General features: G+C 71.8%; 51 protein-coding genes and 1 tRNA gene (2 of these 52 only partly in view). 21 read left to right on the top strand and 31 right to left on the bottom strand.

Annotated elements, in window-relative coordinates:
- The 5 genes in view from AC3AGO_RS12835 to AC3AGO_RS12815 are tightly spaced (at most 14 nt apart) and all read right to left on the bottom strand, a layout consistent with a single transcriptional unit that may run on beyond the window.
- Positions 1 to 116, bottom strand: partial view of a DUF6624 domain-containing protein gene (locus AC3AGO_RS12835; RefSeq protein WP_487820308.1) — the 5' portion only. The gene continues 433 nt to the left of window position 1, outside the view; the window shows 116 of its 549 coding nt (coding positions 1-116); it begins with the start codon at positions 114 to 116; its stop codon lies beyond the left edge, outside the window.
- A gap of 5 nt (positions 117 to 121) precedes the next feature.
- Entirely contained in the window at positions 122 to 1,189 is a 1,068-nt protein-coding gene (locus AC3AGO_RS12830) for an NAD(P)H-dependent flavin oxidoreductase (RefSeq protein ID WP_487824635.1), read from the bottom strand.
- Positions 1,190 to 1,203: 14 nt separating this feature from the next.
- Positions 1,204 to 1,974, bottom strand: coding sequence for a CoA-transferase subunit beta (locus tag AC3AGO_RS12825; protein WP_487820307.1), 771 nt, complete (start codon positions 1,972 to 1,974; stop codon positions 1,204 to 1,206).
- A complete protein-coding gene (locus AC3AGO_RS12820; RefSeq protein ID WP_487820306.1) occupies positions 1,971 to 2,897 on the bottom strand; it encodes a CoA transferase subunit A in 927 nt (308 codons plus the stop codon). The genes AC3AGO_RS12825 and AC3AGO_RS12820 overlap by 4 nt, the downstream gene beginning before the upstream one ends.
- Positions 2,898 to 2,910: 13 nt before the next feature.
- Complete coding sequence (locus AC3AGO_RS12815; protein ID WP_487820305.1) at positions 2,911 to 3,678, bottom strand: enoyl-CoA hydratase family protein; 768 nt, start codon at positions 3,676 to 3,678, stop codon at positions 2,911 to 2,913.
- Positions 3,679 to 3,768: 90 nt separating this feature from the next.
- On the opposite strand from AC3AGO_RS12815, the gene AC3AGO_RS12810 reads away from it, so the two are divergent.
- Together AC3AGO_RS12810 and AC3AGO_RS12805 are read left to right on the top strand one after the other, a co-directional pair.
- On the top strand, positions 3,769 to 4,533 hold the full coding sequence (locus AC3AGO_RS12810; protein WP_487820304.1) for an SDR family oxidoreductase: 765 nt from the start codon (positions 3,769 to 3,771) through the stop codon (positions 4,531 to 4,533).
- A gap of 154 nt (positions 4,534 to 4,687) precedes the next feature.
- Positions 4,688 to 5,608 (top strand): SDR family oxidoreductase, encoded by a 921-nt coding sequence (locus AC3AGO_RS12805; protein WP_487820303.1) that lies wholly within the window; start codon positions 4,688 to 4,690, stop codon positions 5,606 to 5,608.
- A gap of 77 nt (positions 5,609 to 5,685) precedes the next feature.
- Here the strand turns inward: AC3AGO_RS12805 and AC3AGO_RS12800 are convergent, their stop codons facing one another.
- The 3 genes from AC3AGO_RS12800 to AC3AGO_RS12790 form a co-directional block, all read right to left on the bottom strand.
- On the bottom strand, positions 5,686 to 6,858 hold the full coding sequence (locus tag AC3AGO_RS12800; protein ID WP_487820302.1) for an acetyl-CoA C-acetyltransferase: 1,173 nt from the start codon (positions 6,856 to 6,858) through the stop codon (positions 5,686 to 5,688).
- A gap of 23 nt (positions 6,859 to 6,881) precedes the next feature.
- A complete protein-coding gene (locus AC3AGO_RS12795) occupies positions 6,882 to 7,496 on the bottom strand; it encodes a TetR/AcrR family transcriptional regulator (protein ID WP_487820301.1) in 615 nt (204 codons plus the stop codon).
- A gap of 66 nt (positions 7,497 to 7,562) precedes the next feature.
- Positions 7,563 to 8,360: an SDR family oxidoreductase gene (locus AC3AGO_RS12790; RefSeq protein WP_487820300.1), complete on the bottom strand. Its 798-nt coding sequence runs from the start codon at positions 8,358 to 8,360 to the stop codon at positions 7,563 to 7,565.
- A 144-nt stretch (positions 8,361 to 8,504) separates the two neighbouring features.
- On the opposite strand from AC3AGO_RS12790, the gene AC3AGO_RS12785 reads away from it, so the two are divergent.
- On the top strand, positions 8,505 to 9,773 hold the full coding sequence (locus AC3AGO_RS12785; RefSeq protein ID WP_487820299.1) for an acyl-CoA dehydrogenase family protein: 1,269 nt from the start codon (positions 8,505 to 8,507) through the stop codon (positions 9,771 to 9,773).
- Between the two features lie 5 nt (positions 9,774 to 9,778).
- On the top strand, positions 9,779 to 10,765 hold the full coding sequence (locus tag AC3AGO_RS12780) for an acyl-CoA dehydrogenase family protein (protein ID WP_487824634.1): 987 nt from the start codon (positions 9,779 to 9,781) through the stop codon (positions 10,763 to 10,765).
- A 22-nt stretch (positions 10,766 to 10,787) separates the two neighbouring features.
- Here AC3AGO_RS12780 and AC3AGO_RS12775 read toward each other — a convergent pair whose 3' ends face one another.
- The 8 genes from AC3AGO_RS12775 to AC3AGO_RS12740 form a co-directional block, all read right to left on the bottom strand.
- Positions 10,788 to 11,555, bottom strand: a complete 768-nt coding sequence (locus AC3AGO_RS12775) for an SDR family NAD(P)-dependent oxidoreductase (RefSeq protein WP_487820298.1) — start codon at positions 11,553 to 11,555, stop codon at positions 10,788 to 10,790.
- Positions 11,556 to 11,629: 74 nt separating this feature from the next.
- On the bottom strand, positions 11,630 to 12,703 hold the full coding sequence (locus tag AC3AGO_RS12770) for a PadR family transcriptional regulator (protein ID WP_487820297.1): 1,074 nt from the start codon (positions 12,701 to 12,703) through the stop codon (positions 11,630 to 11,632).
- Between the two features lies 1 nt (position 12,704).
- On the bottom strand, positions 12,705 to 13,583 hold the full coding sequence (locus AC3AGO_RS12765; RefSeq protein ID WP_487820296.1) for a DUF4097 family beta strand repeat-containing protein: 879 nt from the start codon (positions 13,581 to 13,583) through the stop codon (positions 12,705 to 12,707).
- Between the two features lie 135 nt (positions 13,584 to 13,718).
- Complete coding sequence (locus tag AC3AGO_RS12760) at positions 13,719 to 13,904, bottom strand: DUF6104 family protein (protein WP_487820295.1); 186 nt, start codon at positions 13,902 to 13,904, stop codon at positions 13,719 to 13,721.
- Between the two features lie 166 nt (positions 13,905 to 14,070).
- Complete coding sequence (locus AC3AGO_RS12755) at positions 14,071 to 17,955, bottom strand: multifunctional oxoglutarate decarboxylase/oxoglutarate dehydrogenase thiamine pyrophosphate-binding subunit/dihydrolipoyllysine-residue succinyltransferase subunit (protein WP_487820294.1); 3,885 nt, start codon at positions 17,953 to 17,955, stop codon at positions 14,071 to 14,073.
- A 247-nt stretch (positions 17,956 to 18,202) separates the two neighbouring features.
- Entirely contained in the window at positions 18,203 to 19,345 is a 1,143-nt protein-coding gene (locus tag AC3AGO_RS12750; protein WP_487820293.1) for a HAMP domain-containing sensor histidine kinase, read from the bottom strand.
- On the bottom strand, positions 19,332 to 20,117 hold the full coding sequence (locus AC3AGO_RS12745) for a response regulator transcription factor (RefSeq protein WP_487820292.1): 786 nt from the start codon (positions 20,115 to 20,117) through the stop codon (positions 19,332 to 19,334). Before AC3AGO_RS12745 ends, AC3AGO_RS12750 begins: the two co-directional genes overlap by 14 nt.
- Before the next feature lie 89 nt (positions 20,118 to 20,206).
- Positions 20,207 to 20,887: a spermidine synthase family protein gene (locus tag AC3AGO_RS12740; protein WP_487820291.1), complete on the bottom strand. Its 681-nt coding sequence runs from the start codon at positions 20,885 to 20,887 to the stop codon at positions 20,207 to 20,209.
- Between the two features lie 150 nt (positions 20,888 to 21,037).
- On the opposite strand from AC3AGO_RS12740, the gene lon reads away from it, so the two are divergent.
- Positions 21,038 to 23,443, top strand: a complete 2,406-nt coding sequence (gene lon / locus AC3AGO_RS12735; RefSeq protein ID WP_487820290.1) for an endopeptidase La — start codon at positions 21,038 to 21,040, stop codon at positions 23,441 to 23,443.
- Positions 23,444 to 23,653: 210 nt separating this feature from the next.
- Here lon and AC3AGO_RS12730 read toward each other — a convergent pair whose 3' ends face one another.
- Positions 23,654 to 24,517, bottom strand: a complete 864-nt coding sequence (locus tag AC3AGO_RS12730) for a lysozyme (protein ID WP_487820289.1) — start codon at positions 24,515 to 24,517, stop codon at positions 23,654 to 23,656.
- Positions 24,518 to 24,729: 212 nt separating this feature from the next.
- Between AC3AGO_RS12730 and AC3AGO_RS12725 the strand changes: the two genes are divergently transcribed.
- Entirely contained in the window at positions 24,730 to 25,203 is a 474-nt protein-coding gene (locus AC3AGO_RS12725; RefSeq protein WP_487820288.1) for a MarR family winged helix-turn-helix transcriptional regulator, read from the top strand.
- A 141-nt stretch (positions 25,204 to 25,344) separates the two neighbouring features.
- Here the strand turns inward: AC3AGO_RS12725 and AC3AGO_RS12720 are convergent, their stop codons facing one another.
- Entirely contained in the window at positions 25,345 to 26,181 is an 837-nt protein-coding gene (locus AC3AGO_RS12720; RefSeq protein ID WP_487820287.1) for a protein phosphatase 2C domain-containing protein, read from the bottom strand.
- Positions 26,182 to 26,670: 489 nt separating this feature from the next.
- Between AC3AGO_RS12720 and AC3AGO_RS12715 the strand changes: the two genes are divergently transcribed.
- The 5 genes from AC3AGO_RS12715 (at position 26,671) to AC3AGO_RS12695 (ending at position 32,208) form a co-directional block, all read left to right on the top strand.
- Complete coding sequence (locus tag AC3AGO_RS12715) at positions 26,671 to 29,361, top strand: sensor histidine kinase (protein ID WP_487820286.1); 2,691 nt, start codon at positions 26,671 to 26,673, stop codon at positions 29,359 to 29,361.
- A complete protein-coding gene (locus AC3AGO_RS12710; protein WP_487820285.1) occupies positions 29,358 to 29,858 on the top strand; it encodes a roadblock/LC7 domain-containing protein in 501 nt (166 codons plus the stop codon). Before AC3AGO_RS12715 ends, AC3AGO_RS12710 begins: the two co-directional genes overlap by 4 nt.
- Before the next feature lie 62 nt (positions 29,859 to 29,920).
- Positions 29,921 to 30,301 (top strand): DUF742 domain-containing protein, encoded by a 381-nt coding sequence (locus AC3AGO_RS12705; protein ID WP_487824633.1) that lies wholly within the window; start codon positions 29,921 to 29,923, stop codon positions 30,299 to 30,301.
- Positions 30,282 to 30,896: a GTP-binding protein gene (locus tag AC3AGO_RS12700; protein WP_487820284.1), complete on the top strand. Its 615-nt coding sequence runs from the start codon at positions 30,282 to 30,284 to the stop codon at positions 30,894 to 30,896. The genes AC3AGO_RS12705 and AC3AGO_RS12700 overlap by 20 nt, the downstream gene beginning before the upstream one ends.
- 58 nt (positions 30,897 to 30,954) lie before the next feature.
- Complete coding sequence (locus AC3AGO_RS12695) at positions 30,955 to 32,208, top strand: styrene monooxygenase/indole monooxygenase family protein (RefSeq protein WP_487820283.1); 1,254 nt, start codon at positions 30,955 to 30,957, stop codon at positions 32,206 to 32,208.
- A 58-nt stretch (positions 32,209 to 32,266) separates the two neighbouring features.
- Here the strand turns inward: AC3AGO_RS12695 and AC3AGO_RS12690 are convergent, their stop codons facing one another.
- The 6 genes from AC3AGO_RS12690 to AC3AGO_RS12665 form a co-directional block, all read right to left on the bottom strand.
- Positions 32,267 to 33,406 carry a C40 family peptidase gene (locus AC3AGO_RS12690; RefSeq protein ID WP_487820282.1) on the bottom strand — a complete coding sequence of 380 codons (1,140 nt, stop codon included), beginning with the start codon at positions 33,404 to 33,406 and terminating at the stop codon, positions 32,267 to 32,269.
- 171 nt (positions 33,407 to 33,577) lie between these two features.
- On the bottom strand, positions 33,578 to 34,468 hold the full coding sequence (locus AC3AGO_RS12685; RefSeq protein ID WP_487820281.1) for a protein kinase domain-containing protein: 891 nt from the start codon (positions 34,466 to 34,468) through the stop codon (positions 33,578 to 33,580).
- Between the two features lie 171 nt (positions 34,469 to 34,639).
- Positions 34,640 to 34,927, bottom strand: a complete 288-nt coding sequence (locus AC3AGO_RS12680; RefSeq protein ID WP_487820280.1) for a hypothetical protein — start codon at positions 34,925 to 34,927, stop codon at positions 34,640 to 34,642.
- Positions 34,928 to 34,942: 15 nt separating this feature from the next.
- Entirely contained in the window at positions 34,943 to 35,428 is a 486-nt protein-coding gene (soxR, locus tag AC3AGO_RS12675; RefSeq protein WP_487820279.1) for a redox-sensitive transcriptional activator SoxR, read from the bottom strand.
- A 69-nt stretch (positions 35,429 to 35,497) separates the two neighbouring features.
- Positions 35,498 to 36,250 (bottom strand): TetR/AcrR family transcriptional regulator, encoded by a 753-nt coding sequence (locus tag AC3AGO_RS12670; RefSeq protein WP_487820278.1) that lies wholly within the window; start codon positions 36,248 to 36,250, stop codon positions 35,498 to 35,500.
- A gap of 59 nt (positions 36,251 to 36,309) precedes the next feature.
- Entirely contained in the window at positions 36,310 to 37,257 is a 948-nt protein-coding gene (locus AC3AGO_RS12665) for an AurF N-oxygenase family protein (RefSeq protein ID WP_487820277.1), read from the bottom strand.
- Between the two features lie 168 nt (positions 37,258 to 37,425).
- Between AC3AGO_RS12665 and AC3AGO_RS12660 the strand changes: the two genes are divergently transcribed.
- A complete protein-coding gene (locus tag AC3AGO_RS12660) occupies positions 37,426 to 38,553 on the top strand; it encodes a ferritin-like domain-containing protein (RefSeq protein ID WP_487820276.1) in 1,128 nt (375 codons plus the stop codon).
- A gap of 110 nt (positions 38,554 to 38,663) precedes the next feature.
- Here AC3AGO_RS12660 and AC3AGO_RS12655 read toward each other — a convergent pair whose 3' ends face one another.
- The 4 genes from AC3AGO_RS12655 to AC3AGO_RS12640 all read right to left on the bottom strand — a co-directional run bounded on the left by AC3AGO_RS12655 (position 38,664) and on the right by AC3AGO_RS12640 (position 43,330).
- Positions 38,664 to 39,866: a Gfo/Idh/MocA family protein gene (locus tag AC3AGO_RS12655; protein ID WP_487820275.1), complete on the bottom strand. Its 1,203-nt coding sequence runs from the start codon at positions 39,864 to 39,866 to the stop codon at positions 38,664 to 38,666.
- Between the two features lie 112 nt (positions 39,867 to 39,978).
- Positions 39,979 to 41,346, bottom strand: a complete 1,368-nt coding sequence (locus AC3AGO_RS12650) for an ABC transporter substrate-binding protein (RefSeq protein WP_487820274.1) — start codon at positions 41,344 to 41,346, stop codon at positions 39,979 to 39,981.
- 17 nt (positions 41,347 to 41,363) lie between these two features.
- Positions 41,364 to 42,329, bottom strand: coding sequence for a carbohydrate ABC transporter permease (locus tag AC3AGO_RS12645; protein ID WP_487820273.1), 966 nt, complete (start codon positions 42,327 to 42,329; stop codon positions 41,364 to 41,366).
- 56 nt (positions 42,330 to 42,385) lie between these two features.
- Positions 42,386 to 43,330, bottom strand: coding sequence for a carbohydrate ABC transporter permease (locus AC3AGO_RS12640; protein WP_487820272.1), 945 nt, complete (start codon positions 43,328 to 43,330; stop codon positions 42,386 to 42,388).
- Between the two features lie 153 nt (positions 43,331 to 43,483).
- Here AC3AGO_RS12640 and AC3AGO_RS12635 point away from each other — a divergent pair, with 153 nt between their 5' ends.
- The gene (locus AC3AGO_RS12635) at positions 43,484 to 44,641 is read left to right on the top strand and encodes an ROK family transcriptional regulator (protein ID WP_487820271.1); all 1,158 of its coding nucleotides are present in this window, start codon (positions 43,484 to 43,486) and stop codon (positions 44,639 to 44,641) included.
- Between the two features lie 131 nt (positions 44,642 to 44,772).
- Here AC3AGO_RS12635 and AC3AGO_RS12630 read toward each other — a convergent pair whose 3' ends face one another.
- Together AC3AGO_RS12630 and AC3AGO_RS12625 are read right to left on the bottom strand one after the other, a co-directional pair.
- Complete coding sequence (locus AC3AGO_RS12630) at positions 44,773 to 45,768, bottom strand: alkaline phosphatase family protein (RefSeq protein ID WP_487820270.1); 996 nt, start codon at positions 45,766 to 45,768, stop codon at positions 44,773 to 44,775.
- A 30-nt stretch (positions 45,769 to 45,798) separates the two neighbouring features.
- Positions 45,799 to 48,288: an MFS transporter gene (locus AC3AGO_RS12625; RefSeq protein WP_487820269.1), complete on the bottom strand. Its 2,490-nt coding sequence runs from the start codon at positions 48,286 to 48,288 to the stop codon at positions 45,799 to 45,801.
- A 243-nt stretch (positions 48,289 to 48,531) separates the two neighbouring features.
- Between AC3AGO_RS12625 and AC3AGO_RS12620 the strand changes: the two genes are divergently transcribed.
- Positions 48,532 to 48,747 (top strand): EF-hand domain-containing protein, encoded by a 216-nt coding sequence (locus AC3AGO_RS12620; RefSeq protein ID WP_487820268.1) that lies wholly within the window; start codon positions 48,532 to 48,534, stop codon positions 48,745 to 48,747.
- A gap of 469 nt (positions 48,748 to 49,216) precedes the next feature.
- Here AC3AGO_RS12620 and AC3AGO_RS12615 read toward each other — a convergent pair.
- Positions 49,217 to 49,288: transfer RNA gene (locus AC3AGO_RS12615), tRNA-Arg, on the bottom strand.
- A gap of 180 nt (positions 49,289 to 49,468) precedes the next feature.
- Here AC3AGO_RS12615 and AC3AGO_RS12610 point away from each other — a divergent pair.
- From AC3AGO_RS12610 to rho, 7 genes are all read left to right on the top strand, one after another.
- Positions 49,469 to 49,921: a response regulator gene (locus AC3AGO_RS12610; protein ID WP_487820267.1), complete on the top strand. Its 453-nt coding sequence runs from the start codon at positions 49,469 to 49,471 to the stop codon at positions 49,919 to 49,921.
- Between the two features lie 136 nt (positions 49,922 to 50,057).
- Positions 50,058 to 50,894 carry a DALR anticodon-binding domain-containing protein gene (locus tag AC3AGO_RS12605; RefSeq protein WP_487820266.1) on the top strand — a complete coding sequence of 279 codons (837 nt, stop codon included), beginning with the start codon at positions 50,058 to 50,060 and terminating at the stop codon, positions 50,892 to 50,894.
- A gap of 23 nt (positions 50,895 to 50,917) precedes the next feature.
- Complete coding sequence (gene lysA, locus AC3AGO_RS12600) at positions 50,918 to 52,309, top strand: diaminopimelate decarboxylase (protein ID WP_487820265.1); 1,392 nt, start codon at positions 50,918 to 50,920, stop codon at positions 52,307 to 52,309.
- Between the two features lie 94 nt (positions 52,310 to 52,403).
- On the top strand, positions 52,404 to 53,699 hold the full coding sequence (locus tag AC3AGO_RS12595) for a homoserine dehydrogenase (RefSeq protein ID WP_487820264.1): 1,296 nt from the start codon (positions 52,404 to 52,406) through the stop codon (positions 53,697 to 53,699).
- Between the two features lie 45 nt (positions 53,700 to 53,744).
- A complete protein-coding gene (gene thrC / locus AC3AGO_RS12590) occupies positions 53,745 to 54,818 on the top strand; it encodes a threonine synthase (protein ID WP_487824632.1) in 1,074 nt (357 codons plus the stop codon).
- A 284-nt stretch (positions 54,819 to 55,102) separates the two neighbouring features.
- Positions 55,103 to 56,092 carry a homoserine kinase gene (gene thrB, locus AC3AGO_RS12585; protein WP_487820263.1) on the top strand — a complete coding sequence of 330 codons (990 nt, stop codon included), beginning with the start codon at positions 55,103 to 55,105 and terminating at the stop codon, positions 56,090 to 56,092.
- A 410-nt stretch (positions 56,093 to 56,502) separates the two neighbouring features.
- Positions 56,503 to 56,600: the 5' portion of a transcription termination factor Rho gene (gene rho / locus AC3AGO_RS12580; RefSeq protein ID WP_487820262.1), read on the top strand. The gene runs 2,011 nt beyond the window's last position; 98 of the gene's 2,109 nt are visible here — the first part of the coding sequence; its start codon is at positions 56,503 to 56,505; its stop codon lies beyond the right edge, outside the window.

The raw sequence follows: 56,600 nt of genomic DNA, 5'->3' as shown, positions 1-56,600 counted from the left end.
GCCAGGTGCGCCGCCGCCTGGTCCTCCTCCGCCATCCGGCACAGTTCCTCCGCGAGCTCGACATCCTCCAGTCCGCTGTCGTCCAGTTCGGTGTGGTCCGGTTCGATGGCGTCCATGTCCGTCACCGTAACGGCGCTCCGCGCACGCCCAGAACGTCGGCCGCCTCACGGACCGCCGTCTCCACGACCTCCGCACAACTCGGCAGGCCGGAGACCGTACCGCCGATCAGTCCGGCCACCTGTCCGGACGCCATCACGCCCGCGTCCGTGCGCCCCTCCACCATCGCGGCCCGCAGCAGCATGGGCGTGTTCGCCGCCAGCAGGGTCTGGCCGAGCGTGAGATGCCGGCCGTGCCGCAGCGCGCGGCCGTCGCGCAGCATCTGCCGCCACGACATCCCGGTCAGCCTGCGGAAGGCCGCCGCGTGCCGGACGGCGCGCAGCAGGGCCGCCGCCCGGCCCGCGGACTCCAGATCGTCCACCACGGCGCTGCGCAGCATGCGGTGCGGCAGGCCGTCCACTTTCGCGGTCACCGTGATGTCGGTGACGGCGGCGGCCAGATAGCGCTCCTTGACCGCGTCCGGTACCGGGGAGTCGCTGGTGAGCAGGAAGCGGGTGCCCATCGCCGCGCCCGCCGCGCCGTAGCAGAGCGCCGCGGCGAGGCCCCGGCCGTCGTAGAAGCCGCCCGCGCCGATGACGGGAATCCGTACGGCGTCGACGACTTGGGGCAGCAGTACGGTCGTCGCCACCTTGCCGGTGTGCCCGCCGCCCTCGCCGCCCTGCACCAGGACGGCGTCCGCGCCCCACTCCTCGACCTTGCGCGCGTGCCGTACGGCGCCGACCGACGGGATGACGACCACACCGGCGTCCTTGAGGCGCGCGATGAGCCCGGGGGAGGGCGCGAGGGCGAACGAGGCGACCCGTACGCCCTCGTCGATCAGCAGCCGGACACGGTCCTCCGCGTCGCCCGCGTCGGCCCGCAGATTGACGCCGAACGGCGCACCGTCCGTACGGGCGCGCACCTCCCGTACGGCGTCGCGCAGTTCGGGCAGCGTCATGGTGGCCGAGGCGAGGATGCCGAGGGCTCCCGCGTTCGCCGTGGCCGACACCAGGCGCGGGCCCGCCACCCAGCCCATGCCGGTCTGCACGAGGGGGTGCCGCACCCCCGTCAGCTCGGTGAGCGGGGTGGGCAGCAGGGGTGCGGCTGTCACGACCGGACCTCCCGCGCGCGGGTGCCCGCCGGGTCCAGCTCCTCGCGGATCAGCCGCAGTTCGGCCGCCGTCGGGGTACGGGTCTCCGGCACGCCGTCCCCGCTGTCCGTGCCGCCCGGGCCGTCCAAGGGGAAGCCGGTCGCCTCCCGCACCTCGTCGGCGGACACACCGGGGTGCACGCTGACCAGACGCAGCCGGCCGTCCGGTGTGCCGAAGTCCAGTACGGCGAGATCGGTGACCACGCGCCGCAGTGCGTGGAAGCGGGTCGCCGAGGGGCCGGCCTGTGCCGCCCTGTCGTTGCCGACGCCGCTCACCACGTCGGCCTTCTCCACGAAGACGCGCGGCGAGTGCCGCGGAACCCAGTACGACACGGGGTTGTTGAGGGTGTTGCTGGGCGCCCCGCGGGAGCCGAGCAACTGGCGGGCGGGCCGCTCCCAGTCGCCGATGCAGGAGATGTTCTGGTTGCCGTACCGGTCGAGCTGGCTCGCGCCCATCATCACGTGCCGCCTGCCGTTGGCGGTGAGGGCGAGGTGCTTCCCGTACGGCAGCCAGCCCTCCGTCCTGCCGTGCTCGTCGACGAGCAGCGCCTCACCGTCCGTCAGCAGCAGGTCCGGCGCGAACGTACGGCGTGCCAGCAGCGCCCCGACACGCGGGATCGCGCCCATCGGCGCGGCCAGGATCTCCCCGTCGCCGCGCCAGGCCTCGGCGCAGGCGACGACGCAGTGTTCGGCGCGGGTGGCGCCCCCGGCGGTTCCGGACTCCGTCATGACGTGCCCTCCTCGCTCAGATAGCGCGCCGCGAAGTCCCGCCAGGCGTCCGGGTCCTTGGCGGCCCGTACGTACTCCTCCTGCAGCGCCTCGTCCCGCCCGTAGTCGGGGGCGCAGCTGGTGAAGTGCGCGCCGCGCGGCGCGTGCACCACGCCGGCGACGTGCTGTCGCTGGATCAGCAGGGACTGCGGCGGGCCCTCGAAGCCGTCCACGAGCTCCTCGCAGGAGAGGTACGCGGCGTCCGCCGCCTGCGCGTACAGGTCGTCGAAGTACGGGTCGGGGCCGAGGTACTGGCCGTTGCCGCGCCGGTCCGCGCGGTTGACGTGCAGCAGTGCGGCGTCGAGCCGCAGCGGGGGCGCGGCGAGGAGCTCCTCGCCGTCCTCGTACGGCGAAGTGACCGTCCGCAGGCGGGGGTTGTTCCGCATCAGGTCGTCGCCCAGGCCTGCCCGTACGGGCAGGAAGGGCAGCCGGTGCGCGGCAGCCGTCAGCCCCGACTGGAACATCGCCTCGTCCCACTCCTCGAAGTCGAGGGTGCCCGCCTCGCGCGCGGACCGGAAGTGCGGTTCGAGCGCGATGGAGTCGAGCGTGACGAACGGGGCGACCAGCTTGCGGATCCGTCCTGCGGCGGCGAGCAGTCCGACGTCCGGGCCGCCGCAGCTGACGACGGTCAGATCCGTGACGGACGTGTCCCGGATCAACGCCCGTACGAGCGCCATCGGTTTGCGGCGCGAGCCCCAGCCGCCGATGCCGACGGTCATGCCGGATGCGAGCCGGGCGGCGGCCTGACCGGCCGTCAGGGTCTTGTCGGCGGGTGGACTTCCGTGCGGGGGCTGCCGGTTGTCAGAGTTCTGCCGGTCGTCTGGAGGCTGCCGGTCGTCAGGGTTCTGCCGGTCGGGCGGGTTCTGCCGGTCGGTCGGTGTCATGAGGCCTCCTGCGTCATGGCTGCTTCCGGTCACCGGAGACGAAGGCGTCGCGGTGCCGGTCGCCGAGGCCCGCGAGGGAGGCCTCGTAGGTGAATCCCTGCTCGTAGCGGTAGCTGCGGCGTACGTCGACGGGGTCGATGCCGTTCAGCGCCTCCTTGGCGAGGCGCAGCAGCCCGCCGTCCTTGGCGGCGATCTCCCGGCCCAGCTCCAGTGCCGTCTCCAGGAGCCGCGACGCGTCCGGTGCGAGCGCCCAGACCGCGCCGTACCGCTCCAGCTGCCGCGCGGTCACCGTGCGGCCCGTGTAGGACAGGGCGCGCAGCAGCGGGGGCGGCACGAGGCGGGCGAGGTGGGTGGCGGCGCCGAGCGCGCCGCGGTCGAGTTCGGGCAGGCCGAACGTGGCGTCCTCGGTGGCGACCACGGCGTCCGCGTTGCCGGCGAGGCCGATGCCGCCGCCGAGACAGTGCCCGTGCACGGCGGCGATGACCGGCACTTCGCACTCGTACACGGCGGCGAACGCCTCGAAGCAGCCGCGGTTGGCGCCGAGCAGTCCGGAGTGGCCCTCGGCGGCCTGGATCTCCTTGATGTCGACGCCCGCGTTGAAGCCCCGGCCTGCCGCGTTGAGCACGACCGCGCGGACGTCCGGATCGCGGCCTGCCGCGCGCAGCGCGTCGGCGAGGGCGTACCAGCCCCGCACAGGAAGGGCGTTGACGGGTGGGAAGTCGACGGTGACGACGGCGACGCCGTCGGCCCCTTCGACCGGGTGCGCGGTGGAGACAGACATGGCTGGATCCCGTACCTTTCCACCTAACGTTTGTTTGGTGGACGATAGCAGCGGCCAACCGCTCACGGAACAGGGAGAGTTGATGCCCTCATGACTGTCGCGGTCGTCACCGGCGGAACGCGCGGAGTGGGCGCGGGGATCGCCCGGGCCTTCCTGCGGACCGGCGCCGCCGTCGTGGTCTGCGCCCGCCGGGAACCGGAGGAACCGGTCGCCGCCGACGGGCGGACCGCCCGGTTCCTGCCCCTCGACGTACGGGACCCGGACGCGGCGGAGGACCTGTGCGCGCGGGTCGCCCGCGAGCACGGCAGCCTCGACGTACTGGTCAACAACGCGGGCGGCGCGCCCTTCCGGCCCGCCGCCGAGGGGGAGGCGAGACGGCACGCGCGGGTCGTCGAACTGAACCTGCTCGCCCCGCTGTTCCTCTCCCGCGCCGCGCACGCCGTCATGCGGGAACAGCCCGGTGGGGGCTCCATCGTGATGATCGGGAGCGTCAGCGGCACCCGCCCGTCACCGGGCACGGCGGCGTACGGCGCCGCCAAGGCGGGCCTGGAAAGCCTCGCCGGTTCGCTCGCCGTGGAGTGGGCGGACGACGGGGTGCGGGTCAACACCGTGGTGCTCGGCATGGTGCGTACGGAGCAGTCGCATCTGCACTACGGCGACGCGGACGGTGTCGCCGCGGTTGGCCGTACGGTGCCGCTCGGCCGGCTCGCCGAGCCCGAAGAGGCGGGCGAGGCCTGCGTGTTCCTCGCCTCGCCGGACCGGGCCGGCTACATCACGGGCGCGTCGCTCGCCGTGCACGGGGGCGGGGAGCGCCCCGCGTTCCTGGCGGCGGCGCGCACGGGCGGGCCCGGCTGAGCGCGGGCGCGCGCTCCCGTACCCCGCGCGCTCCCGCACATCGACCGCTCCCGTACTCCGACCGCTCCTGTAAGGACCGCGCACCTTCTGAACGCCCCGTACAGCCGCACAGACCCGCACAGATGCACAGACCCGTACAGCCGAGGAGGCACTCATGCCGGAAACGCCCCTTGCGAAGGGCCGCGTCGTCATCGTCACCGGAGCCGGCCGCGGCCTCGGCCGCGCGCACGCGCTGGCGTTCGCCCGCTCGGGCGCGCGCGTCGTCGTCAACGACCTGGGCGTCGCGCTCAACGGGTCGGCGGGGGAGGGACGTTCACCCGCCGAGCAGGTCGCGGAGGAGATCCGCGGCAGGGGCGGCGAGGCCGTAGCCTCCACCGACGACGTCGCCTCGGCCGCCGGTGCGGAGAACCTCGTCCGTACGGCCCTCGACCGGTTCGGCGCCCTGGACACCCTCGTCAACAACGCGGGCTTCCTGCGCGACCGGATGCTGGTCAATCTGGACGAGGACGACTGGGACGCCGTCATCCGGGTGCACATGAAAGGGCACTTCCTGCCGATGCGGCACGCGGCCGCGCACTGGCGCGCGGAGGCGAAGGCGGGCCGCGTACCGGAGGCCCGGGTCGTCAACACCAGTTCGGGCGCCGGGCTGCTGGGCAGCGTCGGCCAGGGCAACTACACGGCGGCGAAGGCCGGGATCGCCGCGCTCACGCTCGTCGCCTCCGCGGAGTTCGCCCGCTACGGCGTCCAGGTCAACGCGATCGCCCCGGCCGCCCGTACGCGCATGACCGAGGACACCTTCGCCGAGGACATGGCGGCACCTGAAGCGGGTTTCGACGCGATGGCCCCGGAGAACGTGTCGCCCCTCGTCGTCTACCTCGGCTCTCCCGCCTCCCACGGGGTGACGGGCCGCGTCTTCGAGACGGAGGCGGGCCGGGTCACGCTGATGGACGGCTGGCGCCGCGCGGCCCACGCCGACAAGGGCGCGTCACGCTGGACCCCCGCGGAACTCGACACGGCCGTACGCGACTTGCTCGCCGAGGCCCCCGACCCGGAGCCGGTGTACGGGGCGCGGTGACGGTCTGCGGGGCGCGGTGACGGCGTGAGGGGCGCTGCGACGGGTCCCGGTGACAGCCACCGGGACCCGCCCCTCGTTCAGAGCCGCTCGACGATGGTGACGTTCGCCTGGCCGCCGCCCTCGCACATGGTCTGGAGGCCGAACCGGCCGCCCGTACGCTCCAGTTCGTGCACAAGGGTCGTCATCAGACGGGTGCCCGTCGCGCCCAGCGGGTGCCCCAGGGCGATCGCGCCGCCGTTGACGTTGACCTTGTCCGGGTCACAGCCGGTCTCGCGCAGCCAGGCGAGGACGACGGGCGCGAACGCCTCGTTGATCTCGACGAGGTCGATGTCGTCGAGAGTCATCCCGGTCTTCTTCAGGGCGTGTTCGGTGGCCGGGACGGTCGCGGACAGCATCCGGATCGGGTCCTCCCCGCGGACGGAGAGGTGGTGCACGCGGGCGCGCGGCGTGAGGCCGTGCGCGCGGACCGCCGCGCCGGAGGCGAGCAGCATCGCCGAGGCCGCGTCGGAGATCTGCGAGGACACCGCGGCGGTCAGCCGGCCGCCCGGCACGAGCGGTTCGAGGGCCGCCATCTTCCCGGCGCTGGTGCCGCGCCGCGGCCCCTCGTCGGCGGCCAGCTCCCCGTACGGCGCGGTCTCCCGTGCGAACCGGCCCTCGTCGGCGGCCAGCAGCGCCCGCTGGTGCGAGCGCAGCGCCCACTGCTCCATCTCCTCGCGGCCGATGTCCCACTGCCGCGCGATGAGTTCGGCCCCGTGGAACTGGTCGACCGGCGCGTCCCCGTAGCGCGCCCGCCAGCCCGCCGACCCGGCGAACGGTCCGTCGGTGAGGCCCAGTGGCGCCGCGGCGTCGACGGTGGCGTACGCGATGGGCACCTGCGACATGTTCTGCACGCCGCCCGCGACGACCAGGTCGGCGGTGCCCGACAGCACGGCCTGCGCGGCGAAGTGCACGGCCTGCTGGGAAGAGCCGCACTGCCGGTCGACAGTCACGCCGGGCACGGACTCCGGAAGTCCCGCCGCCAGCCAGCACGTCCGGGCGATGTCGCCGGCCTGCGGGCCGACCGCGTCCAGACAGCCGAAGACGACGTCCTCCACCGCCTCCGGGTCCACACCGGACCGTCCGACGAGTGCCGTGAGGATGTGCGCGCCCAGGTCGGCGGGGTGCACGGCGGACAGTGCCCCGCCGCGCTTGCCGACCGGTGTGCGGACCGCCTCGACGATGTAGGCCTCGTTGCGCGTGCCGGCCGCCATGACCGCTCCCTCCGGTGGGTCCTCTAGGGGGCGGTGCTCCGGGCCGCCGGTCCGGCGATCCCGTCGAGCACCATCGAGCTGTACTGCTGCGCTATCTCGTCCGCGGTCTTCCGCCCGCCCGGCCGGTACCAGACGGCGGCGACCCACACGGTGTCCCGTACGAACCGGTACGCCACGGGTACGTCGAGCTCCGCGCGGAAGCTGCCGTCCGCCACACCGCGCTCCAGCGTGCCGGTCCACAGCTGCTCGAACCGCCGCTGGGACTCGGTGAGATAGCCGAACCGGGGCAGCGCGGAAAGGTGCCGCGCCTCCTTCTGGTACAGGGCGACGGCCGGACGGTGCCGGTCCATCCGGGAGAACGACACGGCGACCAGGCCCTCGAAGGTGGCGCGGGGCGATAGGCCGGCCGCCTCGACGCCCTCGTAGCCGTCCCACAGGTCGTCCAGGAACGAGCGCAGGACCTCGTCCGCCATCGATTCCTTGGAGTCGAAGTGGTAGTACAGGCTCCCCGCGAGCATCCCGGCACGGTCCGCGATGGTGCGTACGGTGGTCGCGCTGTAGCCCTGGTCGGCGAATATCTCGGCTGCCGTGGCGAGCAGTTCTGCACGGCGGCCGGGGGGAGTCTTCTTGGCTGGCATGGCCCCATTGTCCGCCGCGGTGTCCGTCCCGCTGTCCGCCGCCCCGCGCGCAGCCGCCACGGTCCGTCACGCCCGCCGGCTGCTGACCGGCACTGTCTCGCCGGTCATGTACGAGGAGTAGTCACCGGCGAGGAACACGATGACGTTCGCGATCTCCCACGGCTCCGCGTACCGCCCGAACGCCTCGCCGGCGGTGAGCTCTTCGAGCAGTTCGGGCGTGGTGACCTTGACCAGGTTCGGGTGCATGGCGAGGCTGGGCGAGACCGCGTTGACCCGCACCCCGAAGTCCGCGGCCTCCACGGCCGCGCAGCGGGTCAGCGCCATCACGCCGGCCTTCGCCGCGGCGTAGTGCGCCTGCCCGCGCTGGGCCCGCCAGCCCACGACGGAGGCGTTGTTGACGATGACACCGCGCGCGGGGCCGGACTGTTCGCGCATCACCCGCATCCCCGCGCGCGTGCACCGGAACGTGCCGTTGAGCGTCACGTCCAGGACCCGGCCCCACTGTTCGTCGGTCATCTCCGTGACCTCCGAAGTGCCGCCCAGGCCCGCGTTGTTGACGAGAACGTCCAGCCGCCCGTACCGCTCCGCGCACAGCGCGAGCAGCGCCTGTACGTCGTCCTCGCGGGTCACGTCGCAGCACAGTGCGGCCACCCGGTCCGCGCCGAACTCCGCGGCGAGGGCCTCCCGCGTCTCGCCGAGCCGCCGCTCGTGCGTGTCGCCGATGACGCAGCCCGCCGCGCCCTCCTCCAGGATCCGGCGGGCCGTGGCGCCGCCGATGCCGCTGCCCGCCGCCGCGGTGACGACGGCGGTGCGCCCTGCGAGCAGGTCGTGCGGCGGTACGTAGCCGGGGGCGGGGAAGACCACGGTCGGCTCCTCTCGACGCCTGTGTCTCGACGAGCGTGTCTCGACGGGGAGTTGACCGTCACAGTAATCTACCAAACACTTGTTAGGGAACAGGTCGTGCGCAGACTCGTGCCCCACCCCGGGCGCGGAAGGCGGTGCCGCAGCATGGAGTTGACCTTCAGCGAGACCGAGCGGGAGTTCCGCGCGGAGGCCCGCGCGTGGCTCGCCGGACACGTCCCCCGTACGCCGCTGCCCTCGCTGGAGACCGCCGAGGGCTTCGCGGCGCACCGTGAGTGGGAGCGCGAACTGCACGCCGGCGGCTGGTCCGTGGTCACGTGGCCGCGCGAGTACGGGGGCCGGGGCGCGACGCTCACCGAGTGGCTGCTCTTCGAGGAGGAGTACTACGCGGCGGGCGCGCCGGGACGGGTCGGCCAGAACGGCATCAGCCTGCTCGCCCCCACCCTCTTCGCCCACGGCACACCGGAACAGCTCGCCCGCGTCCTGCCGCCCATGGCGCGCGGCGACGTGGTGTGGGCACAGGCGTGGTCCGAACCGGAGGCCGGGTCCGACCTGGCCGCGCTCCGCTCCACGGCCGAACGGACCACCGGCGGCTGGCTGTTGAGGGGGCAGAAGACCTGGTCCTCGCGGGCCGCCTTCGCCGACCGGGCCTTCGGACTGTTCCGCAGCGATCCGGAGGCCGAACGGCACCGCGGGCTGACCTACTTCATGTTCGCGCTGGACGCGCCGGGCGTCACCGTGCGGCCCATCGGCAGGCTGGACGGCAAACCGGCCTTCGCCGAGCTCTTCCTGGACGGGGTGTTCGTCCCGGACGAGGACGTGATCGGCGAACCCGGCGGCGGCTGGCGCGCCGCCATGTCGACGGCCGGCAACGAGCGCGGTCTGACGCTGCGTTCACCGGGCCGCTTCATGGCGGCCGCCGACCGGCTGCGCGGCCTGTACGCGCGGGACGGCGGCGGCGACACTGCGCTGGGGGAGCGCGTCGCCGACGCGTGGATCCGGGCCCGTGCGTACCAGCTGGCGGGATATGCGACGGTGTCGGATCCGGAACCGGCGGACGCCTCCCGAGCGTCGATGAACAAAATCTTCTGGTCGGAGCTCGACATCGATCTGCACGAGACCGCACTCGACCTGCTCGGACCACAGGCCGAACTGACCGACGCACAGTCCGACTTGTGCCGAGCACAGTCCGACGTGGACGACGCACAGTCCGACGCGGGCGACGAACAGTCCGACATGACCGACGCACAGTCCGACCTGACCGAACGGGAGAACGGCGAGGGCGGGCCGGACGTGCGGGACGGCTGGCTGGAAGGCTGGATCTTCGCGCTCGCCGGCCCGGTCTACGCCGGCACGAACGAGATCCAGCGCGACATCATCGCCGAGCGTCTGCTCGGACTGCCGAAGGGGCGGTGACGACCATGCACTTCCACCCCGACGAGGACCACGTCGCGTACGTGGACACCGTCCGGCGGCTGCTCGCCGACGCCGCGCCCCTCAAAGCGGCCCGCGCCTGGGCGGCCGGCGAACACGGCCCCGGGCGCGAACTGTGGCGCGCGCTGGCCGGTACGGGGCTCGTCGCCCTCGCCGTCCCCGAGGACCAGGAGGGCGGGCTCGGCTTCCGTACCCCCGAACTGGCCTCCGCCTACGTGGAACTGGGCCGGGCCGGAGCCCCCGGCCCCGTCGCCGAGACGGCCGCCGTGGCCGCCGGTCTCGGCGCGGCCGGTGCGCGGGGCCCCTGGCTCACGCCGGCGCTCGCGGGCGACGCCATGCTGACGGTCACCGACCCGGCGGGCGACGGGCACGCGCTCGACGCGCACTGCACGGACGCCGCCTTCTTCCTCTCCGGGGACGTCCTCCAGCTCGCCGTCCCCGAGGGCGAACCCCGGCCCTCCCTGGACCCGGTGCGCCATCTGGTGCGCTGCGCCCCGATCGAACCGGTGCCCGCCGACACCGGCCGGCTGTACGCGCTGGCGGTGCTGCTCACCGCGGCGCAGGCCCTCGGCGCGGGCCGCGCCCTGCTGGAGGGCAGCACCGAACACGCCGCGCAGCGCACCCAGTTCGGCCGGCCCATCGGCTCCTTCCAGGCGGTGAAGCACCAGCTGGCCACGGTCGCCGTCGCCCTGGAGTTCGCCGAGCCGCTGCTGTACGGGGCGGCCGCCGGCCTCGCCGCTGACGAGCCGGGCGGCGGCGCCGCGGCCCGGGACCTGCCCGCCGCGAAGGCCGCCTGCTGCGACGCCGCGTACCTGGCGGCGCGTACGGCCCTCCAGGTGCACGGCGCGCTCGGCTACACGGACGAGTACGACCTGACCCTGCATCTGCGCAAGGCACGCGCCCTGCGCAGCGCCTGGGGCTCGCCCGCCGCGTGCCGCGCCGCCGTACTGGCCGCGGGGGAGGAGTCCGTCTGACAGCCGCCCCGCGGCCCGGAGTTCAGCGGGCCGTGAGGCCGCCGTCCACCGCGAACTCGGCGCCCGTGACGTACGCGGAGGCGTCCGAGGCGAGGAACAGGACGAGCCCCGCGACATCGTGCGGCGTACCGATGCGGCGCAGCGGAATGTGCGGATAGTCCCGCTCCCGTACGTCGGCGCCGCCGCCCGTCACGCTCTCGATGATGGGCGTGTCGATCATGCCGGGGTGCACGGAGTTGATCCGGATCCCCTCGGCCGCCACATCCAGCGCGGCCGAGCGGGTCAGCCCGCGCAGCCCGAACTTCGTGGCGCCGTACGCACTGTGCTCCGGGATGCCCTTCAGGCCCGCCGCCGACGAGATGTTGACGACGGACCCGCCGCCGGCCTCCCGCATCGCGGGCAGCACCGCCTTGATGCCCAGGAACGGGCCGACCAGATTGACGTCGAGCAGCTGCCGGAACCCCTCCTCCGACTGCTCCTCCACGGGCGCGGTCCGCCACACCCCGGCGTTGTTGACGAGCACGTCCAGCCGCCCGTGCCGGTGCACGGCCGCGTCCACCACGCGGGTCCAGTCCCGCGCGGAGGACACGTCGTGCCGTACGAACACGGCCGCGCCGTCGCCGAATTCGCCGCGCAGCTCCTCGGTGAGCGACTCGCCGGCCGCCTCCGCCACATCGGTGAGCACCACCCGGGCGCCCGCCTCCGCCAGCACCCGCGCGTGCTCGGCGCCCTGCCCGCGCGCGGCACCGGTGACGACGGCCACCCGGCCGCTGAGATCGAAGTCAGTCATGGCCCGTCTTTACGCCCGGCGGGCGGGGAAAGGAAGCCTTACGCCCGGCGGGCGAGGAAAGGAAGCACCACGCCTCAGCTGTCGCTGTCGCCGCCCCGGTCCGGACGGTGGAACAGCGCCCCGATGTGCGCGGAGGCGGCGGACAGATGGCGGCGGGCCTCACGGAGCTGCGCGCCGGTCACGCCGTGGTCGCGGGCGGCGTCCCGCACCTCGTCGCGGAACCGGTCGAGCAGCCGCTCCAGTTCGCGGGCCGGATCACCGACCGTCTCCTCGTCCGCGGCGTCCTCCCGGAGGTCCTCAGCGCCGGTGCCGCTCCCGGCCTCCCCCGAACCGGTCTTCCCGGACCCGGCCTCCCCGGCCCCACTCTCTCCGGCCCCGCTCTCTCCAGACCCGGCCGCCGGGTCGGCGCCGAAGTACGGCGGCCACGCCGCGGTGTGCCCGGTGATACGGCCCAGATTGCCCATCTCGCGGGCGAGTTCGGACATGCCCTCGCGGACCGCGCCCGGCCAGTCGCCGCTCTTCGCCCGCGCCTGCACCTGGTCCTGCACCTGGCGCGCGATCCGGCGCACCTCCTCGGCAGCCTCCGCGCGCGCCTCGGCCTCCTTCGCCTGGCGCTGCGCCTGCTTCGTCTCCTGCCGGGCGCGGCGGGCCTGTTCCTTCCACTCCTCCTTGGCGCGCCGCATCTCCTCCTTGGCCTGCTGCCACGCCTCCTTGTCGCCCCAGCCGCCCGGGCCCTGCCACCCTCCGGCGGCCCGCTCCGTACGGGTGCGTTCGGCCTGCTCCCGCATCTCGCGCCGCAGATCCTGCGCCGAACCGCTGACGTCCTCGCGGATGTTGGCGGCGAGCGCGGCGAGCGACTCGCGGATCTCGACCTCCAGCTCGGCCAGTTCGCCCTGCCGCTCGGCGAGTTCGGCCCGGCCGGCCTCGGTGATCGAGTAGGTCTTGCGGCCGCCCTCGGTGGTGTGGCTGACCAGGCCCTCCGCCTCCAGCTTGGCGAGCCGCGGATAGACCGTGCCGGCGGACGGCGCGTACAGGCCCTGGAAGCGCTCCTCCAGCAGCCGGATCACCTCGTACCCGTGCCGGGGCGCCTCGTCCAGCAGCTTGAGCAGATAGAGGCGGAGACGGCCGTGGGCGAAGACGGGGGGCATGTCACACGTCCTTGCTGAAGGAGGGGGCTTCGGGGGCGGGGGCCGGACCGTCCGGATCCGCCGGGCGGCGGAGCAGCGCGACGGACCCCGAGACGGTCGTGGCCTTGATCTTCCCCCGGCCCGTGCGCAGCGTGCCGGTCAGGTGTGTCCCGCCCCAGTGCGCCGAGGGCCGCAGCTCGTCGAAGGCACTGGAGAAGGCGCCCCTGGCGGTGTTCACCTCGACCTCGGCGTCCACCGGCTCGGGCAGCCGCAGCGCTACCTCGCCCGACACGGTCGTGAGGTGGACGTCCGTGGGCGGAGCCGCGCCGTCGCCGGGCGCGAGGTCGACGATCATCGAGCCGCTCACGGAGTCGGCGCGCACCCCGTCACCGCCGCCGTCCATCACGGTGAGGTCGCCGGAGACGGAGTTGAACCGGAGCCCGCCGGTGAGACCTTGCGTCTCGACGTCCCCCGACACGGTGTCCGCGCGCACGGGTCCCGTCAGGCCCACGAGCGTCGCGCCCCCCGACACCCCGCGCACCTCCGTGCGCCCCGTGATCCCCGAGACGACCGCGCTCGCGCCGACCACACCGACGGAGAGCCGCGACCCGGCCGGCACCGACACGGATACCACGACCCCGCGGTGCCAGCCCTTGCGGTCAAGCCACTTGAGGAAGCCCTTCCAGGGCAGGTCCTCGTACACCACGGAGAGCACCGAACCTTCCCGCTTCACCTGCAGCGGCGGCCCGTTCACCTCCGTGATCTCGACCCGGGAGCCGGGGCCCTCGGTGCCGACGACGTTCACTGTGCCGTTGACGACGCGCACCTGAAGCTCGTCGACGGCCTCCTCGAAGTCGAGGACCTGTGGTGCGGAGATCTGCCATGAGCTGTCGGCGGGCACGTCGGCCTCCCCCTGGGCGGGAACGCGACGACATATCGCGTCTGTCCTCAGACACGATATGTCGCGTACCCGGGCGGAGCAAGGCCCCGGCACGGACGGGTACGCGGCCCGGAACGCCCGCTCCGGAAGCCCCTGTTACTCGTCCTCGTCGTCCTCGTCGTCGAGCCGCGCCAGCCAGGTCGCGAGCCGCTCGACGGGCACCTCGAAGTCCGGATTCAGATCGACGAAGGCCCGCAGCTGCTCGGCCAGCCACCCGAGGCTGACCTCCTCCTCGCCGCGCCGCTTGTCCAGCTCCTCGATACCGCGGTCGGTGAAGTACACGTCGATGCTCCTGTTGTCCCCTGCGGAATGTTCCGTCCCAGGGTATGCGGGCAGTACGGGCCGCTGCCGCACACCGCCGCCGGACCCCGCCGGACGCGGGTCCGGGCACGCCAAAGGGCCCGCCCCGCAAGCGTGTTGCGGAACGGGCCCTCGTGGGTCGTGACGATCAGCAGTCGAAGACCTCGGCCATGATCTGGGCCTGTTCCTCGGCGTGCACCTTGCCCGAACCGACCGCCGGGGACGACGAGTGCGAGCGGGACACGCGCCGCAGACGCTCGGCGGGCGGCAGGTCGGCGCCGACCGAGAGGTCCAGGTGGTCGATCAGGTTGAGGGCGATGAAGGGCCACGCGCCCTGGTTCGCCGGCTCCTCCTGCGCCCAGATGAACTTCTCGGCGTTCGCGAACCGGCCGATCTCCGCCTGGAGTTCCTTGCCGGGCAGCGGGTACAGCCGCTCCAGCCGGATGATCGCGGTGTCCGTGAGACCGCGCTTCTGCCGCTCGGCGTCCAGGTCGTAGTAGACCTTGCCGGAGCAGAAGACGACCTTGCGGACGTTGGCCGGGTCGACGGATCCACTGTCCACGAGCGTGTCACCGATGACCGGACGGAAGCCGCCCGAGGTGAACTCGTCCGTCTTCGACGCCGCGGCCTTGAGCCGGAGCATCGACTTCGGGGTGAAGACGACCAGCGGCTTGTGGTGCGGGTTGTGCACCTGCCAGCGCAGCAGGTGGAAGTAGTTCGACGGCAGCGACGGCATGGCGACCGTCATGCTGTTCTGCGCGCACAGCTGGAGGAACCGCTCGATGCGGGCCGAGGAGTGGTCCGGGCCCTGGCCCTCGTAGCCGTGCGGCAGCAGCAGGGTGACGCCGGACGTCTGGTTCCACTTCTGCTCGGCCGACGAGATGAACTCGTCGATGACCGTCTGCGCGCCGTTCATGAAGTCGCCGAACTGCGCCTCCCACATGACCAGCGCCTCGGGACGGGCCAGCGAGTAGCCGTACTCGAAGCCCATCGCCGCGTACTCGCTGAGCAGCGAGTCGTAGACGTTGAACCGCGCCTGGTCCTCGGAGAGGTAGAGCAGCGGGGTGAAGTCGTTGCCGGTCTTCTGGTCCAGCAGCACCGAGTGCCGCTGGCCGAAGGTGCCGCGCCGCGAGTCCTGGCCGGCGAGGCGGACCGGGGTGCCCTCCATCAGCAGCGAGCCGATGGCGAGGGTCTCGCCCATCGCCCAGTCGATGGTGCCGTCCTCGACCATCTGCGCACGGCGCTGCAGTTGGGGCTGCAGACGCGGGTGCACCGTGATGTGGTCGGGGATGTTCACCTGCGACTCGGCGATCCGCTTCACGACCTCCTGGCCCACGCCGGTCTCGACGTGCACCGGGAACTCGGCCCTGGGCTCCGGCACTTCGGTCGGCGCGGGGGCCGTGGTGGCGTCCCGCACCTCCGTGAAGACCTTCTCCAGCTGGCCCTGGAAGTCCTGCAGCGCCTGCTCGGCCTCCTCCAGCGTGATGTCGCCCCGGCCGATCAGCGACTCGGTGTAGAGCTTGCGCACCGAACGCTTCTTGTCGATCAGGTTGTACATCAGCGGCTGCGTGAACGACGGGTTGTCGCCCTCGTTGTGGCCGCGGCGGCGGTAGCAGATCATGTCGATGACGACGTCCTTGTTGAACGCCTGCCGGTACTCGAAGGCGAGCCGCGCGACGCGCACGACGGCCTCCGGGTCGTCACCGTTCACATGGAAGATCGGCGCCTCGATCATCCGCGCCACGTCGGTGGAGTACAGCGACGAGCGCGCCGACTCCGGCGCCGCCGTGTAACCGACCTGGTTGTTGATGATGATGTGCACCGTGCCGCCGGTGCGGTAGCCGCGCAGCTGCGACATGTTGAGCGTCTCGGCGACCACACCCTGGCCGGCGAACGCCGCGTCACCGTGCAGCTGGATCGGCAGGACGGTGAAGTCCGTACCGCCCTTGCCGATGATGTCCTGCTTGGCGCGGGAGACACCCTCGACGACCGGGTCGACGGCCTCCAGGTGCGAGGGGTTGGCGGTCAGCGAGACGTTGATCTGCTCGCCGTCCAGACCGGTGAACGTGCCCTCGGCGCCCAGGTGGTACTTCACGTCGCCGGAGCCGTGCATCGACTTCGGGTCGAGGTTGCCCTCGAACTCCCGGAAGATCTGCGCGTACGACTTGCCGACGATGTTCGCGAGGACGTTCAGCCGGCCGCGGTGGGCCATGCCGATGACGCACTCGTCGAGCCGCGACTCCGCCGCCGCGTCCAGCACCGCGTCCAGCAGCGGGATGACGGACTCGCCGCCCTCCAGCGAAAAGCGCTTCTGGCCGACGTACTTGGTCTGCAGGAAGGTCTCGAAGGCCTCCGCCGAGTTCAGCCGGCGCAGGATGCGCAGCTGCTCCTCACGCTCCGGCGAGGCGGCGCTGCGCTCCACCCGGTCCTGGAGCCACTTGCGCTCCTTCGGGTCCTGGATGTGCATGTACTCGATGCCGGTGGTGCGGCAGTACGAGTCGCGCAGCACGCCGAGGATGTCGCGCAGCTTCATCATCGACTTGCCGGCGAAGCCGCCGACCGCGAACTCCCGCTCCAGGTCCCACAGGGTGAGGCCGTGCTCGGTGATGTCCAGGTCGGGGTGCTTGCGCTGCTTGTACTCCAGCGGGTCGGTGTCGGCCATGACGTGGCCGCGCACCCGGTAGGAGTGGATCAGCTCGAAGACCCGGGCGGCCTTGGTGACGTCGTCGTCGTGCGACGTGTCGATGTCCTGCATCCAGCGCACCGGCTCGTACGGGATGCGCAGCGCCTTGAAGATCTCGTCGTAGAAATCGTTCTGGCCCAGCAGGAAGTTGGCGACCTGGCGCAGGAACTCGCCGGAGGCGGCGCCCTGGATGACCCGGTGGTCGTACGTGCTGGTGAGGGTCATCACCTTGGAGATGCCCAGGCGGTTCAGGGTGTCCTGCGAGGTGCCCTGGAACTCCGCCGGGTACTCCATCGCGCCGACGCCCATGATCGTGCTCTGGCCCGGCATCAGACGCGGGACGGAGTGCACGGTGCCGATGCCGCCGGGGTTGGTCAGCGAGCAGGTGACGCCGGAGAAGTCGTCCATCGTCAGCTTGTTCTCGCGGGCCCGGCGGACGATGTCCTCGTAGGCCTGCCAGAACTCGAAGAAGGTGAGGGTCTCAGCCTTCTTGATCGCCGCGACCACGAGCTGCCGGTCGCCGTTCGGCTTCACCAGGTCGATGGCGAGGCCGAGGTTGACGTGCTCGGGCTTGACGAGGGTGGGCTTGCCGTCCTTCTCCATGTACGCGTGGTTCATGGAGGGCATCGCCTTCATCGCCTGCACCATGGCGTAGCCGATGAGGTGGGTGAAGGAGACCTTCCCGCCCCGGGCGCGCTTCAGGTGGTTGTTGATGACGATGCGGTTGTCGAACAGCAGCTTCACCGGGACGGCGCGCACGGACGTGGCCGTGGGCAGGTCGCGGGAGGCGTTCATGTTCTTGGCGACGGCGCCGGCGGGGCCGCGCAGCGGCACGTACTCCGGGCCTGCCGGCTTCTCGGACTCCTCGTCCTTCGCCTGCGGGGCGGCCTTCGCCTCGGCCTTCGCGGGCGCGGCGGCGGCGGGCTTCGCCTGGGCCGGAGCGCTGCTCGCGGGCCGGGCCTCGGCGGCGGGCGCCTCGGCCGGCGCCTTCGGCGCGGACGCGGCGGGCTTCGCCGGAGCCGGCGCGCCCTCGGCGGCCGGGGCCTTCGCGGCGCCGGAACCGGCGGGCGGGGCGGCCGCGGTGGACGGGGCCTGCGCCTCAGCGCCGGCCGCCCCCGCGGTGGCCGAGCCGTCCGCGGCGGACGTCCCTGGTGATGCCTGGGTACTCCCTGGCTTGTAGTCGGCGAAGAAGTCCCACCAGGCTCGGTCTACCGAGTTCGGGTCCTGGAGGTACTGCTGGTAGATCTCATCAACAAGCCACTCGTTGGGACCGAACACAGACGCAGGGTCCTTGCCCTGCCCGTCCTGATCGGTCGAGACGCTCGAGCTGTTGGGGGACTGTGACGACACGGCGGCAACCGCCCTCTTCCGCTTCCTTAGGTGGTGGACAGCGGGAATAAAGGCTACGCCTCTCTCGGCGTTTGGTGCAGTCCGCATGGGCCTTCGTCGCGCACGTCACATCAGAAAGGCAGTTTCGGCGCAGGATTTGGCGGGAAACACACAACGTTTTGCAGCGATCGGGAACCGCATACCCGACTCTGCGCGTCCTATGCCCCCGCACGTCGCTGATCTGCGGCGACTCTCGCCACCCCGCGCGTCAACTTCGCGATTCACGCAAACCCGGAAGTGTGACCCTGATCCGGCACCCACGGGGAGATTCAGCCACCCGGATCGAGCCGCCGTGCAGATCGACCGCCCAGCGCGCGATCGCCAGACCCAGCCCCGTACCGCCGTCGCCGGTGCCCTGCCCGCCGGCCCGCTGCGCCCCGGTGCCCATGCCCGCGTTCTTCGTACGGTTGAACCGCTCGAAGACGGTGGCCCGTTCGGCCTCGGGTATCCCCGCGCCCTCGTCCAGGACCTCGACCTCCAGGCTCTCCTCGCCGCCGCCGCGCCGGGCGCGCACTGTCACGCGCCCGTGCGCCGGACTGTGCTTGACCGCGTTGTCGATGAGGTTGGCCACGACCTGGTGCAGGCGTTCCGCGTCGGCGTGCGCGGTCAGTTCGGGCGGCGACACGTCCAGATGCAGATGGACGTCGGTGCGTGCGTGCCCGGACCCCTTGCTCATGTTGGCCTCCTTGAGCACGCCCGCGAGGTACGGCCACACCTCGAACCGGCGTGCGTGCAGCGGCACCACACCGTTGTCGAGACGGGAGAGGTCGAGGAGGTGGTCGACGAGCCGGCCCAGCCGTTCGGTCTGCGCGAGCGCCGTCCGCATCGTCTCCGGGTCCGCTTCCGAGACCCCGTCGACCACGTTCTCCAGTACGGCGCGGAGCGCGGCGATCGGGGTGCGCAGCTCGTGCGAGACGTTCGCGACCAGCTCCTTGCGGTGCTGGTCGACGGACTCCAGATCGGCGGCCATCTTGTTGAACGTCTCGGCCAGCTCGCCGAATTCGTCCCGCCGCACCTGCTCCACGCGGCGCGAGTAGTCGCCGTCGGCCATCGCCCGTGCCGCGTCCGTCATCTCGTCCAGCGGCGCGGTCAGCGACTGCGCCACGAACTGGGTGATCAGCAGCGAGGCGATGATCGAGAAGATGGTGATCACGCGCAGTTCGGTCGCCGAGTGCACCGCGAACAGCGCGAGCAGCGTGGTGATCACGACGGACGCGATCACCAGCGCTCCCAGCGCCGCCTTCACGGAACGGTACGGATCCAGCGGCCGCAGGGCCTCCCACAGCCGGGCCCGGGCGCGGCTCTCCCACAGCCGCGTCCAGGCCCGGCTGACCGGCTCAGGAACTCTCACCGGCCGGCGCCGCGGGGGCGGGAGTCTCGAGGGCGTACCCGACGCCGTGCACCGTACGGATGCGGTCGGCGCCGATCTTCCGGCGGAGGGCCTTGATGTGGCTGTCGACGGTCCGCGTACCGGAGGCGTCGGCCCAGTCCCACACCTCGGCGAGCAGCTGCTCGCGCGAGAGCACCGCACGGGGCGAGTGCGCGAGGCAGACCAGCAGGTCGAACTCGGTGGGGGTCAGATGGACGTCCTCGCCGGTGACCCGCACCCGGCGCTGCGCGTGGTCGATCTCCAGCTCGCCGAGCCGGAGGATGCCGCTGCGCGGCGTGTGCGCCGCGAGCGTCGCCCGCTCGACGCGGCGCAGCAGCACGTGCACCCGCGCCGCCACCTCGCGCATCGAGAACGGCTTGGTCATGTAGTCGTCCGCGCCGACCCCGAGGCCGACGAGCATGTCGGTCTCGTCGTCCCGCGCGGTCAGCATCAGGACGGGTACGGGGCGCTGCGCCTGCACCCGCCGGCACACCTCCAGCCCGTCGAAGCCCGGCAGCATCACGTCGAGGACGATGAGGTCCGGCTGCCACGCCTCGGCGGTGTCCACGGCGGCGGGGCCGTCGCCGGCCGTCTGCACCTGGAATCCCTCGGCGCGCAGTCGCATCGCTATGGCGTCGACGATGGTCGGGTCGTCCTCGACGACGAGGATGCGGCGTTGTGCGCCAGGAGTCGTCGCGGCGGCAGCGCTGTTGGCGTGTGTGCCTTGTGTCGGTGTTGTGGTGTTCTGGTCCATTCGGCCCCGCCCCTGCGTTCGCCCCGCGGTTCGTGTGACTGGTTCGTGTGCGTGCTGGCAGCAGCGTAAGGGCCGTGTGTGGGCTGCGGCTATGCCGGTTTGGTTGCGAAGTGAACCACGTCGGGGACGCCTCGGACGACGGGGATCTCTTCGGTGCGGACCCTGCTGAATCCGGCATTCCACAATGTTTCCTCGAATGTCGAGGAGGGCTGCGCGGACCAGACGGCCAGCACCCCGCCCGGCGTCAGCCGCTCGCGGCAGGCGGCGAGTCCGGCGGGGGAGTAGAGGGTGCCGTTCTCGTCGCCGACTGTCCAGTCCGGACCGTTGTCGATGTCCAGGCAGATCGCGTCGAAGGGGACGCCGGATTCCTTCACGAGTGCGACGAGGTCGGTGTGCAGCACCTCCGTACGCGGGTCGCGCAGCGCGTCGGCCGTCACGGTGGACAGCGGGCCGCCGTCCCGGTGCCAGTCGATGACCGCGTCCTCCCGCTCGACGACCGCGATGCGTCCCCAGCGCGGCTCCGCCGCCGCCTCCGCCAGCGAGAAGCCCACGCCCAGGCCGCCGATGAGCAGCGCCGGCGATTCCCGCGGGCCGAGCTCGCGCAGCGCGGCCCGGACCAGGAGGCGTTCGGAGCGGCCGTCGGAGGTGTCCATGAGAAAGCAGCCGTTGGCGATGATCTGCAGACGTTCGCCGTGCCGCCGCAGCGCGACCTCTCCGTACGGTCCTTCGCGGCGGTCCAGCGTGACGGGTTCGGTGGACGGGTCAGGCATGCGCACATCCTGGCGTTCCAGGGGAGGCCGGTGCCAGCCGATTGCGGGCGCCTGATCGCCCACAGCGAACGCGTGCTCTCCGCAGGAACATCCGGACCCCTCGCATGCATTGAGTGGGCATAGCTCAACTTGCCTGCCGAGGGAGAGATCATGGCTTCGACGTCCACAACGCTCACCCTGCCCGTGCTGCCGCTCGGTGACGAGATCGTGCTGCCGGGGATGGTGGTGCCGCTGGATCTGTCCGACAACGAGGTGCGTGCGGCCGTGGAGGCCGCGCAAGCCGCCGTACAGAAGGGGGACAAGCCGCAGGTGCTGCTTGTTCCTCGGGTGGACGGGAATTACGCGGGCATCGGCGTGCTCGGCCGGGTGGAGCAGGTCGGCAGGCTCGCCGACGGCGACCCCGGCGCGCTGATCCGCGGTCTGCGCCGCATCCGCATCGGCGCCGGTACGACAGGACCGGGTGCCGCCCTGTGGGTGGAGGGCACCGAGGCCGAGGAGGCGGGACCCGATCCCGTACCCGGCCAGGTGGCCGAACAGATGAAGGAGTACAAGGCCCTCGCGACCGACTGGCTGCGCAAGCGCGGCGCCTGGCAGGTCGTGGACCGTGTGCAGCAGCTCGACGACGTCGGGCAGCTCGCGGACAACGCCGGATACTCGCCGTTCCTGTCCACCGAGCAGAAGGTCACGCTGCTGGAGACCACCGACCCGGTCGAGCGGCTGCGCTTCGCCACCGAGTCGCTGCGCGAGCACCTCGCCGAGCAGGACGTGGCCGAGTCCATCGCGAAGGACGTCCAGGAGGGCGTCGACAAGCAGCAGCGCGAGTTCCTGCTGCGGCGCCAGCTCGACGCCGTGCGCAAGGAACTGTCCGAGCTGAACGGCGACCCCGAGGACGAGAACGAGGACTACCGCGCCCGCGTCGAGGCCGCCGACCTGCCCGCCGACGTGAAGAAGGCGGCGCTCAAGGAGGTCGACAAGCTGGAGCGGTCCAGCGACCAGTCCCCCGAGGGCAGCTGGATCCGCACCTGGCTGGACACCGTCCTGGAGCTGCCCTGGAACGAGCGGACCGAGGACGCGTACGACATCGCCGGCGCCCAGCGGGTGCTGGACGAGGACCACGCGGGGCTGACCGACGTGAAGGAGCGCATCACCGAGTACCTCGCGGTGCGCAAGCGCCGTGACGAGCGCGGCCTGGGCGTCGTCGGCGGCCGTCGCGGCGGCGCCGTGCTGGCCCTGGTCGGCCCGCCCGGCGTCGGCAAGACCTCGCTCGGCGAGTCCGTCGCGCGGTCCATGGGACGGAAGTTCGTACGGGTCGCGCTCGGCGGTGTACGGGACGAGGCCGAGATCCGCGGCCACCGGCGTACGTACGTGGGCGCGCTGCCCGGACGCATCGTGCGGGCCATCAAGGAAGCGGGCTCGATGAACCCGGTGGTGCTGCTGGACGAGGTCGACAAGGTCGGCTCCGACTTCCGCGGCGACCCGGCGGCCGCGCTGCTGGAGGTCCTCGACCCGGCGCAGAACCACACCTTCCGCGACCACTACCTGGAGGTCGAACTCGACCTCTCCGACGTGGTGTTCCTGGCCACCGCCAACGTGCTGGAGGCCATCCCGGAGGCGCTGCTCGACCGGATGGAGGTCGTACAGCTCGACGGCTACACCGAGGACGACAAGGTCACCATCGCCCGGGACCACCTGCTGCCGCGGCAGCTGGAGCGGGCCGGTCTGAACGGCGACGAGGTCGGCATCGACGACGGGGCGCTGCGCAGGCTCGCGGGCGAGTACACCCGGGAGGCGGGCGTACGGAACCTGGAGCGGGCCGTGTCGCGGGTGCTGCGCAAGGTCGCGGCGAAGAACGAACTGGGCGAACTCACCCTGCCGTTCACCGTCGGCGCGGACGGGCTGCGCGAGCTGATCGGGCGGCCGCACCACACGCCCGAGTCCGCACAGGACCCGTCCGAGCGGCGCACCGCCGTGCCGGGCGTGGCCACCGGGCTCGCCGTGACCGGCGCGGGCGGCGACGTCCTCTTCGTCGAGGCCTCCCTGGCCGACCCGGAGACGGGTGCCTCCGGCCTCACCCTGACCGGACAGCTGGGCGACGTGATGAAGGAGTCGGCGCACATCGCCCTCTCGTACCTGCGCTCGCGCGGGGCCGAGGCGGAGCTGCCCGTCGGCGACCTGAAGGAGCGCGGCATCCACCTGCACGTGCCGGCGGGCGCCGTGCCCAAGGACGGGCCGAGCGCGGGCGTCACCATGACGACGGCGCTGGCGTCCCTGCTGAGCGGCCGTCAGGTGCGGCCCGACGTGGCGATGACCGGTGAGGTGTCGCTGACCGGGCGGGTGCTGCCGATCGGCGGGGTGAAGCAGAAGCTGCTCGCCGCACACCGCGCGGGCATCACCACCGTGGTGATCCCGAAGCGCAACGAGCCGGATCTGGACGACGTGCCGCAGGAGGTGCTCGACGGTCTCGACGTGCACCCCGTCGCGGACGTCCGCCAGGTGCTCGACCTGGCGCTGACCCCGGGGCGTTCGGCGGACCGTGAGGTCGCCGTGGCGGCCTGACGCGGCCTGGCCGGCCCGGCTGGGTGACGGTGTGCCGGCGTGAGACTCCGGCCGCGCGGTGACGGGTGCGGCCGGACAGCGGACGGGCGGTCCCTTCGGGGGCCGCCCGTCTCGTGTGCCGCCGTGTGCCCCGCGGCTTTGTGGGGCGGGTGCGGTTCCGCCGGGGTTCGCGCAGTTCCCCGCGCCCCTTGTCCGCGCCCCTGGTCGGGGTCAGCCGTTGGCCATCGCCTGGAGGCGGTCGTACGCGCCGTTGAAGACGTTGTGGTCACCGACGATCGGCCCCGACGAGGTGTACTGCCAGAACGTGTGGAAGCCCCAGCCGGCCGGGAGCGTGCCGGGGGAGGAGGCGTAGCGGGCGATCCACAGCGGATTGGCGCCGAAGCCCGCGTTGTTGCCGGTGCACTGCGTCCACCAGTTGGTGGTCGTGTAGATGACGGCGTCCCGTCCCGTGCGCGCCTTGTACGTGTTCACGAAGTCGCGGATCCAACTGACCATCGCGCTCTGGGACTTGCCGTAGCAGGTCGCGCCGTACGGGTTGTACTCGATGTCGAGCACGCCCGGCAGCGTCTTGCCGTCCCGGCTCCAGCCACCGCCGTTGTCGACGAAGAAGTTGGCCTGTGCCGCTCCGCTGGAGTTGCCCGGCAGGGCGAAGTGGTACGCGCCGCGGATCATCCCGGCGCTGTAGGAGCCGTTGTACTGCTGGCCGAAGTACGGGTTCTTGTAGCTCGTCCCTTCGGTGGCTTTCGCGTACGCCCACTTGACGCCGCTGTTCCACAGGGACGCCCAGTTGACGTTCCCCTGGTGGCTGCTCACGTCCACGCCCTCGACGGTCGCCGCGAGCGAGGGCGGCGGGGTGCCGTCCGTCGGGTCGCCCTCGTGCTGCTGCACGCCGGCGCCCATCCAGGCCTGGCCCGGACGGATCTTCCCGCCGCCGGGGACATCGCCCGTCGCGGCCGACGACGTGCCCGGCAGGGCGAGGGTGAGTGCGAGCGGCAGGGCGAGTGCCGCGAGCAGGAGCCGCGCGGTGCGTCTGGCGCGTCTGCCGCCGGTGGTACGTGATCCGTTGCTGGACATCGCTGCCTCCGAGTACCTCTGTGGGATGGAGAGGGGGCGGTGGAACGGATGCGCTGTGCCGTGCGGGGAGTGCCCGGGTGCGGGCACCGCAGCGGAAACGTACGCGCGTAGATGGGGAGGCGGAAGAGGGGCTGCGTGCCGCCGGTGGTCCAGTCCTGCGAAATACTGGGGAGGGCTGCGACGATCGTGGCCGACCGGCGGAAACTTTCTTCATGGGAATCGGTGTGGACGACGGCAACCCGGATGACAACAGCCCCGAGTACCTCGACTTGGAGCGCGAACTGGCGGTCTTCCTGCGCCGTGCCCGCGCGAGCTCGGGCGAGCTGGCCCGGGAGGTGCACCCGGACCTGGAGCCCGCCGCGTACGGCCTGCTGGTGCGGCTGGAGGACGCGGGCCCGCAGCGGGCCACCGATCTGGCCGGCTACTTCGGCGTCGGCAAGGCCACCATCAGCCGTCAGCTGCGCGCCCTCGAAAGCCTCGGCCTGATCACCCGCACCCCCGATCCGGCGGACGGCAGGGCCTCCGTGCTGACGCTGACCGACGAGGGCAGGGAACGGTTCACACGGGTACGGGACGCGCGCCGCGCCGAGTACCGGCGCAAGCTCTCCGCGTGGGACCCCGTCGAGATCGGCGAACTGGCCAGACTGCTGCACCGGTTCAACTCGCTGGGCGACGCGGAGGCCTGACCGCAGGGGCGCGGGGGACGGCGCGAATTCAGGGGCGCGGGGAACGGCGCGAGATAAGGGGCGCGGGGAACTGCGCAAACCCCAGCGGAACCGCACCCGCCCCACAAAGCCGCGGGGCACACGAGACGGCGCCCCGGAACCTCAGAGCCCGACGAACAGCGCCGAAGCGTCATCGTGCCGCTTCCCCCGCGGAGCGCCCTCGCGCTCCGCGGCCCGCACCCGCGAGACGAGCGCGTCCGGCCCCTCCTTGCGGACGAGCCCGAACAGGTCCGCCCAGTCGCCGAGCCGGAACACCTCCGTCCAGCGCGTCGCGCCGTCGGTGAGGGCGAGCAGTGCCCGCACCTCCGTACGCGGCGTCGAGCCCGTCACCGCGCGGGCCGCCACCTCCGGGTCGGCGGCGGCGGTGAAGAAGCCGGAGCCGTCGGGCGCGTTCCGCAGGCCCTCCACCATCCGTACGTACGCGGCCGCGGCCTCCTCGCGCTCCGGCGAGCCGTGCGGCAGTCCGCGCACCCGCTGCCGCTGCTCCCGTACGCCGGGCGGCAGTTCGCCGAGCCGGGAGTCGAGCACCGGGGTGACGGCGCCGTCGTGCCCCTCCAGGAGCAGCGCCGAGTCGGACAGCACGAGGTGCTCCACCCGCTCCTCGTCCCAGCGTGCGGCGACCACCGTGGCCTGCGGGGTGCGCGGGTGAGAAAGGTCACAGGTTGAGCTGTGGGCCGTCGCGGTACGCGCGATGGCCGCCGAGAGGCACTCCGCCAGGGTCATATCCCGGAGCGATCCGGACAGTTCGAGCATCGCGCCACCGAGCCGGGCCGTCAGCCAGGGGACACCGTGCGTACAGCCGTCGTCGCCCTCCGGTGGCGTCACCCCGTCGAGCACGACCAGCGCGCCGCCCCATCCGGATGCCGGGACGGCGACCGAGGCGAAGTCCTCATTGGGCCGCAGGCGGTTTCCGGGCTCACTGGCCATCTCGATGCGCATGGTTCCAGTCTGCTGGACCGGGGCCCTGAGTGATCGTCCGTACAGTCCGCGGGTCCCGCCGCGGGGCCGCGGCGTCCGCGAGGAGTGCGCGGACTGCCGGAGTTGGGCCGGAATGATCTACTCCGCGAAGCTGCGGGCGGGCATCTTGCCAGGCACCTGTGAGGTTTTCCAACCGTCGTCCGCACCGGGCCCGTTGGCGCCGGAGCAGTGGAGTTGTTCGCCAACTCCTGAGTGATGTTCACTCCTTCGGGTGGCGGGGGCAGGGGTTACGCTCCCGCCTCACAACGCCGCTGCAAGGGTCGGACGGCGAACAAGGGCGGGACCGCGGCAATTTCCCGGGGGACAGCCCCCCCGACCCCGGCTGGAAGTACAGGGCGGCCCGGATTCCCCGGGGCGTGCGGGACGAGATTGCGAGTGCGGGTGCGGAAGACTCGAATTCGGCAGCCTGACGGCGCGAGGACGGACGGACCTCCGAGGCCCCGGGCGCGGGTGCGGAACCGGCTGCTCGCCTCCGTCGCGCTCTGTGCCGTCGCGGTGCTGGCGGCGGGTACGCCGGCGGTGCTCGACGGGTCGCACGACGTCACCGAGTCGCAGGGCCTCGTCGACCAGGCCGAGCTCAACAAGCGCGCCATCGCCCTCTCGCACGTGCTCTCCGACGAGCGCGACGGCATGGTCGAGTACGTCGCCTCCTCCCGCGCAGGGCAGCGCTCCGCGCGCCCCGGGGAGGTCCCGTCCAGCGCGGGCGGCGCGTCCCAACGGGCCCGCGTGGACCGGCAGATCAAGGAGGTCACCGCCTCCGCCTACACGCCCGCGGAGCTGAAGGAACGGCTCGCCGCCGTGCCCGCGCTCCGCAAGGACGCCACCACCGGGCAGCCCGGACCGGCCGCCGCGCTCAAGACGTACAAGAGCTACAGCGAGGCCCTCGACGCGCTCCACACGCTCTCCGCGGGGCTGGTGCGCGACCTGCCCGCACGGGCGCAGAGCCCCACCGCCGACTCCCTCCCGGACCTCGCCCGCGCTGTCGGACAGGCCTCCGGCGTACGGGGTCTGCTGCGCGGTGCCCTGGCCGGCAGCGGCACGCAGCCGGAGCTGACCGCGGAGGCGCAGCGCGCCCGCGTCCGCGAACAGGCCGCGCTGGCCGACTTCGAGCAGACCGCCGGCAGCGGTGCCCGCGACGCGTACGACGCGACCGTCACCGGTACGGACGTCACGCTCGCCGACCGGTACGCGCAGAAGCTCACCGACCGTCCGTACCTCACCCCGGCCGACCGGCTCATGAGCCGCGAGCGGATGGACACCGCGCTGTCCGCGCGCGTGGACAGCATGCGCAGCGTGCAGGCGTCGTTCGCCGCGCAGGAGTCCGAGCGGCTGGAGAAGCTGCGCGACGACGACGTCACCGCGCTGGAGCTGCGGATCACCCTGGCCGGCGTGTGCCTGCTCGTCGCCGTCGGGATCGGCGTGCAGACGGCCCGTTCGATGACCCGCCCGCTGTCCGTGCTGCGGCGCGGCTCGCAGCGGCTCGCCGCCGATCCGGCCGGCGAGGAACAGGTCGTCTTCACCGGCAAGAACGACGAGTTCGCCGAGGTCGTCCGCGCGCTCAACACCCTGCGGGAGATCGCGGCCGCGCTGCAGGAGCGGGCCACCGAGGCCGAGGCCGACAACACCTTCCTGGTCGACGGCAAGGACCGGATCACCAGCGAGCTGGACCGGCTGCGCCGCGACCACCACACGCTGCGCGACGAGTACGAGGCGATGGCCGCCGCGCTGGACGAGGCCCGTACCGAGGCGCAGGAGGCGCGGAACGCCCGGGACGCCGCGGAGGCCGCGGCCCGGGAGGCCGGGGACTCCGCAGCGGACACGGCGGACGGCTCCGCCGTGGAGACACCGGACGGCGGGGCGCCGGAGCGCGAGGGCGCGCCGGCCTCGGCCGCCACCTTCGTCAATCTCGGGCTGCGCACCCTCGGCCTCGTCGAGCGGCAACTCGCCGTCATCGAGGGCCTGGAGGAGAAGGAGTCCGACCCGGACCAGCTCGGCACGCTCTTCAAGCTCGACCATCTCGCCACCCGGATGCGCCGGCACAGCGAGAACCTGCTGCTGCTCGCCGGCGCCGAGCACACCACGCAGCACGGCGCCCCGGTGCCGCTGCTGGACGTACTGCGCGCGGCGATCAGTGAGATAGAGCGCTACGAGCGGGTCGAACTGGGCTCCCTGCCGCCGCACACGCAGCTGACGGCGCACGCCGCCGACGACATCAGCCACCTCGTCGCCGAACTGCTCGACAACGCCGCCGCGTTCTCGCCGCCCGACGCCGGGGTCCGGCTGTCCGCCTGGCTGATGGAGAGCGGCGACGTGATGCTCTCGGTGCACGACGAGGGCATCGGCGTGACCGACGAGATGCTCGCGGCGCTCAACGCCCGGCTGGGCGAGCCGCGTTCGCCGCGCGGCTCCGGGAGCGGGCCGGGGTCCGCGGCGGAGACCCTCGGCATGGGCCTCTACGTGGTGGCCCGCCTCGCCTGCCGGCACGAGCTGCGCGTCCAGCTGCACAAGCACAAGCAGGGCGGCGTGACGGCCGTCGTCACCGTCCCGAAGAGCCTGGTGCACGACCGTCCCGCGGTGAGCGCCACGCCGCCCGGGGGCGGCGGCACCGGTCTGCCGGGCTCGGTCGCCGAGGCCAACTCCAACGACCTGCCCGTCCGCAGGCCGCGGCGGCACGCGGCGGAGCGCATCCCGGCGCCCCGTCCCGCACCGGAGCCCGAGGACACGGCACCGGACACCGAGGACACGGCACTTGACCCCGAGGACACGGCACCGGAGCCCGACCGCGCTCCGGAGCCGGACGCCGGCGCGTCCCGCGAGCACGAGCACACGCGGGACGAGGCGCCGTCCGCACCGCGGGAGTCCGCGCCGCGGGAGTCCGCTCCCGCGACGCCGGCGCCGCGGGTCACCGACAAGGGCCTGCCGAAGCGCACGCCCAGGAACGTCACCTCCGAGCAGGGCCGGCCACGGGCCCGTACGGGAGGTGCGAACGCCGACGAACTGCGGCGCAGGCTGGGCGGTTTCCAGCAGGGTGCCCAGCACGGACGGCGTGACGCGGAGGCCGAGGCCGCCGCTGAGGAACATGAGAACGGCCAAGCGGGGGCGCAGATTGACGGTGGTACCGCCGAGGAGGCACGCAAGTGAATGCGCCCACCACGCGCACAACCGGCAGTACGGAGGCCCGTAACCTCCGCTGGCTGCTGGACAATCTGGTCGACGAGGTGCCGGGCATCCGCTCCGTCGCCGTCGTGTCGTCCGACGGACTGCTGCTGCTGTCCTCCGATCCGGAGGTGACCGCCGCGGCGGAACGGGGCGGCGAGGACGGCGAGGAGGCGCGTACCGGCCCGCGGGGATCGAGCGCGGACCTCGCGACCATCGTGTCCGGCGTCGGCTCGCTGACGCTGGGCGCGGCCAAGCTGATGGACGGCGGCGACCTCCGGCAGACCATGATCTCCATGGAGGAGGGCACGCTCTTCGTGATGTCGGTCAGCGACGGATCCCTGCTCGGCGTGCACGCCACGGCCGAGTGCGACATGAGCGTCATCGCCTATCACATGGCGCTGTTCGTCGGCCGCGCCGGACATGTCCTCACCCCTGAACTCCGCACCGAGCTGCGCAAGTCGATGGAGCTGGACCAGTGACCCCTGCCGCCCCCGCCTCCCCGGACAAACCCTCTGCCCCGGACAAACCCGGGCCGCTGCCGATGCGCCTCTCGGAACGCGGCAAGTCCCGCCGGGTGCGCCCGTACGCGCTGACCGGCGGCCGGACCCGCTTCGGGCACGTGCTGCTCGTCGAGACCTTCGTGGCGGCGATCGAGGCGCCGGAGGAGCGCCCCGAACTGACCTCCGGCGGGCTGACCGACCGGGTGATGCCCGAGATGCAGGCCATCGTCGAACTCTGCCGCAGGATGCGCACCGTGGCCGAGATCGCGGCGCTGCTGAGGATGCCGCTGGGCGTGGTGCGGGTGCTGCTCAGCGACCTCGCCGATCAAGGACGAGTCCGTGTTCACGGCACCGGTCACGGGTCCGACCGGCCCGACCGTGCGCTGCTGGAAAGGGTGCTGGGTGGCCTCCGTAAGCTCTGAGAACGACGGTGCGGCCGAGGCGCCCCGCTGGCAGGAAGACCTGGAGAAGGCCCCGATCTCCACGAAGATCGTGGTGGCGGGCGGCTTCGGTGTCGGCAAGACGACGTTCGTCGGCGCGGTCTCGGAGATCGAGCCGCTGACGACCGAGGCGCTGATGACGCAGGCGAGCGAGGACACGGACGACCTCGCCGCCACTCCGGAGAAGACCACGACCACCGTGGCGATGGACTTCGGCCGGATCACGCTCGAAGAGGACCTGGTGCTCTACCTGTTCGGCACTCCCGGACAGCAGCGCTTCTGGTTCATGTGGGACGACTTGATACGCGGCGCCATCGGTGCCGTCGTGATGGCGGACACCCGGCGGCTGGAGGACTGTTTCCCCGCGCTGGACTATTTCGAGAGCTGTGGTCTGCCGTACGTTGTCGCCGTCAACCACTTCGAGGGCACCACCGTCTACGCCGCCGAGGACGTGCGGGAGGCGCTGTCGGTGCCGGACGAGATACCGGTCGTGGTGATGGACGCGCGGGAGCGGAACACCGTCGCCGAGTCGCTGCTCGCGCTGGTCGGCCACGCGCTCGAGACCGCACCCGCCTGATCCCCAGCACAGCGCAGTACACAGACGTACGACGCAGTACACAGAAGAGAGACCCGTCATGCGCCACATACTCATCGTCGGAGCCGGTCAGGCCGGGCTGCAGCTCGCGCTGGGCCTCCAGTCGAACGGCTACGAGGTCACGGTGATGTCCAACCGCACGGCGGACGAGATCCGCAGCGGGCGGGTCATGTCCACCCAGTGCATGTTCCACCAGGCGCTGCAGCACGAGCGCGACATCGAGGCCAACTTCTGGGAGAGCCAGGCCCCGAAGATCGAGGGACTGGGCGTCTCCGTCGCCGACCCGGAGTCCCTCCAGGGCGACGGCGAGACCCAGCGCGCCATCAACTGGCTGGGCAGGCTGGACGGTTACGCGCAGTCCGTCGACCAGCGGGTGAAGATGGCCGGCTGGATGGACACCTTCGTCCAGCGCGGCGGCAAGCTCGTCATCCACGGCGCGGCCGTCTCCGACCTGGACTTCTTCGCCCGCAAGTACGACCTGGTGCTGGTCGCCGCGGGCAAGGGCGAGCTGGTCTCCATGTTCGAGCGGGACGCGAGCCGTTCGCCGTACGACGCGCCGCAGCGCGCGCTGTCCGTGGCCTACGTGCACGGCATGGACCCGCGCCCCGAGCACGCGGACACCGAGGCCGTCCGCTGCAACCTGGTGCCGGGCGTCGGCGAGCTCTTCGTGATGCCGACCCTGACCACCACGGGCCGCGCCGACATCCTGTTCTGGGAGGGCATCCCGGGCGGGCCGCTGGACGCCTTCCAGGGCATCAAGGACCCGGGCGAGCACCTCGCCAAGACCCTTGAGCTGATGGAGCGGTTCACGCCGTGGGAGTACGCGCGGTGCACCAGCGTCGAGCTGACCGACGCCGGCGGCACCCTCGCGGGCCGCTACGCGCCGACCGTGCGCAAGCCCGTCGGGACGCTGCCCAGCGGCGGCAACGTACTGGGCGTCGCCGACGTCGTCGTCGCCAATGACCCCATCACGGGCCAGGGTTCGAACTCCGCGTCCAAGTGCGCGGCGACGTACCTCGCCGCGATCCTGGAGCGCGGTGACGAGCCGTTCGACGCGGAGTGGATGCGGGACACCTTCGAGCGCTACTGGGCCACCGCCCAGCACGTCACGAAGTGGACCAACGCCATGCTGGCCCCGCCGCCCGAGCACGTGCTGAACCTGATCGGCGCGGCCGGCGGCATCCAGCCCATCGCCGACAGGTTCGCCAACGGCTTCAACGACCCCTCGGACTTCGAGGACTGGTTCTTCGACCCGGAGAAGGCCGCCGCCTATCTGGAGCGCGTCGCGGGCTGACCCCGGCGCCGGGCCGGACCGCGAACGGGCCGGCCCGGCAACCCGGGCCGGCTTCGCGTCAGCCGGAGTTGTTGCCGGTGTCGGCGCCCGTGGAGGCGCCGGCCGGCAGCTTCGGCGGCTTGTAGTCCTTCACCGGCTGCGCGCCCGGGTCGGGCCGGACCGCGCCGAGGATCGGGTTCGCGGCGATGGGGGAGACCTTCACCTTCGCGCCGGGCCGCGGCGCCTGGACCACCAGCCCGTTGCCCGCGTAGATCGCCACATGCGTCGCGCCCGGGAAGTAGATCACCAGGTCGCCGGGGCGCAGCGAGCTCAGCGGCACCCGGTCCAGCTGCTTCCACTGCTCCTGGCTGGTCCGGGGGATCGCCGAGCCGGACCGGTCCGAGCCGTCCGCGCGCAGCCACGCCTGCGAAGTCAGCCCCGAGCAGTCGAAGGTGTCGGGCCCCGTGGCACCCCACACGTACGGCTTGCCGATCTGGTCGATGGCGTACCGCAGCGCACGGTCGCCGCCCTCGGACGGCGGGCGCGCGCTGCCCAGCACGCCGGACCGCATCAGTTTCTGCTGTGCGGCGGCCATCTGACGGGCCTCCAGCTCCCGCAGCTGCGACAGCTCGTCGTCGGTCAGCGAGGACAGCATCGACTCGACATCCTTGAGCCGCGTCTTCACGTCGTCCCGCTGCGCCTTCTGCTTCCCGGCCAGCTTCTTCTGCTTCGCGAACGCCTTCTTCGCCTTCGCGGCCAGCTCGGCGTGCTCCCGCTCGCCGCTGGTGAGCTTGCGTACCGTCACCGCCTGCTTCCCGGCGGCACGTTTCAGCATCCGCCCTTCCTCCATGGCGCGCTGCGGGTCGCGGGTGAGGAGCAGCTGGACGGAGGAGGGGATGCCGGTGGTGCCGCCCCGGTACTGCTGCCGGGCCAGCTCGCCCGCGTCGTGCCGGCCGGCCTTCAGTGCGGAACGGGCGTCCCGCAGCTGCGCGTTGGTCTTCTTCACCGTGGCGCGCTGCGCCTTCAGCTTCTCCGCCGTCCCGTTGTACGCCTCGGAGGCGGCCTCGGTCTGCCGGTAGAGCGTCTGCAGGTCCTTCAGTATCGCGGCGACCGGTTTCCCGCCGGGTTCCGCCGGGGCGGCCGTCGCGGGCTGGACGGTGAGCACGCCCACCGTCGCCGCGGCCACTGTCGCCGTGCACACGGACCGAACAACTGACACCGGGTCACCTCTCCTGCTGACAGGGGCCATGGGGCCCGGGGAAAGCCCCCGGGAATGCGCAGAGAATGCGATCGTGACATGACCGTACGGACCGGCGACTCCCTCACTGGGCGGATCTGCGCAGCACTGTCACCCGATAGGTGCCTGGTCCTCATTCCCGTAAGGGGCCGTTCACCGCCCGAAGAGCCGGCGGCCCGCCAGGCCGCGTGCCGTCTCCGCCGCGTCACCGATCTCGCGCACGAACGGCTCGGGCAGCCACTCCACGGCGTCCCGTTCGCCGGTGTCCTCCAGATCCAGGGCGCGCGCCAGCGGCCCCGGCATCGGCCTGTTCTCCGGCACCTTGTGCAGGCAGGCCAGCAGCGCGGGGCACAACCCCTCGGGTACGCCGGTCAGATCGGGCCCGTCCCGCGCCGTGGGCACCACGCTGCCGGGGAACGGATGGTGCGCGGCAGAGGCGACGACCAGGGTCGCGCCGAGTTCGAACACGTCGTCGGCCGGATTGGCGGCCTCGTCGCCCGCGTGCCCCAGATCCGTACGGCCGAGGCCGAGCCCGCAGTCGATCACGCGGGGCGCTCCGGTGGTGAGCATGACATTGCCGGGCCGCAGATCACGGTGCGCGATGCGGGCGCCGTGCAGGGCGCCCAGCGCGCGGGACAGCGCGCCGCCGAGGGCGCGTACGGACGGCTCCGGAAGCGGCCCGCAGCGCCCGACGACCTCGGCCAGCGACATGCCGGGCACGAACTCGGAGGCCACCCAGGGGCGTTCGCTGTCGAGTTCGCAGCCGAGCGCGGCGGCGACGTACGGACTGTGCACCGTCGTCGCGGCGCCCTGCAGTTCGTGCCGCAGCCGGGCGCGCACCTGGCGGTCGCGGAGCAGTTCCGGGCGCATCGCGCGGACGGCCGCGAGCTGCTTGCGCGCACCCCGTCCGGGCGCGCCGCGGCCCAGATACACGGTGCCCATGGAGCCGACGCCGAGTACCCCCAGCAGCCGGTACGGTCCGAGCTGCTTGGGGTCGGCGCTGCCGAGGCGTCCCGCGCGGCCCGTCGCTTCCCCATTGCTCACGCGGGGCAGCCTAGGGGCTCCGGGGGGTGACATGACCAGGGGGGACGTAAGAACTGCAGAAGTTCTTCGCAAAGTCGCGACTGTCAAAGCGGTCGGAAATGATCGTCCGAGGCATCAGTCCGCGCATGTCCGACTGGCCCGCCGGGGCGGGGTGTTCAGGGGAGTTGACCGCTATGTGCGCGGCCCCCGAGTACGCCACGGCAGCCGGTGCCGGAGCCGGTCCCGCAGCCGGCCGCGCGGAGCGCCCTCGGGGTCGTACACGTAGCGCCAGCCGCGCGGCAGACCGAACCGTCCGGAGGCCACCGGCTCCAGCCGGTAGACGTGGACGGTCCGGCCCTCGCCGGGGTGCGGCACCGGCACCTCGTACGTGGCCGGCGGCCGTCCCGTCGGACCCACCAGTACGGGCAGCACCCGGCCGTCCAACGGGCCGCCGGTGAACGGCGTCTGCTCACTGCGCACCGACCGCGCCGCCGCTCAGTCCGCCGTCGGGCAGCAGGGCTGGGCGAGCCTGCGCGCGCCCGGGCCCTCCTCGCCGAGCTGGTCGTACGGGTTGGCCAGCACGCACTTGTCGAGCGAGAGGCAGCCGCAGCCGATGCAGTCGCTGAGGTGGTCGCGGAGCTGGGTGAGCAGCTGGATGCGCTGGTTCAGATCCTCGCGCCAGCACTCCGAGACCCGCGCCCAGTCCTCCTTGTTGGGCGTCCGGCCCTCCGGCAGCAGCGCCATCACCTCGCGGATCGAGGAGAGCGGCATGCCGAGCCGCTGCGAGGCGCGGATGAAGGCGACGCGGCGCAGCGTGTCCCGGCTGTACCGGCGCTGGTTGCCCGAGGTGCGGCGGCTGTGGATGAGGCCCTCGCGCTCGTAGAAGCGGAGGGCGGAGGTGGCGACGCCTGCGCGCTCGGCCAGTTCGCCGACGGTGGCTTCCTTGGCGTCCCAGGAGAGGTGCGGATGCGTTGTCGTCATGCGGCCACGGTACCCCGCGATTGAAGTGAACTTTAAGAATTGCCGAAAACGGCTCCCCGGAAGCCGGCTTCAGGAGTCGGAGTCGGAGTCGGGGTCGCCGAGAAGGTGCGCGGCCTCCGCCACGACCGGCGCCACCCGGTGCACCAGATCGCTCACCCGGCCGCCGGGACCCTCCATCGCCAGCGCCTGCCGCGCGGCCCGGGCGCACTCCTCGTCCCGGCCCGCCGTCGCGGTCAGCTGGACGACGAAGTGCTCGACCATCCAGTCCCGCAACTCCTCGGCGGGCGGCTGCTTCCCGTCGTCCAGCCACATCAGCGAGGCCGCCTCCACGGCGGTGATCCACGACCGTACGGTCATGCGCAGCCAGCGGCCCGGCTCCGTCACCCCGAGGTGTGTGTAGATCTCTTCGGCGGCGGTCCTGCGCACCTCGTCCACGATGTGGGTGGTCCGCGACGTCTCGACGACGCTGCCGCCCTGCAGCAGCGCCATGAAGCCCGCGTCGTGCACGTCGACGAAGCCCAGATAACGGTCCAGGGCGCTCGCCAGCCGCTGCGTGAGCGGCCCGGTCTCCGGTTCCGCGAAGCACTGCTCCAGCTTGTCGGCCGCGCTGCGCAGCGCCGCCTCGTACAACTGCTGCTTCCCGCCCGGGAAGTAGCGGTAGACGAGCGGCCGGGACACCCCGGCGCTGGCGGCGACACCGTCCAGCGTCACGGTCTCCGGCGGATGGTGCGCGAAGAGGCCGAGTGCCGTACTGATCAGCTGCGTCCGCCGCTGGTCGACGGTCAGCCTGCGGTACGCGGGGGCGGTGCCGCTGGAGCTCATGTGCGCAGCGTATCCGGCCGCGGGCACACCGCCGCCGGACCACCCCCGCCCCGCGACGGCTACTTGGCGAGCAGGCCGGAGCTGACCCACAGCTTCCGGCCGACGCCGCGCAGCACGCCGATCTCGTCGAGGAAGTCGGTCAGCCGGCTCGCCCCGGACTGCATGACCTCCCTGCGGTGGCCGCTGGCCTTCACCTGCGCCATGGCCTCCCGCTTGTCGAGGCCGACGTTCTCGTAGACCTGCGGGTTGATGAAGGAGATGGAGAAGACGCGGGCCGCCTCGCCGGAGCTGATCCGGGTGAACTCGGCCTCCCAGCGCGGGCACTTCACCATCTGGCGGCGCAGCTCCTCGCGGGCGTACCGCACGTGCCGGGCCTCCTCGACGACGTGGATCCGGGTGACGCCGCGCACCAGCGGCTGGATCCGCTCGTCGGGGAAGGTCAGCCGCTGCATCCAGTCGAGGATCTCCTCGCCGAGCAGTGTCGCGGTGAACGAACCGGGCGTCGTGGAGACGGTCTTGAGCAGCCGGGCGAGGTTGTGGTGCACGCGCGAGACCGGGTACGCCGGGGCGCCGCCCTTGGTGATGAGCCGCGCGAACATCATCGAGTGCCGGCACTCGTCGGCGATCTCCGTGAGCGCGTACCGCACATGACTGCTGGTGAGCGGCTTGTCGTAGATGTGCCGCACCAGCAGCTGCATCAGGATGACCTCGAACCAGATGCCCAGCGACGCGAGCGAGGCGGCCTCGTGCCGCGACAGGTCGATCCGCTGCTCCTCCGGCATCTTCTTCCACATCGGAGTGCCGTAGAGCGAGACGAGCTCCGGCGGCCAGAACCACTTGCCGTCCTCGAAGGGGCTGTCCCAGTCGAGTTCGGTGTCCGGGTCGAACGAGTGCTTCTTCGAGGAGGTGAGGAGCCGCTCGGCGACCTGCTCACGGTCCTTGAGGAGACCGAGGGCGTCCCGGAGCACCTCTTGCTCGGCGGGGGCGATGTCTGGGGCGGTGGTCATGCGAGGCACCTCTTCGTCGGGGTTACCAGCGGTCACATGAGTCTCTCGTCCTTATGAGACTGCGCGTCAGCAATGCCGTCAATCCCCCGTGCGCGAGTTGTTGACCGCCGAGTAAGGGGCGTGTGAGCCTCCAACTGTCCACACCTGAAGGGCAGTCAGGAGTCGCACATGTCGACGCACGACCTCTACACCACAGCCCCGCAGGACCCCCTCTGGACGGTGCCCGCCAGTGGCGCCGCCCGCTTCAGCTGGGACCCCGTGTTTGTCGGGCAAAAGGATGGCTCCGGCCGCGACAGGCTGCTGGCCCTGTACCAGAAGGGCAAGGACAAGCAGTGGGACGGGCAGCGGCGGATCGACTGGGACCTGGAGGTCGACCCGTACGACCCGCTCGGCACCCCCGACGAGGCGATGAGCCTGTACGGCACCCCGTACTGGCGGAAGATGAACGAGGCCGAGCGCGGCGAGCTCCGACAGCACTACGCCTCCTGGCAGTTCAGCCAGTTCCTGCACGGCGAGCAGGGCGCCATGGTGTGCGCCGCGCGGATCGTGGAGTCCGTGCCGGACATGGACGCCAAGTTCTACTCGGCGACGCAGACCATGGACGAGGCACGGCACGCGGAGATCTACGGCCGCTTCCTGCACGAGAAGATCGGGATGCTCTACCCGATCAACGACAACCTCCGGTCCCTGCTGGGCGACACGCTCCGCGACTCCCGCTGGGACATGCCCTACCTCGGCATGCAGGTGCTGATCGAGGGCCTCGCCCTGGCCGCCTTCGGCATGATCCGCGACACCACGGACAAGCCGCTGCCGCAGCAGATCCTCGCCTACGTGATGCAGGACGAGGCACGGCACGTCGCCTTCGGCCGGATGGCGCTGCGCGACTACTACAAGCAGCTCACCGACGCGGAACTGCGCGAGCGCGAGGAATTCGTCATCGAGGGCTGCTACTTGATGCGCGACCGGCTCAAGGGCGCCGAGGTCCTGGAGAACTTCGGCATCCCGAAGGACGAGGCCGAGGTCTTCAGCGAACAGTCCGAATACCTCCAGCTGTTCCGCAAGCTGCTGTTCAGCCGCATCGTGCCGTGCGTGCGCGACATCGGCCTGTGGGGCGAGCGGCTGCAGCGCGCCTACGTCGACATGGGCGTCTTCGAGATGGGCGACCAGAACCTCGACCTGCTGATGGCGCAGGACGAGGAGATCGCCGAGAAGCTGGACGCGGAACGCTTCGCGCGGGAGGAGTCGGAGCGGACGGAGGAGGTTGCGGAGGCGATTCGCGAGGGCGGCGCGGACTGAGCGTTTGAGGGTGCCGCCTTGTGTGCCCCCGTGCGTTGCGTGGGCGGGTGCGGTCCGCGCGGGGTTTGCGCAGTTCCCCGCGCCCCTGTGGGGGCGCGGGTTTCTGCGCGTCAGTGCGGGGCGTCTCCGAAGTCGGGTACGGGGAGGCGTTCGCCTTCGCGGCGGGCCGAGCGGTCGGCGATCACGCCGGGCAGCGTGTAGCGCGCGGCGGCCCACGCGTTCACCGAGGGCGTCGTGCCCCGGGCGACCGCCGTCACGAAGTCGTCCACGAGGAAGTGGTGGCTGCCCTCGTGGCCGTTCGGCGCGTGCGCGAACTCCCGCGGCAGCCGGGCCCGTCCGGCCTCGTGCACCGGCGCCGTACCCGACACGAACGCGTCGCGCAGCGCGGGTGACACGTCCGCCAGCGACGGGTCGTCCGGTGACAGTGTCGGCAGCGCCTCCAGCTGCTCCGACACATCCGTGACGCCCTTCTTGTCCTGCCACAGACTGACCGTCGCCAACTGCTCGAAGCTGCCCTCCGTACCGAAGAAGCGGAAGCGCGACTCGCGGATGTGCGAGGGGTAGCCGACCCGCCGGAACTCGTTCGTACGGAACGAGCCGCCGCCCGCCACCTCGAACAGGGCCGTGGCATTGGACAGATCGTTGCCGAACTGGCTGACGTCCTTGTCGAACACCCCGTCCCCGCGCTCGTCCACGACACCGACCGCGCTCACGCTCGTCGCGTACGTCTGCCACGCGCCGAGCACCCCGCCGATCGAGTGCGTCGGGTACAGCAGCGGCGGATAGCTGGCGGTGGCCTTCCAGCCGGCGCCCCCGCTGTACCGGTATGCGTCGTAGAAGCCGAGGTCCATGTCGTGCACGTAGTCGCCCTCGGCGTAGAAGAGCCTGCCGAATCCGCCCTGTTCGAGCTGCTGGCGCGCGTACACCGTGGCCGGGTGGTAGTGGCTGGTCTCGCCCATCATGTACGTCAGCCCGGTCTCCCGTACGGCCTCGATGATCGCGCCGATCTCCTCCTCGGAGACGGCCATCGGGACGGCGGAGTACACGTGCTTGCCGGCCCGCAGCGCCCGCACGGCGAGCGGTCCGTGTGTCCAGCGCTGCGTGAACAGCGCCACCGCGTCCACGTCGGAGGCGAGCATCGTCTCGAACGACTCCTCCGTACCGGCCAGTCCGAGCTCGGTGACGAGCCTGTCGGCGCGTTCCGGCAGCAGATCGGTGACCCGTACGGCGCCGACGCCCGGGTGCAGATGGAACAGCTTCGCGAACTGTCCGGCGAACTGCCCGGCGCCGACGATGCCGAGGGAGAAGGACATGGGAGCAACCTCTCTGGTCAATGATCCTGCTGGCTGGTCAACGTGCTGCTGGTCAACGGTGGTGCCGAATGGTCAACGGTCCGGACGGACAGTCAACGGTCCGGCTGAACTGTCAACGGTCCTGCTCGAACAGGAAGTTGATCTGCTCGTTGGCCCGGGTGAGCCCGCTCATGGGCGCGTCGTTGGCGAAGATGTCCTGCAGTACGGGGTCCGCGATGGCCTTGATGTCCGGCGCGTGGTCGGTGACGGGGAAGGAGAAGGTCGTCCCGTCCTCGACCTGCCGGGTGAAGGCGGACACGTCGAACCCGCGCCGGTGATGGGCCTCGATCGCGGCCCGCGTGCCGGCGGGGGTGGCGGGGAAGACGACGCCCTCCTTGCCGACCAGGCGCTGGCACGTGTCGGAGGCGAGGAAGGCCACCCACCGCGCCGCGTCCTCCTTGTTGCGCGCTCCCTTGGTCACCGAGTCGGCGAGGCCGCTCATCATGGAGGCCCGTTCACCCGTCGGCCCCTTCGGCGTGAGCGCGACCCGCATGTCGCGGCCCTTGAACCCGTCGAACGTGCTCGCCATCCACGAGCCGTGCACGGCCATCGCCGCCTGGCCCGAATCGACCTGCGCGTCCGGCTGGTTGGAGTCCGAGTAGACCTCGAAGGGGGCCATGTAGCCCTTCTTCGCCAGCCCGAAGTACCAGCGCAGGGTCTTCTGGAAGGTCTGCTGGTCGTAGTTGTAGCGGGTGCCCCAAGCGGGCCGGTTCGTGAACTTCCAGCCCGCCGAGCCGGTGAACGGGCTCCACTGGGTCTGCCCCTCCGACAGGGAGTCGGAGTTCACCGCCAGCCCGTAGCGCTTCACCCGGTTCCGGTCGAAGCCCGGCTGGTCGCCGCGCCGGCCCTCGGCGTCCACCGACAGCCGCGCCAGGGCCTTCTCGAAGCTGCCGCCGTCCCGCGGGTTCCAGGACAGCGAATCGAGCTCCTTGTCGCCGAGCCCCGCCTTCGCCGTGACCTTGTGGTCGTAGAACAGCCCCACCGTGTCCCAGTCCTTCGGCGCCCCGTACCGGTGCCCGTCGGGGCCGACCCACGTACGGGCCAGCCCCGGCTGGTAGTCGGAGGCGCGCAGCCGCTTCGTCGGGCCGAGCTCGTCCAGCGGGCTGAGCACGCCGAGCCGCGCGAACTGCGGGTATTTCGCCGGGTGGTTGGTGAACACGTCCGGCTGGGTGCCGGAGATGAAGCTCGCCATGAGCTTCGTCCAGTAGCTGTCGAAGCCGATCTGGGTGATGTTCACCCGCAGCCCGGGGTGCTTCTTCTGGAAGGCCCGCGCGCACTGTTCGTACGCGGGCCGCTGGCTCGCGTCCCACATCCAGTACGAGACGGTCCGCTGCCCGCCCGCGCCCTCCGTACGCTGCCCGCCGCCCGGCGCGCAGCCCGTACCGGCCGCCAGCAGGCATGCCGTACCCAGTACGCCCGCCGTCCTGAGGGTTCGTCTCATGTTCCCCGCACCTCCGCTCACTTGATGCCGCTGAAGCCGATGGAGTTGAGGACACGCCGCGCCAGCACGCCGAACAGCAGGACCATCGGCAGCGCGGCGATGACCGTGGCCGCCATCAGGCCCGCCCAGTCGGTGCCGGTCTGCGGGTCCTGCGAGCGGAAGACGCTCAGCGCGACGGTGAGCACCCGCGAGCTGTCGCTGTACGACACCATCAGCGGCCAGAAGTAGTCGTTCCACGAGGTCAGATAGGTGAGGATGCACAGCGTCGCGACCGGGCCCGAGGCCATCGGCAGGATCACCCGGAAGAACACCCGGATCTTGCCGGCGCCGTCGAGCAGCGCCGCCTCCTCCACCTCCCGCGGGAGTCCCAGGAAGAACTGCCGGAGGAAGAACACGGCGAACGGCGTCATGAACATCGTCGGCAGGGCGATCCCGAACAGCGTGTCGATCAGCCCGAGTTCCTTGATGAGGACGAAGTTCGGCAGCAGCGTGAACACGGTCGGCACCATCAGCCCGGCGAGGAAGAAGCCGAACACCTTGTCCCGCCCGCGCCACTCCAGCCGTGCGAAGGCGTACGCCGCCATCGCGGAGAACAGCACCTGGCACACGGTGATCAGGGTCGAGACGAACACCGAGTTGACCAGATAGCGCCAGAAGTCCAGGGAGCCCCCGGCGCCGCCCTCGGCCAGCGCCTCCTCGGTGCTCTGAAGCCCGAGCGCCCGCAGAAAGCCCCCGGCGCCCGGTTCCACGGGCAGCACCGACGAAGCGCCGCCGGGCAGCGCGGAGTTGGTGGACAGCGCCGTCCGCAGCATCCAGTAGAACGGGAAGAGCGTGACGAGCACGATCGCGCCCATCGTGAGCCACGCGAGCATCCGCCCGGGGGAGGGCAGCGGCCGTCTCCGGGGTCTGCCGCGGGGCGGTCCCGTACCGCCGCGCTCCGCCTCGTACGCGGTCTTGTCGACCGGTGGCGCCGTTGCCGCCATGCCGCACCGTCCCTTCCGTGGTGTGTCCGCGAGTCGCCGTCCGGGGCCGGGCCGGGTCAGCCGAGGTCGGTCCGGCCGGCCCGCATCAGCCGGTACTGCACGACCGTGATCACGGTGAGCAGCAGCATCAGGGCGACCGAGAGGGCCGAGGCGTACCCGAACTGGAGCCGCCCGAAGGCCAGGTCGTAGATGTAGAACTGGAGGACGTTCGTCGCGCCGGCCGGTCCGCCGTCCCGGGTGGTGACCGAGACCGTGTCGAAGACCTGGAACGAGCCGATCACCGTGATGATCAGGACCAGGGCCAGTACGGGCCGCAGCAGCGGCACCGTGACCGACCGGAACAGCCGCCACTCGCTCGCCCCGTCCACCCGGCCCGCCTCGTACACGGTGTGCGGCAGCGACTGGAGCCCCGCGAAGATCAGCAGCGCCGTGTAGCCCACGTGCCGCCAGACGTTGATGAGCGCGATCGTCGGGATCGCCCAGTCGGCGTCGGCGAGGAACGGGATCCGCGCGGCGCCGAGCCACTCCAGCACCTCGTTGCCGATGCCGAGCTGGGTGTCGAGGATCCACAGCCACACGACACCGGCGACGACGTTGGAGACGAGATACGGCGCCAGCACCACACCGCGCAGGAACGTGGAGCTCGTGAGCCGGTGCATCAGCACGGCGATCAGCAGCGCCACGGCCGTCTGTACGCCGATGTTGAGGACGACGTACTGCACCGTGACCCACAACGAGTCCCAGAACACCGGGTCGTTGACCATCCGCCGGTAGTTGTCGAGCCCGGCCCACCGGGCGGGCCCGAGCAGGTCGAACTCCGTGAAGCTCAGATAGACGCCGCGCAGCGTCGGCCACACCAGGAAGGCGAGGAAACCGGCCAGCGCGGGCGCCAGGAAGAATGCCGCGGTCCGGCCGTCCCCGCCCCTGCGGGAGGCACGTGCGCCGGTGCGGGCAGCGGTACGGGTCGTGCTGCGTGCTGAGCTGGCTGAACTGATGGCCATGGGCGGGCCCCTTCGTCCGTCTCGGCGGCACATACTTTTGCCCGGAAGTTAATGGGGCGTCAAGAGGTCGTGTCGCACGGATCGTTGGGCCGGATCTCTGCGCAGTTACTTCCGTGTGGAAGTCAGGGGGTGTGGTGAACTACGCTGCCCGGCATGAGCGTTCCGACCCCGAGTTGGCGTCCCCTGAGCCCCGCCGAACGCGCGGTCGCCATCGAGGTGCTGACCAACGGCCCGCTCTCGCGCAGCGCGATAGCCCGCCGTCTCGGCATGTCAGGCGGCAGCCTCACCCGGCTCGCCAAACCGCTGATCGACGCCGGCCTGCTCGTCGAGGGCCCCGCGGCCCCCGCCGACCGGGGCCGCCCCGGGCAGCCGCTGGACATCGTCACGGGGCCCTGGCACTTCGTCGGCCTGAAGATCACCGCCGACGCGCTGTACGCCGTGGTGACCACCCTCAAGAGCGAGGTCGTCCGCCGCGAGACCCGCCCCCTCGCCGACCGCGACCCCGAGGCCGTCGCCGGACTCGCGCACGCCGTCGTGTCCGAACTCGCCGAGGAATACCCCCGGTTGGCGGGCATCGGAGTCGGCGTCGGCGGCCGTACGGCGGACCGGTCCGTCGTCACCGAGTCCTCGTTCCTGGACTGGCGCGACGTGCCCTTCGCGGAACTCCTGGAGCAGCGCACCAAGCTGCCCGTCGTCGTCGACAACGATGTGGCCGCGCTCGTCGAGGCCGAGACCTGGTTCGGCGCGGGCCGCGGCCTGGACCGGTTCGCCGTGCTGACCCTCGGCGCCGGCATCGGCTACAGCCTGGTCCTCGGCGGTACGCCGGTCCGCCCCTCCGACGAGGGCCGCGCCGCGTCCCGCTACTGGATCGTCGACCCCACGGGGCCCGTCACCCCGGAGGGGCAGCGCGGCAGCGCGGTCTCGATGCTGTCCATCCCCGCCATCGAGTACCAGGTGCACGCCGCCACCGGCAGCCGCGTCCCGTACGCCGAGATCCTCGAACGCGCCCGCGCCGGCGACCCGTTGACCTCCCGCGTGGTCCAGGACGCGGGCCGCGCCCTGGGCGCGCTCCTCGCGCAGATCGTCACGTTCGCGCTCCCGGAGAAGATCCTCCTGGCCGGCGAGGGCGTCGGCCTCGTCGATGCGGCGGGCGACACGGTCGCCGAAACCCTGGCGGCACACCGTCACCCCGCAGCCACCCCCGTCCCCCTGGAAACCCGCGTCTCCGACTTCCACGACTGGGCCCGAGGCGCCGCAGTCCTGGCAATCCAGGTCCTGGTCCTGGGCGGCAGAGAGGGGACAGCGGGCTGACGGCCGCCCGGTGTGGGCACGCGGTCCGCCAAGGGGCGGAACGGGTGGGCACACCGGACCGCAAGCCGCAAGGCCACGTCCCCAAGCACGCAACGCACGCGCCCCGCAACGCACGCGCCCCGCGCCGCACGTCAGTTGAGCGCCCGCCCGTCCAACCGGCCGGCCGGCACCTCCAGATGCCGCAACAAAGTCGGCGCCACATCAACAAGCGCCGGCTGCCTCCCCGGCCTACCCCGAGGCAACCCCCCACCCGTACCCGTCACGAAGGTCATCCGCTCCTCCGCGCTGTTCCCCCCGTGCCCGCCCTTCGGGCGGTGCCCGTGGTCGGTGGTGACCAGCACCAGCCAGTCCTCCGCCGCGTGCGTCGCCCGCTCCCGTACCGCCTTCAGCATCCGCCCCATGCGCGCGTCGCTCCTGTGCAGCGCCCGCGCGTAGGCCGCCGAGTTTGGGCCGGAGTGGTGGCCCACCTCGTCGGTGTGCCCGAGGTAGACGAACGACGCGTCGGCGGGGGTGCCGGCCAGATGCTTTTCGGCGTCCACCGTGACCTGCTCGTCGGTCTTGTCCTCGATGCGCTGCGTCCCGTTGAACACCCGCCCCGTGTCGGCGCTGCCGCGCAGCAGCCGCGACTCCAGGGGCCTCCAGCCCACAGCGGAGTACGTGTCGAGCTCGGGCTTCTCCGACTCCACCCGGGAGATCCAGGTGGGCCAGTGCGCGATGTCGTCCCCCTTGAAGGTGTTGTCGCGGATCTTGTGCTTCGCCGGCCACACCCCGGTGAGGGCCGTCGCCCAGCCGGGCGCGCTCACCGTCTGCGCCGACGAGGTGCCCGGGAGCGTGCTCTGCGACGAGTAGCCCTCCTTCACCAGCCGGTGGAAGTTCGGGGTGTCCGCGGCCAGCATCTTGTCGTAGCGGACCCCGTCCAGCCCGACCATCAGGACCTTCGGCAGCCGCGCCACTCCCGGCACCGCAGTACCGTCAGCCGCCGCCGTGTCGACGTCGCCCCTCGTACGGACGTCGCCCGTCGTACGGTCGGCAGCTTCCGTCCGGTTGTCCGCTCCGGCCGGCGCACCGGCGGCCGCCGGCGCCCCGAGCATCAGCACGGCCACGGCCGCGCACACCACGTACTTCACAGCGAAATCTCCTGCACTCTGTGCGGCTCGTCAGACGCCGTGCTCACGCGCGCCGTGTTCTTCCCCGCCGTGCTGCGTCCCGCCGTGCTGTGCGTCCCGTTGCTCCGCCGCGCCGTACTCCGCGTCCCCGTGCTCCAGGGCGAGGTCGAAGCCCTCCCGGCCGCCGTCGCCCACCGTGAGCGGAGTGGCGGCCGGCGGGTAGCCGCTGGCGACGACGGTGTACTCGGCCTCCGGCAGATCCGCGAAGGCGTACGCGCCGTCCGAGCCCGTCGTCCGTACGGCGACCACGTTCCCCGACACGTCCAGGAGGGACACCCGCGCGTCCGGAACGGGCCGGCCCGCCGGGTTGCGCACCGTGCCGCGGAGCGTCGCCGCCGCACGCAACAGCGCGTCCTGGCGCGCCGGTTCCGCGCCGCCGACCTCGGCCTGCCCCGCGTACGGCTGATAGCCGGCGGCGCTCGCCGTCAGCGTGTAGCTGCCCGGCGGCAGCGAGGCCAGCCGGTACCCGCCGTCCTCGCCGGACGACACCGCCTCCACCACCTCGCCCCGCGCGTCGGTGGCCACCACCAGCGCACCGGACACCGGCACGTCCCCGGCGCGCACGGTGCCGTACAGACCGCCCGTACCGGTCAGCATCAGATCGAAGTCCTGCGCCGAGCCGTCCACGGCGAGCGTCACGACCTTCGGCTGGTGCCCCGGCGCGGAGCCGACCAGCACGTAACTCCCCTCGCCGGGCGACTCCACGGCGTACGCGCCGTCGTCCCCCGTCGCGGTGCGGGCCAGCTGGCGCCCGCTCAGATCGATGAGGGTCACCGCGGCCTGCGGTACGGGGCTCCCCGACGCGTCCAGCACCCGCCCCCGCAGCCCGGCCCCGTCCTGCGCGGCCCGGTCATGCGCGGCCGATGCCACCACGGCACCCGCCCCCGCTCCGGCCGTGGTCGCGCCCGCCGCGGCTCCCGTCCCCGCCGGTACGTCCTGCCGCGCGCTCTCCGTCTCCTCCTCCGGGCCCACCGGCTCGGCGGCGCCCGGGTCGCCGGCCTGGGGGCGGCCCTTCCGGTACAGCAGCAGCGTGATGACCAGGCCCGCCGCGAAGAAGCCCGCCGCCCACATGTACGCGATGTCGTAGCTGTGCAGATTGGCCTCGGCCAGATTGTGCTTCGACGGCTTCCGGTCCTCCAGATAACGGGTCACCGCGCTCGCCGCCATCGTGTTGAACAGCGCGGTGCCGATCGAACCGCCCACCTGCTGCATGGTGTTGATGGTCGCCGAGGCCACGCCCTGGTCCCGGCGCGCGACGCCGAGGGTGGCGAGGCTCATCGCGGGCGGCATCACCATGCCGAGCCCCGCGCCGAGCACCAGCAGCGGCGGCAGGACGTGCGCCGCGTACGTACTGTGCAGCTCCAGCCGCGTCAGCCACAGCAGCCCCGCACAGGCGCACAGCATGCCGAACGGCACGACCGGTTTCGGCCCCAGCTTCGGGATCAGCAGATTGACGGCGACCTGCGCGAACAGCATCAGCATGCCGACCATCGGCAGGAACGCCAGGCCCGTCTTCACCGGCGTGTACTCCAGCGTCTGCTGCAGGTAGTACGTCAGGAAGAGGAAGACCCCGAACATGCCGGCGCCGGCGATGAACACCGACAGGATCGACGCGCCGCGGTTGCGGTCCGCGAGCACCCGCAGCGGCAGCAGCGGATGCTTCGCGCGGGACTGCCAGAACACGAAGGCGAGCAGCAGCACACCGCCCGCCGCGAGGAAGGCCCAGCACATCCAGTGGCTCCAGGCGTGCGTCTCGGCGCTGGAGAAGCCGAAGACGATGCCGAACACACCCGCCGCGACCAGCAGCGTGCCGAACAGGTCCAGCCGCGGCCGCTGCGCGGGCGCGGGGTGCCGGATGAAGATCAGCGCGCCGAGCACCGCGACGACGGCGATGACCAGGTTGACGTAGAGCGTCCAGCGCCAGTCCAGGTGCTCGGTGAGGATGCCGCCGAGCAGCAGCCCGATCGCGCCGCCGGAACCCGCGATGGCACCGAAGACACCGAAGGCGCGCGCCCGCTCCTTCGCGTCCGTGAACGTCGTCGTCAGCAGCGACAGCGCGGACGGCGCGAGCAGCGCCCCGAACGCCCCCTGCAGCGCACGCCCCGTCACCAGCAGCGAGAAGTCGCCCGCCGCGCCGGCCAGCGCCGACGACAGGGCGAAGCCGACCAGACCCGTCAGCAGGGTCACCTTCCGGCCCAGCAGGTCGGCCAGCCGCCCGCCGAGCAGCAGAAGACTGCCGAAGGCGAGCGAGTACGAGGTGACGACCCACTGCCGGCCGTCGTTGTCGAAGCCGAGATCCTGCTGCGCCGACGGCAGCGCGATGTTCACGATGGTCGCGTCCAGCACCACCATCAGCTGCGCGAGACCGATCACCGCCAGCACCCACCAGCGGTGCGGCACGTGATGCTCGTGGTGCTCCTGCGCCGGCGCGCCCGCGTGCCGTGCGGTGCCGCTGTGGCCGTCTGCGTTCGTGGATGCCATCTGTGCTCCCGTGGGTGTTCCCCCTGGGGCGCCGTGTGCCGCTCGTACGGTGCACCGAAACGCTCACGTTCCCCGAGCCTCCACGAGCGTAGGACGGCCATGATCGACACGCAATCGTTTCGATCATGGTCCGGCCCCCGCCGGAACCCCCTTCAACGCCCGCACGCCCGCTGTCCGGTGAGGCCTCGCCGCCCGTCTAATGTGTACGGGCCATACATCCGATCAGGCGCAGGAAGGGCTCTCGTGGCCGACATAGAAGCAGCACGCAAGTCGTTCGACATGTTCGACCGCAACGGTGACGGCTACGTCACCGCGGTGGAGTTCCAGCAGGCCATGGTCGAACTGGGTGACCGCCACTACACGGTCGGCCTGGCCGAGGCCATCCTCAAGACCCGCGACGCCAACGCCGACGGCGTCCTCACCTTCGAAGAGTTCTACGCCCACGCCAAGAACCTCTGAGCCCCCGGCTCCCGAGCCCCGGGTGGGGACCGGCACTCCGGACCCCACCCCGGGGCGGGCGGCCCCAACAGCGTCCCCGCGAAAGCCCGCCAGAGCGGTGAAGAGCCGGCCCTCATGCAGATGCCGGCCGTTCACCGCCCGGGAGAAGATCGCCACGACCTGCCGAAGCACTGCTAGAAGTCGGCCTGCTCCCGGTCGTAGGCGTGCTTGTCCACGAAGGAGAGCAACTCCTTGTCGGAAACCGGCGGTTCACCGCCGGGCCGTCCGGTCCCGAAGTACAGATGCGTATCGATGTACGGCTTGCCACGGGCGGCGGCCCCTCGGAACTCCCGGGCGTGGAGGGGCAGTCGAGCCCCTGAGTCGGGACGATCCGCTGATGACCTGAGAAGAAGCGTCCAAGGCCAACGACAAACGCCCCGCACGCAGCAACTGGGCTGGTGGCGGGGCGTTTCGGTACTCCGAATCGAAGTACCCCCGGCAGGATTCGAACCTGCGCACACGGCTCCGGAGGCCGTTGCTCTATCCCCTGAGCTACGGGGGCGGGGTCGCCGTCTGCGCGGCGACGGGTAGAACACTACCAGCTTGAGGGGGGTGGACCGGAACACGGTTTTGGAGGGGGTGGTGGGGGTGAGGTGAGGGGTGGGGCGGTCCGGGGGACCGGCCGGGGTGGAAATGGGCAAAACCCGGACGCAGTCGAAGGGGCGGGCCTACGCTTTGAGGCGTGCCAGGAGTGTCCGGCCGGATCCTTGTCGTGGACGACAGCAAGGTCATCCGGCAGCTGATCAGGGTCAACCTCGAGCTGGAAGGGTTCGAGGTCGAGACCGCTGCCGATGGTGTCGAGTGTCTGGACATAGTGCGCCACTTCGGGCCCGACGTCATCACCCTCGACGTGGCGATGCCGCGCCTCGACGGGCTGAGTACGGCGGAGCGGCTGCGGGCCGATCCGCGGACGCGTCACATACCGCTGGCGATCGTCAGCGGCTGTGGTGACTTCGAGGCCGCGGGCCCGGCAGGGGTGGACGCGTTTCTGGCGAAGCCGTTCGAGCCCGCCGAGCTGGTCCGGGTCGTGCGGCGGCTGATGCAGTCAGTGGTCGGAGCGGCCGGTGGTGGCGTGAGCTCTGTCACGGAGCAGCCGGCCGGAGAGGTCGAGCCGAGCGTGCGGCCCGTGCGCTGACGTCAGCAGAAGGGGGCGGACAGCGGCAGTTGAGGGGCGGCGGCGTACGGCCGGATGCCGTGCCGGTGCCGTGCCGGTTGTCCACGCACCGAAACCGGCTCGCTTACCCCCTGTCTCTCTCCCATACGCTTGCCCTGTGACCCCTGCTCAGCTCTCCCGCACCGTGCTGCACGCCGTGCGCCGCGCTTCCGACGACGGCGAACTGTGCGCGGACGCGCCGACGGGGCTCCCGGAGCAGGTGACCGTCGAGTCGCCGCCCCGCCGCGGCCGCGGCGACTACGCCGTGAACGTCGCCTTCCAGCTGGCCCGTTCCGCCGGCCGGCCGCCCCGCGAGGTCGCCGAGGTGCTGCGGGAGCGGCTCGCCCGGCAGCCCGGAATCGCGAAGGTCGAGGTCTCGGGCGGCGGGTTCCTGAACGTCACCATCGACGGCACCGCACGCGCCGACCTCGTACGGGAGCTGGCCGCGGGCGACCCCGGCTGCACCGCCGACGATCCGGCCGCCGACATCGCGCAGTGGTCCGCCGCCACCGGCGACGACCCGGCGACGCTCGCCGTGCGGCGGGCCACGGCCAGTCCCCTCTTCCGGGTGCAGTACGCGCACGCCCGCACCCGTGGACTGCTGCGCAACGCGCGGCAGCTGGGCATCACTTCGGAGCCCGGCTGCACAGGCGCCGCGGAGAACACGGGCGCCGCGCGCTGCACGGCGCACCCCGACGACGCCGCGCCGGCGCGGGCGCTGCTGGCGCTCCTCGCCGACCACGGCCGGTTCACGCGCGACCATGAGGCGGCCCGTCATCTGGAGGCCGTCGCCGACGCCTTCTTCGACTTCCACGATACGTGCCCCCCGCTGCCGCGCGGTGGCCAGAAACCCGAGGCCGCCCACCGTGCCCGGCTGGCTCTCGCCGAAGCCACCGGAGCGGTGCTGGCAGGCGGCCTGACCCGGCTCGGCGTCACCGCACCCGCCCACCTGTAGTACGCAAGGGACACCAGACCACCATGAGCCGTTCCGCCCACCCCGCCGGGCCCCGTCACGCCGACGTCCTGCCCGAGGGGCACTACTCCGCTCCGCCCACCGACCTGAACGCCCTCGACGAGCAGGTGTGGGCGCAGACCGTGACCCGTACCGAAGAGGGTGCCGTCACCGTCGGCGGGATCGATGTGCAGCGCCTGGCCGACGAGTTCGGCACGCCGGCGTACATCCTCGACGAGGACGATTTCCGCGCCCGGTGCAGAGCGTGGCGCGAGGCGTTCGGCGAGGGCGCCGACGTGTTCTACGCGGGCAAGGCCTTCCTCAGCCGCGCCGTCGTGCGCTGGCTGACCGAGGAGGGCCTGAACCTCGACGTCTGTTCCGGCGGTGAACTGGCCACCGCGCTCGCCGCCGGCATGCCCCCCGAGCGCATCGCGCTGCACGGCAACAACAAGACCACCGAAGAGATCACCAGGGCGGTCGAGACCGGCGTCGGCCGGATCGTGCTCGACTCCTTCCAGGAGATCGTCCGCGTCGCGCACATCGCCGAGCGGCTCGGGAGGCGCCAGCGGGTGCAGATCCGGGTGACGGTCGGAGTCGAGGCGCACACCCACGAGTTCATCGCGACGGCGCACGAGGACCAGAAGTTCGGCCTCGCGCTCGCCGACGGGCAGGCGGCCGAGGCCGTACGCCGTGTGCTGAAGCTGGACAGCCTGGAGCTCATCGGCATCCACTCGCACATCGGCTCGCAGATCTTCGACATGGCCGGCTTCGAGGTCTCGGCCCGCCGCGTGGTCCAGCTGCTCAGCGAGGTGCGCGACGAACACGACGTCGAGCTGCCGGAGATCGACCTCGGCGGCGGACTCGGCATCGCGTACACGCCGGAGGACGACCCGCGCGAGCCGCACGAGATCGCGAAGTCGCTCGGCGACATCGTCACGCGGGAGTGCGAGAGCGCGGGGCTGGCCGTGCCGCGGCTGTCGGTCGAGCCGGGCCGCGCGATCGCCGGCCCGACGACGTTCACGCTCTACGAGGTGGGTACCGTCAAGGAATTGGCAGGCCTGCGGACGTACGTGAGCGTGGACGGCGGCATGTCGGACAACATCCGCACCGCGCTGTACGACGCCGACTACACCGTCTCCCTGGTGTCCCGCGCCTCCAGCGCCGAGCCGATGCTCTCCCGGGTGGTCGGCAAGCACTGCGAGAGCGGCGACATCGTCGTACGGGACGCCTTCCTGCCCGGCGACCTGGCGCCCGGCGATCTGCTGGCCGTGCCCGCGACCGGTGCGTACTGCCGCTCCATGGCGAGCAATTACAACCACGCGCTGCGCCCGCCGGTCGTCGCCGTGCGCGGCGGGGAGGCGCGCGTGATCGTCCGGCGTGAGACGGAGGAGGATCTCCTGCGTCTGGATGTCGGCTAGCGAGATATGTCGTCCACATACTGGACCGGGCGTGGTTTCTCCGGGCCCGTACGTGAGACTGAAGAGCACCGGAAATGACGAGAGGCGAGGTCGAATGATGCGTACGCGCACCAGTCTCAAGGTGGCGCTGCTGGGCTGTGGTGTGGTCGGCTCAGAGGTGGCACGCATCATGACGACGCACGCGGACGACCTCGCCGCGCGCATCGGTGCCCCGATCGAACTGGCCGGGGTCGCCGTGCGCCGCCCCGACCGGGTGCGCGAGGGAATTGATCCTTCGCTCGTCACCACCGACGCCGAGGCGCTCGCCAAGCGCGAGGACATCGACGTGGTGGTCGAGGTCATCGGCGGCATCGAGCCGTCCCGCAAGCTGATCACCAGCGCCTTCGAGCACGGCGCGAGCGTGGTCACCGCCAACAAGGCGCTGCTGGCCGAGGACGGTTCGACCCTGCACGAGGCGGCCGAGAAGCACGGCGTGGACCTCTTCTACGAGGCCGCCGTCGCCGCCGCCATCCCGCTGGTGAAGCCGCTCCGCGAATCCCTCGCGGGCGACAAGGTCAACCGGGTGCTCGGCATCGTCAACGGCACCACCAACTTCATCCTCGACAGGATGGACTCCTCCGGTGCCGGCTACAGCGAGGCGCTCGACGAGGCCACCGCGCTCGGCTACGCGGAGGCCGACCCGACAGCCGACGTCGAGGGTTTCGACGCGGCGTCCAAGGCCGCGATCCTGGCCGGCATCGCCTTCCACACCCGGGTGCGCCTCGACGACGTGTACCGCGAGGGCCTGACCGAGGTGACCGCGGCCGACATCGCCTCCGCGAAGCGCATGGGCTGCACCGTGAAGCTGCTGGCGATCTGCGAGCGCGCCGCCGACGGCCGCTCCGTCACCGCCCGCGTGCACCCGGCGATGATCCCGCTCAGCCACCCGCTCGCGAGTGTCCGCGAGGCCTACAACGCCGTGTTCGTCGAGTCCGACGCGGCCGGCCAGCTGATGTTCTACGGGCCCGGCGCCGGCGGTGCGCCGACCGCCTCCGCGGTGCTCGGCGACCTCGTCGCCGCCTGCCGGAACAAGCTCAACGGGGCCAAGGGGCCCGGCGAGTCGGCGTACACGCAGCTGCCCGTCTCGCCCATGGGCAAGGTCGTGACGCGCTATCACATCAGCCTGGACGTGGCCGACAAGCCGGGGGTTCTCGCCCAGGTCGCCACGGTCTTCGCGGAGCACGGGGTCTCCATCGACACCGTCCGCCAGCAGGGCAAGGACGGCGACGCCTGGCTCGTCGTCGTCACCCACCGCGCCGCCGACGCCGCGCTCAGCGCGACCGTCGAGGCACTGCGGAAACTGGACACCGTACGCGGCGTCGCGAGCATCATGCGGGTCGAAGGGGAATAGAGGAAAGTGACCACCATGGAGAGTCCGTCATCCAGCCCGGGCGGCATGGCCGCACCGGCCACCAGCCGGCAGTGGCGGGGCATCATCGAGGAGTACCGGGACCGCCTCCCGGTCGCCCCTGACACCACGCCCGTCACACTCCGGGAGGGCGGCACGCCGCTCGTACCGGCCCAGCTGCTCTCCGAACTGACCGGCTGCGACGTCCACTTGAAGGTCGAGGGCGCCAACCCGACCGGTTCCTTCAAGGACCGCGGCATGACGATGGCGATCACCCGGGCGAAGGAGGAGGGCGCGCAGGCCGTCATCTGCGCCTCCACCGGCAACACTTCCGCCTCCGCCTCCGCCTACGCGGTGCGCGCCGGGATGGTCAGCGCCGTGCTGGTGCCGCAGGGCAAGATCGCGCTCGGCAAGATGGGCCAGGCCCTGGTGCACGGCGCGAAGATCCTCCAGGTGGAGGGCAACTTCGACGACTGCCTCACGCTGGCCCGCGGTCTGTCGGAGAAGTACCCCGTCGCACTGGTGAATTCGGTGAACCCGGTGCGCATCGAGGGTCAGAAGACCGCCGCTTTCGAGGTCGTCGACATGCTCGGCGAGGCACCCGACGTGCACGTGCTGCCGGTCGGCAACGCGGGCAACATCACCGCGTACTGGAAGGGCTACCGCGAATACGCGGAGAGCGGTCCGTCCACCCGTTCGCCGCGCATGTGGGGTTTCCAGGCCTCCGGCGCCGCGCCGATCGTGCGCGGCGAGGCGGTCAAGGACCCGACCACCATCGCCACCGCGATTCGCATTGGCAATCCCGCGTCCTGGACGCTCGCCGAGGAGGCGCGCGACCAGTCGGGCGGCCTCATCGACTCGGTCACGGACCGTCAGATCCTGCGCGCCTACAAGCTGTTGGCGTCCCGTGAGGGCGTCTTCGTCGAGCCGGCCTCGGCCGCCTCGGTCGCCGGTCTGCTGCAGGCCGCCGAGCAGGGCCTGCTCGACCCGGGCCAGCGCGTGGTGTGCACCGTGACCGGCAACGGGCTCAAGGACCCGGACTGGGCCGTGGCCGGCGCGCCGCAGCCCATCGTCGTCCCGGTCGACGCGGACGCCGCCGCGGAGCGCCTCGGCCTCGCCTGACCTGTGCGGGGGTGCCCGCGCGGCACCCCGCACCGGATCCGTGTGCGACCCTGCACCAGGCCCGTATACGACTCCGTATGCGACAGGGAGCGCACGGGGGCTTGCGACACGCGTCGTGCGCCTACCGTGCGCCCTATGTCGCCAGTGAACCTTCCTTCGATAGGCTGGCATTCACCCCGGCCCCACGTACGTGCGAACGTACGTCGGGTCTGACGGCCGGTCCGGCATATGCCGCGGCCCGCAGGGGAGTTGCCGCAAACCAAACCAAGGAGAGTCATCGCGAGATGGCCGGTCCCGCGTTCCGCGCCGCCGCCGTCAGAGTGCGCGTCCCCGCCACCAGCGCCAACCTCGGCCCCGGATTCGACACCCTGGGTCTGGCGCTGGGCCTCTACGACGACGTCGTCGTCCGGGTCGCCGACTCCGGACTGCACATCGACATCGCCGGCGAGGGCGCCGACACCCTGCCGCGCGACGAGAGCCACCTGCTCGTGCGCTCTCTGCGGACCGCCTTCGAGCTGCTCGGCGGGCAGCCGCGCGGCCTGGAGATCGTCTGCGCCAACCGCATTCCGCACGGCCGCGGTCTCGGCTCCTCCTCCGCCGCGATCTGCGCGGGCATCATGGCGGCCCGCGCCGTCACCACGGGCGGCGAGGCCAAGCTCGACGACGCCGCGATGCTGGAGCTGGCCACCGAGATCGAGGGCCACCCCGACAACGTCGCCGCCTGTCTGTACGGCGGATTCACGCTGGCCTGGACGGACGCCGGCGCCGCGCAGGCCATCAGGATGGATCCCGCGCGTTCCGTCGTTCCGGTGGTCTTCGTCCCCGCGAAGCCGCTGCTGACGGAGACGGCGCGCGGACTGCTGCCGCGCACCGTCCCGCACGTCGACGCGGCCTTCAACGCGGGCCGCGCGGCCCTGCTCGTAGAGGCCCTGACCAGGCGCCCCGAGCTGCTGCTAGCCGCCACAGAGGACCGGCTGCACCAGGAGTACCGCGCCCCCGCGATGTCGGAGAGCACGGAGCTGGTGAGCCGGCTGCGCGCCGACGGCGTACCCGCAGTCATCTCCGGCGCGGGCCCCACCGTTCTCGCCCTTCCGGAGGACGGCGGCGCGGCGGAGAAGGTCTCCCGGCTCGCCGGGGAGGCATGGACGGCCAACAGGCTGGGCTTCGACACCGCGGGCGCGTGCGTGCTCCCGCTCAACGCGGAGGCCACACCGGGTCTCAACGGACCCGAAGCGCCTCCCGGAAAGGCCGTTCAGGCCGGTCCGGGGCAGTGAAGAGCAGTAACCGGTCCAGGAGAGGGGGAATGTTTGTTGGACCCGGTAGTGTTAACCTCAAGTCTGCACGCGCAGTCTCGTGGACCGGAGACACAACTCCGCAATGGTCCCTAGAGTGTGGTGCGACGTGATCCCAGGGCTCTGACCCAGCAGGGACCACCTCTTCCCCCGGAGCCTCCACACTGCCTTCGCCGTAGTACGGCCACAGGCAGTACCCGAGAGTCCGCTCCGGATCAGCGTGAGGGCACAGTCGACAAGCATCTGACGCTGGCCATGAATTGATCTCCCCGCCGTAAGCCGAGGCGGGACCACCGTCCCGGTCAGGTCCGCAAGCAGAAGGACCGCAGCCGGACAGCACGACCGGTCGCCGAGCCAGAAAGGCCGACGTCCGCTCCAGGGAAGGACCCTTCGTGAGCGACACCACCGATCTGATGGGCGTGAACGCCGATTCCGCGGGTAACTCCGCCGGCGATGCGGCCGCGCCCGCCACGGACGCTCCTGCCGCGCC

Source organism: Streptomyces sp. BL1 (assembly GCF_057628045.1).
Note: the sequence above shows the minus strand (reverse complement) of the source record. Positions and strands in the feature narration are given on the sequence as shown.

Coding starts and splice junctions, on each gene's coding strand:
- AC3AGO_RS12730 (WP_487820289.1), bottom strand. CDS start 24,517: ATGTCCAGCAACGGATCACGTACCACCGGCGGCAGACGCGCCAGACGC.
- AC3AGO_RS12655 (WP_487820275.1), bottom strand. CDS start 39,866: ATGTCCTTCTCCCTCGGCATCGTCGGCGCCGGGCAGTTCGCCGGACAG.
- AC3AGO_RS12770 (WP_487820297.1), bottom strand. CDS start 12,703: ATGCCCCCCGTCTTCGCCCACGGCCGTCTCCGCCTCTATCTGCTCAAG.
- AC3AGO_RS12825 (WP_487820307.1), bottom strand. CDS start 1,974: ATGACGGAGTCCGGAACCGCCGGGGGCGCCACCCGCGCCGAACACTGC.
- AC3AGO_RS12725 (WP_487820288.1), top strand. CDS start 24,730: ATGGGAATCGGTGTGGACGACGGCAACCCGGATGACAACAGCCCCGAG.
- lon (WP_487820290.1), top strand. CDS start 21,038: ATGGCTTCGACGTCCACAACGCTCACCCTGCCCGTGCTGCCGCTCGGT.
- AC3AGO_RS12705 (WP_487824633.1), top strand. CDS start 29,921: ATGCGCCTCTCGGAACGCGGCAAGTCCCGCCGGGTGCGCCCGTACGCG.
- AC3AGO_RS12625 (WP_487820269.1), bottom strand. CDS start 48,288: ATGGCATCCACGAACGCAGACGGCCACAGCGGCACCGCACGGCACGCG.
- AC3AGO_RS12650 (WP_487820274.1), bottom strand. CDS start 41,346: ATGAGACGAACCCTCAGGACGGCGGGCGTACTGGGTACGGCATGCCTG.
- AC3AGO_RS12595 (WP_487820264.1), top strand. CDS start 52,404: ATGATGCGTACGCGCACCAGTCTCAAGGTGGCGCTGCTGGGCTGTGGT.
- AC3AGO_RS12645 (WP_487820273.1), bottom strand. CDS start 42,329: ATGGCGGCAACGGCGCCACCGGTCGACAAGACCGCGTACGAGGCGGAG.
- AC3AGO_RS12780 (WP_487824634.1), top strand. CDS start 9,779: ATGCACTTCCACCCCGACGAGGACCACGTCGCGTACGTGGACACCGTC.
- lysA (WP_487820265.1), top strand. CDS start 50,918: ATGAGCCGTTCCGCCCACCCCGCCGGGCCCCGTCACGCCGACGTCCTG.
- AC3AGO_RS12805 (WP_487820303.1), top strand. CDS start 4,688: ATGCCGGAAACGCCCCTTGCGAAGGGCCGCGTCGTCATCGTCACCGGA.
- AC3AGO_RS12660 (WP_487820276.1), top strand. CDS start 37,426: ATGTCGACGCACGACCTCTACACCACAGCCCCGCAGGACCCCCTCTGG.
- AC3AGO_RS12740 (WP_487820291.1), bottom strand. CDS start 20,887: ATGCCTGACCCGTCCACCGAACCCGTCACGCTGGACCGCCGCGAAGGA.
- AC3AGO_RS12800 (WP_487820302.1), bottom strand. CDS start 6,858: ATGGCGGCCGGCACGCGCAACGAGGCCTACATCGTCGAGGCGGTCCGC.
- AC3AGO_RS12820 (WP_487820306.1), bottom strand. CDS start 2,897: ATGACACCGACCGACCGGCAGAACCCGCCCGACCGGCAGAACCCTGAC.
- soxR (WP_487820279.1), bottom strand. CDS start 35,428: ATGACGACAACGCATCCGCACCTCTCCTGGGACGCCAAGGAAGCCACC.
- AC3AGO_RS12775 (WP_487820298.1), bottom strand. CDS start 11,555: ATGACTGACTTCGATCTCAGCGGCCGGGTGGCCGTCGTCACCGGTGCC.
- AC3AGO_RS12815 (WP_487820305.1), bottom strand. CDS start 3,678: ATGTCTGTCTCCACCGCGCACCCGGTCGAAGGGGCCGACGGCGTCGCC.
- AC3AGO_RS12635 (WP_487820271.1), top strand. CDS start 43,484: ATGAGCGTTCCGACCCCGAGTTGGCGTCCCCTGAGCCCCGCCGAACGC.
- AC3AGO_RS12720 (WP_487820287.1), bottom strand. CDS start 26,181: ATGCGCATCGAGATGGCCAGTGAGCCCGGAAACCGCCTGCGGCCCAAT.
- AC3AGO_RS12795 (WP_487820301.1), bottom strand. CDS start 7,496: ATGCCAGCCAAGAAGACTCCCCCCGGCCGCCGTGCAGAACTGCTCGCC.
- thrC (WP_487824632.1), top strand. CDS start 53,745: ATGGCCGCACCGGCCACCAGCCGGCAGTGGCGGGGCATCATCGAGGAG.
- AC3AGO_RS12695 (WP_487820283.1), top strand. CDS start 30,955: ATGCGCCACATACTCATCGTCGGAGCCGGTCAGGCCGGGCTGCAGCTC.
- AC3AGO_RS12810 (WP_487820304.1), top strand. CDS start 3,769: ATGACTGTCGCGGTCGTCACCGGCGGAACGCGCGGAGTGGGCGCGGGG.
- AC3AGO_RS12745 (WP_487820292.1), bottom strand. CDS start 20,117: ATGGACCAGAACACCACAACACCGACACAAGGCACACACGCCAACAGC.
- AC3AGO_RS12670 (WP_487820278.1), bottom strand. CDS start 36,250: ATGAGCTCCAGCGGCACCGCCCCCGCGTACCGCAGGCTGACCGTCGAC.
- thrB (WP_487820263.1), top strand. CDS start 55,103: ATGGCCGGTCCCGCGTTCCGCGCCGCCGCCGTCAGAGTGCGCGTCCCC.
- AC3AGO_RS12640 (WP_487820272.1), bottom strand. CDS start 43,330: ATGGCCATCAGTTCAGCCAGCTCAGCACGCAGCACGACCCGTACCGCT.
- AC3AGO_RS12785 (WP_487820299.1), top strand. CDS start 8,505: ATGGAGTTGACCTTCAGCGAGACCGAGCGGGAGTTCCGCGCGGAGGCC.
- AC3AGO_RS12665 (WP_487820277.1), bottom strand. CDS start 37,257: ATGACCACCGCCCCAGACATCGCCCCCGCCGAGCAAGAGGTGCTCCGG.